The organism is Paenibacillus sp. QJM3NY_38 (assembly GCF_056173265.1).
The window spans coordinates 4,884,991-4,942,661 of record NZ_CM149665.1 but is presented as its reverse complement, the minus strand read 5'-3'; the positions used below and the strand labels follow the sequence as shown (position 1 = coordinate 4,942,661).

The following is a 57,671-nucleotide window of genomic DNA, read 5'->3' as shown; positions in this document are numbered from 1 at the left end:
TATTATAAAAGATCGCCATATACTCGCCTAAGCTCCCGCCTTCACGTCCGACTCCAATCCGACCATATCCCGGCAGGTCATTCTCCAGATCGAGGATTTGCCGGTGAAGCCCTTCCTGCGTTCCGATGACGTCCGGTTTATGCTCCAGGATGAGGTTCTTGGTGACGGGGCGGCGTTTCTCCCAAGGTTGACTGTCATTGGCGGCATAACGCAGGTTGAAGCTCATAACACGCAAAGGCCCAGGCGATGCTTCCGCGGTACTTCCCAGCTCGCCGGAAGGGGAGAGCGACGCCGTCGTCAGAAATGTTAGCATCATGAACAGGCTGGTGATTTTGGGGATTCTCATTAAAGTTCCTCCTTTGTCATGTGCAAGAATTGATTCCTTCTAAAGTGGACGTTAAGTAGATGTATCCTGTCCTCCCTTCCTGATTTGCCCATATCATATCTTATTTTTAGTTGGCTGCGTATTTACAATATTTTAGGTTTTTGCTTTCCTTTTGGGTAATCGTGGAGGAAATGGATGAGTGCATCAGGAATAATACCATTTAGGAATCGAGGTGATATGGTTTGAAGCCATTGAATTATAGCGCATTGATCTGCACTTTGATTATCGGGATATCCATCGTAACGGCAAGTTTTATACTTCAGAGGACTGAGGGTGTAAAGTCTGTGCCAGCTGTAACGGATGAAGCCTATTCGATGCAAACGGAAAGCCCATTAATGACCCTTGAACAAACGGCCGAATTCTTGAACCTTACCGAGTCTCAGGTGAAGAGTATCATCTCATCCGAGAATGCGCTAAGAGCGCAGGGTGATTCCGAGGGGGTGCCGTTTCCTTATATTGTGGTGCAAAACGAAATCTACGTTAGCCAAATAGGGCTTATCTCGTGGCTTGAGGGGGCTACGCGGGAAAGAAGGATATATTGATCATGCGATTGTTACGATCTAAGGCCCAGACGGATTGCGCGTTATGTGTGTTCACGGTAGAATGTTGTTAATCAGTAGCTAATTCATCCAAGAACCCTCCTCGCGGTTAACGCCAATGGTGGGTTCTGTTTTTTTATGATCAAGTGCAGAGGAATGTGGATATGACGGAAAAGGGAATTGTGCTCGTGGTCAGCGTGACCCTTGTTCAAGGGGATCAAGTGCTTATCATCCAAGAAAATAAACCTTCGGTACGGGATACCTGGAACTTCCCGGGAGGGCGCATCGAGCCTGGGGAAGCTATGTTCGAGGCGGCTATAAGAGAAGTGAAGGAAGAGACAGGATATGATGTCCAATTGACAGGCACTACAGGCGTGTATCCATTTATCAGCAGTTTGAATCACCCTGTGATCATGTTTCATTTTACCGGAGAAGTGGTGGGAGGCTCGCTTCAAATTGGTACAGGCGAGATTAAAGCTGCCCGCTGGGTCACGCTGCCTGATGTCTTGGCGGATAACGGCATGAAATTCCGGGATACCGAAGTCATGAGACAGATCGTTGAGAATCTCAAGAATGGCGTGCAGTACTCGCTTGCATTGTTTCATCCGTCTTTGCTTCTAACTTCGAGGTCATCGCATATTCATAATGCTTAGCGGATAATTTCGTATTATTTTTGGTTGTGGAACACAGTTCTTTCGTATGGGAAGGATACGATGATGTATCGAGGAGGTAAGGAAGTGGTCAGCATCCGTTTTCCCCTGGGTTCCTTTGAGCCGAAGGTGGAGCCGACATTGGAGGAGAGGCAGATGTTTATACAACAGATACCTTCAATCGTACCGACGCTCCGGCAAATCATAATGAAATGCCCCCTTTCTCAGCTGCATATGCCTTATCGTGAAGAGGGCTGGAGCATTCAGCAAATCGTGCATCATCTGGCTGATAACGACATGAACGCATACTTGCGATTTAAACGTGCATTGACCGAGGAGGAGCCGATGGCAAACTCGTACCGAGAGGATTTATGGGCTGAACTGAGTGATTACACGGAGGTTCCCATTGAGAACTCGCTTACGCTTCTGGAAACACTTCATTTTCGTTTTCTTATACTGCTTAAGGACTTACGGCCCGAGGATTTCAAAAGAACCATGAGAACTCAACTGCTCGGCAGCATTACACTGGATATCGCGTTGCAGCGATTTGTGTGGCACAACCAGCATCATATCGCGCAGATAACATCCATATTGAACCGTGAAAACGCGAAGTTACATAAGGAGTGAGCCCAATTGAGCTGGAGATCCAAGTATGCTTATGGAGGCATTGTGTTCAATCAGAATCAAGAAGTCCTCATGAGAAGTCCGCGCGGCCATTGGGGCGGCTATGTTTGGACCTTCGCCAAAGGCGGTGCTGAATTAAGCGATAGCTCCCCAGAAGAAACCGCAACCCGGGAAGTGTTAGAGGAGACAGGGTATAAATGCAGCATTATCGCAGCCATTCCGGGTGAATATGAATCGGATACATGCTTGACGAAGTATTTTTTTGATGAGCCCTGATGCTTGGAGCACCCATCATGATAAGGAAACGCAGGAAATCAAGTGGGTTAGCGTAGAGCAGGCCTTTGAAATGATAGAATTGACAACAACCTTATTAGGTAGACAACGCGATACAGATGCATTAATCAGTGCGATACATACGATGAGGGCATTGATAATAGAGAACAGATTTTAGTTATCCATTTTATCCAAAGGAGCTATCAAATCATGGGAATGTCAGATTACTATAAGGATCTAAGAGAAAAGATCGGAGACCAGCTAATATTCATGCCGTCCGTTGCGGGCATTATCCGTAATGATCAGGATTTTGTTTTATTTGGAAGAAAGCATCACGAAGATGTATGGGGACTTGTGGCCGGTGCCATCGAGCTGGGAGAATCCCCGGCAGAGGCGATGGTTCGCGAAGCGAAGGAAGAAACTGGGCTAGATGTCGTACCTGAACGAATCATTGGGGTATATGGCGGAAAAGAACGCCGATATACGTACAGCAACGGACATCAAGTGGAGTACCTCACGATTGTGTTTGATTGCCGCATCATTTCGGGTAAGTTGGATCGTGAGAATAACGAGTTTGCTGAACTCGTGTTCTTTCCGGAGGATCAGCTGCCACCCACGGCTTTAAAATATCCGGAGCATATTTTCTTCAAAGCGAATGGAGAGCGGGCTCATTTCTGATAGAAAGCATAACAGATTGAAATCTAAAACGTACGCATGAACTTCCTGGGAGGTGGCGTCTGTGTCGGAGAGAATGGAAACAAGATGGAATCCGCATGCTGCCGTTCTTGGTTTAATCGTAGGCATATACGTTGTGATTTACGCCGGAGTAATCATCCGGTTGATTTACCACTATCATGTTGTGTTGTCTTTCGTATCGGTCGTTCTGGTTTCTTTGCCTGTGCTGTTGCTGCTGTTCATTCTGTACCTGATATTCAAAGCATCGAGGAGCAAGTTACATTCCATGCATTATTGGTCGACTGGCATTATCGGGGTACTTCTTCTATCTTTTTCAATCTACGCCCTAAGTTACAACCAATCACAACACTACTTCGATTACAACCGTTGGGTTGGTTATCCCGAACAAAGATCGATGATGGTGGACGATTTTTTACAGAAACATGATTTGATCGGTTTAACTCAGGGGGAAGTGTTGGACCGTCTGGGTGCAAACGACAATGCCAAATGGAATGCCGCTGACGATAAAGCCGTGTATGATCTTGGAGCACTGCGAAGGGCCGATTACAAGAGTGAGGGTCTCTTTATATACTTTGATGATCGTGGCTATGTCAAAAGCTATGAGATCTTACCGGATAGGAAATACAGATGATTTCCCTTCCCTGGACAAGACAATAGAAAGCAGGTCCCCTATGACGTTAAAAGCGATAATCTTTGATTTGGATGAGACACTAACGGACAGAAGGTCGGCGATTGACTCGTTTATTGAGCGATTGATTGCCAGGTATTTCCCGGACTCCGATGAAGATGCTCAGTTTAGGATAGCCAAGCGATTTAAGGAAGCCGATCAGAACGGCTACCGGGATAAGCGTGAAGTGTATAAGATGCTGGTCGAGCATCTTCCGTGGGAGAATCCGCCTACGGTCGATGAATATCTGACATTTTTCAGGGAAGCTATCCCGCTTTGTATCCAGCCGATGGATCAGCTGTTTCCTGTACTTCGTCATTTGAAGTCTAAGGGGCTGAGGCTTGGCATCATTTCGAATGGAACCGTCCAAGTTCAAGAGGGGAAGATCCGTCAATTGGGTATACGCGAGTACTTCGATTCCATCGTGATTTCCGAAGAGGCTGGCGTCAAAAAACCGGATCCCAGGATCTATAGGAAGGCTTTAGATTTGTTAAACGTACGGCCATCAGAGACGTGGTTCGTCGGCGACCACCCGCATAACGATATCATCGGAGCAGCACAATGCGGAATCAAACCCATATGGTTTACGCGAGATGGAAATTGGGACCACTCTGAAGAAATAAAGCCATATCGGACGATACATAAGCTGGAAGAATTGATTCATATGTATGCTGAACACGATTGAGGGCTAGCAAAAAGGTAAAGTCCAGTGTCTTGGAGGTGCAGTAATTGAAGCGATTTAAAAGTGATAATGGACAAAAGCTCGTCTATGAATCCTATGACCGCCTGATGGCGGGATGGACGGTACCTTACGAGCAGCACCATATATCCACCTCGTACGGGATGACTCACGTAATAACGGCAGGTTCATCGGATCTTCCCGCGCTGCTGTTATTGCATGGAACGGGAGATAACGTCGCCATGATGTGGATATATAATGTGACGGAGTTATCCCGGAACTTCCATCTCATCGCCGTGGATAATATCGGGGGTTCGGGGAAAAGCGAACCGAATGACCGGTATGCGAATGACTTTAACCAGGCAGAGTGGCTGGACGAGATTCTGGAGGCGATGAATGTTGACGCAACCTATATCGCTGGCGTATCCTATGGAGCTTATCTAGCCTACCATTACGCGATCGCCAGACCGAATCGGGTCAAAAAGATTGTATGCTTGGCTGGCGGCATTGCCGGGAGTCAATCTGAGCTGATGAGCAAAATGATGCGGGCATTTCTGCCGGAAGCCCTGTTCCCATCAGAACGGAGTGTGCGTAAACTGCTTCGCAAGCTGTGCGGTACGAATGCAGATGCATTCGAGAACCATCCGGAGCTTATGCAGCACTGGTACTACTTGCTGAAGTACTTTAACAATCGCTCCATGATGAAACACACCATCACAATTCATTCGTCTGCCGATATTCAGACTATACGCGGTAAGACCTTGTTCGTTATAGGTGAGCAGGATCTGCTTAGTTATTATCCGAAGGCGGTTGCCAGACTGGAGACAAACGGGATGCGTTACCGCCTCGTACCGGGCGCGGGCCATGCGATCAATCACGAGATGCCGGACCTTGTTCATGAAGAGATAATAGGCTTTTGCAGGGAAGCTTAAGGGGAGGGGGGATCATTGAAGATGAAACGATTCACCTGGCTGCTTATAAGTGCGCTTATCTGTCTGCTCGTGGTTCTATTCGGGAATGCGATGACTCCTAAACTCGGCATGAGTTCGGGGAACGGCAATCCTGCCATCCTGCTGTTCATCCCTCTGAGCATACTTTTTCTTGTTCTGGTCAATCAATGGATTCGTGTCTTCAAAGATGTAAAGATGTCCCTTACCTCGTTAAGTTTGTTGATCTTTACCCTGGCTGGTTATATCATAGCGGGTTACATATATCAGCTCCGAAGACTCGAAATCTATAGACAAATTCAAGCGGAGGCATTCGAATCAGAATATGGTAAAGTCGATTGGACTCATATCGAATCCATTACGTCCGGTATTTTATCGATACATATGAATAATCAATTCTTTAATGTAAACACGTACTTCATGATGATGGCCTTTTCGCTTTTACTGTGCTTTTTGTACAAGTTGATTGAAGGACTCATAAACAGAAGTCAAGGAACCTCTGCGAAGAAATAAATCAGTAAACCAGGTGGATAGGAGGAGCATGGTATGTCAACGAACGGGATTTACGATAAGCAGGCCGAAGCTTATGAGGCCATGATTAGCAAGCAGCCTGACTTAGCGGGAGTTATTTATGAAAAAAAACCATACGAGGGGCTGGATGTACTTGATTTGGGGGCAGGATCAGGGCGATTATCTATGCTGCTAGCCGGAGACGTCAGATCTTTGATATGTACTGACATAGCGCAGCCGATGCTGGATATTTTGGATAGTAAATTATCTGAAGCCTATGATTTCCGTAATTGGACGACCGTAGTCGCTGATCATCGCAGCCTGCCGATTGATTCATCGAGTGTGGATCTGATCGTATCGGGCTGGAGCATTAGTTATCTGGCCGATTCGAGTCATGACGATTGGCGTGAGAATCTTGAACTTGTCATGACAGAGCTGCAGCGAGTTTTGAGACCAGGCGGGACGATTTTGATTCTGGAAACGATGGGAACCGGAACGGAGACACCGAATCCTCCCGATTTCTTAACGGGTTATTACGAACAGTTGGAGCATCAATATGGATTTAACCATCAGTGGATTCGAACGGATTATGTTTTTGAAACAGTAGAAGAGGCGCTGCATCACACGGGATTCTTTTTCGGAGAAGAGCTGACGGACAAGATTCAGGCGAACCAATGGTCAACCGTACCGGAATGCGCGGGGATCTGGTGGAAGCATGTTTAGGCTGGGACGGTGATGTGGCCTCGTGGAACTTCTAATGTATGTGGTCTTGTTTATTCTTAACATTCCGATATATAAGTGGATTTTCAGAAGGATTTTTGATGATGTGGATGATCTGAAGCAGTCGGTAAAGTATTCGTTTACGCCGGACATCATCTCCTTGTTCCGCAGACGGTTTTGGAAGGATCAATTTGGAGAGCTGAAGCTGTCCGTATTCTATTTTTGTTGTTTAGGGATCTTTGTCATAGAGTGCGTGGTATTGACCAAGGTGGTTGACGTGATCTTTCAATGAATTAGCTATCATGGGTTGAACGGTTACGCACCGCAGAATCTGTGGTAGAATTGCGAAGGACAATAACCCAACCCATACACATTCAACTGGAGAAGCAGGGAACGTATGTGAGCCCTGCTTTTTTGATTTGAAGATGTTTGCTAATGGATCATAAGGAGAATAGAGAATGCCAACGATAATTACAAAGTCATTTGATCATGAAATGCAGCGATGTCTAAGTGAAATTACATCGGCTTATCATGCGGGGGAACTGAGCACGATGGACCTAGCGGAATTACCGGAGGAAATCTGCATCATTGAGGTGGAAGATGAGATGGTGGGGTACGGAGTCGTGTGGGAATACGATAACGGGAAGCAGCTCATCCAGAAGGCCGAACAAGATTATTTTAGCGCCGATGAGCGGTATTTGGAGAAGGACTTCTATATTGATATCAAGAATAAGAAGGATTTTATCTTTATCCAAGCCTTGGATGTACTCAAAGAATTCGAAAACAAAGGATACGCGGCTTCCTTCGTGGACTGGCTCAAAGCAAAGTATCCGAACAAAAAAATGTATGTCTATACCCTGGATAAATCACGGAATTTCTGGTTCAAGCAGAATTTCGAGATTTTAGGAAGTACGGCATGGATGACCTTTAATTAAGGTATCGTGCAGCATCAAAATTATTCGAGGAAAGTTCATTGCATTCTTGACCCGAAACGATAAGCGTCAGTTGATCCAAAGTAGACATCGAGATAAACCGGCTGCAAACATGCAGCCGGTTTATCTTGATTCGAGTCAAGCAGGGTTGAACGCCTGTTATTGATCCAACGCGTTTTCAAACTTGCCGAACCACTCACTCCAGCCATATCTGGCGCCTTCGAGTCCATGAACATGGGAGAAGCCCGTTTGTTCGAGATGAAGGTTAACCTTGCCGTCGCCTAAATCTTGCAGCGTCCAGGTGACGGTATGCCGCTCGTCTCCGGTAGCCCAAGAATAGGACAACCGGTTGGGCGGTTCTACGATAAGTACTTCGCCGTCAACGATTCCATCCCAATATTCGGACGGCTCATGACGAAACTGAAAACGATGTCCAACGATAGGCTTAAAATCATTTTCCGTGATCCACTTTGCCAACTTACTTGAATCGGTTAAGGCAGCCCAAGCTTTCTCGATTGATGTCGTGTACTGAAAATCCATGGATAAGATTAAACTCATTCTTCTTCCTCCTCGAACAGCTGGTTCAAGCGCAGCATATTTGTAGTCCAGTATTTGCTGTAGAAAGCCACCCAATCTTGAACTTCTCTAAGCGGATCGGGATTTAGCTTAAATCGCGTTTCTCTGCCTACTTTCCGGTCGAGCACCAGCCCGGCCTCTTTAAGGATGGTCAAATGTTTGGATACGGCAGTACGGCCCATTGAAAATTGTGCCTTTAGTTCATGAAGCGGTTTCTCCTCTGCCTGTGATAACAGATGAATCAGTTGACGCCTAGTGGGATCTGCAATCGCGTCAAATACATCGCGGGACGGATGATTCTCAATCACGACAACCCTCCTAAAAGTCTAATTTTGTTGTTAGTCATCTAATGATGTGTGAAGGGACCGCCGTTAATTTCACCACCTCTGCTTCATGATTTTATAAGTGAAATTTTCAGATATACCTGGAAATGACGATCACTCGATTTGAGAGTTAGTGTTAATCTCTAATGTTCATTCTAAACTAATACCCAAAAAAGGCATCCTTTTTGATATTCCGCTTAGAAATCTGATTATTTTGCAAATGGGTGGAAATCGAATCTACCAATGACTTTGGACCCGCAATAAAGTATTTTCCATTGTTTTTATATAAGGTATTAAACGTATCGATTTCCTGATGCAAGTCATCTCTTGAATCAAGATAAGTCACAGTTAATGAAGGATGGTTAGCCATTTCATCTAGCTCATTCTTGAAGATATAAGACTTTTTGCCATCCAAATAGAGCAGCTTTCTTTGCTTCCCGTCATGATTCCCTTCTGCCTCTAATTGTTTAAGGATCGACCGAAATGGTGTGATTCCAATTCCGCCTGCGATCAGAAGCGAAGGACTGTTATCTTGCATATAAAAAGAACCGACAGGGCCGCTCATTTTAACTTTCATTCCATGTTTTAATTCTAATAGAGCTTTTTTAAAATCACTGGGATCATCACTGATACGCGTTGTTATTTTAACTATATTCTCTGTAGGAGCAGCTGCCAAGCTGAATGGTTTTGTAGGGTTTTTTATGGACTTATGAGTAATGCTGAACAAACCATATTGCCCGGCCTTCCAGGTTAAATCTTTCTCTCTTTCAAATAGAAAAGAATAGACATCCTCTGTTTCTTGGCGGCTTTCTATAAATGATAGTTCTCTCTTCTTGAATATAGAGAACATATCTTGAAAAAAACTCATTTTCCCATCTCCCTCTTATAACGTTATCGGTAATGTAATCGCTATATCTTCAACCAAACTTCTAATTGGACACCATTTAGTGATACTTTGATTTTAGGCCACCATTTGGTGTCGTGTCAATGACATATTTAAACTCCATTTGATCACGGTCCAGCCCATATTGCATTTTAACAAATAGGTCGCTCCAGATGCGTTATATCCCGATATGGATCGGAAGATCGTTGTATAGTAAGCGCTTTACCCTCGCTTCTATAATGATAGCAAGCTGTAAAAGGCGCTTGATGCTATAACGGCCTGAATGCAGCACAGATGCACGCAGAAGGAGGCAATCCACAGATGTTAGGAAGCAGCGATACGGCGGTGAACGTGGGGGTGAATGCAGAAACTCACATTCGCTTGGCGAATGGCCTGGTGGCCATTGAGGTGGATTTGGAAAAAGGCGGTTACGCCTACGCAGGCAGCAGGGGATTCGCTCTGCAAGAAGTACGAAGCGGCTTTCGATGGCAAGGCCGGGAATACCATACGGGACATTATGACCGCCACTATATGATGGGGCAGCCGGAGAAGATCCAAGATCCGTTCGGAACCGGAATCCATGCCGTGATGAAGCATGAATCCGATCTGCTCCCAGGTCTGGAACAGCATTTTTACGTCTATGAGGGCACTTCATCTTTCATCACGCGGGTCGTCATCGTCGGCCAAGAGGAATTGAAGGTAAACCGCATCGCGGTGGTGAAAACCGATAGCGTATCGAGCGGGAGCGAGACGGTTCCGAGAGAAGCGCTGCATGTGCTGCGCGTGCCGTATGACAATGACAAATGGGTGCGCTACCTGACGGAGACGGCCCCGCTGGAGACGGAAAGCTACGAAGTGACGGCCTTGTTCCAGCCGGATAGCCGCAATGGATTGATTCTGGGATCGATCAGTCATGACGTGTGGAAGACCGGCATTCGCGTCAAAGGGGAAACCGCAGGCAAGCTGGATGAACTGGAACTGTACGCTGGCGCGGCCGACGCCATGACCCGAGATTCCCAGCCGCATGGCTACGTAAGAGGAACCCGCGTCGCATCTCCGCTGGTTATGGTAGGGGATTACGACGATTACCGGACAGGACTCGAAGCGTATGGGGAAGCGAATGCGAAGATAGCGCCTGCTCTGAGCTGGGAAGGCGGCGTCCCGATCGGCTGGAACAGCTGGTCGGCCGCCATGAGTACGCTGGATTACGATCTCTATGTGGCGACGAGCGATTTTCTGAAGCGGGAGGTTCAGCCGCAGGGCTTTCATAACGAGGATACCTTGTACATGAATTTCGATGCGTTCTGGGATCGCCTGACGCCTGACGAGATGGAGGATGCCTTGAAAAGGGTCCGCGAAAACGGGCACAAACCCGGTACATACTGGACGCCGTTTGCGTTTTGGGGAAGTCCGGCTGGGTTCGGCAGCCCCGTGGAGGGCACCGATGGGAAGTACACCTATGGCGATATTCTGCTTCGCGACCAAGATGGCGAGATTTTGCCGGATGTCGACGGCGGACTTGCGATTGATCCTACGCATCCCGGGAACCTGGCGCGAATCGATTGGTTCATGGATAAATTCGTCTCCGAGGGATTTGAGTATATCAAGCTGGACTTCATGGCACACGGGGCTCTGGAAGGCAAGCATTACGACCCGAATATTACGACGGGGATCGCCGCATACAATTACGGCCTGTCGTATCTGACGGATAAACTCTCCCCGGAGCGGATCGGCAGACCGTTCTTCATCAACCTGTCGATTGCCCCGCTGTTCCCTTATTCCTATGCGCACAGCCGCAGAATTTCTTGCGATGTGTTCGGAACGATCAAGGATACGGAATATTTGCTGAACTCGCTGACGCACGGGTGGTGGATGAACGATACGCTGTACCGTTTTAACGATCCGGACCATACCGTGATCTATAAAAGCTTCAACCAGGATTCGACGACCCGCCATGAAGGGCGAAGCCGTCTGACCGCGTCCGTGATCTCGGGAACGGTGCTGCTGCTGGGCGATGACTTCCGGCATGAGGAAGCGGCATGGCGCGCCAAGAACTGGCTGGGAAATGAGGCAATCATCGAGATTGCGAGACTGGGCAGAACCTTTGTGCCCGTAAAGGGGAAACTGGGAAAACAGGCTGCGGATACGTTTGTGCTGACCCATCCGAGCGAAGCGGGAACGGCGTATATTGCCGTATTTAACTTTGACGGGGCCGAGTCCGTGCAGAAGACGGTTTCTCTGGAACGGTGCGGCCTCGAGGCGCACGCATCTTACACGGTTCTGGATGTGTGGGAAGGAATGGCAGGTCAATCGGAAGGCACGCTTGTGGTCGAGCTGGCGCCAGCCGAATTGAAAATCTTGAAATTAATTCGAAATCACTAGAAGGAGGAGAGGTTCAGTGCGTATTCATCCGTTCACATTCTTCCAAAAGCCATTCATGCTCTTCTTATCGATTCTGTTAGCGGGGTCTGTGCTAGGCAGCTCCTTGGCTTCGGCAGAACCGCAGCAGCCGAGTCAAACGGCCGGAGGCATCCTTTCCTACGAGGCCGAGGCATCTCAGAACACGTTTACCGGCAATGCAGGAGCGGTCGATTGCGGCTTCTGTTCAGGCGGGCAAAAAGCCGGCAATCTGTACGGCGGCTCCACGCTGACGTTCAACGGGATTCAGGCCGATAAGGCCGGTATATACAATATGAACATGTTCTACATCTCGGGGGATTCCCGCGCGGCTTCGATCTCCGTGAACGGAGCGGAGAAGGAGAATTTCAGTTTTCCGAAAACAGCGGATTGGAACACGATCGGCACCTATCAGATTCAAATTTACTTGAATCAGGGCAGCAACACGATTCTGTTCGATGACGCAGGCGGGTACTCGCCCGATTTTGACAAGATGGAGCTGACCTTTGATTCAGCCGGCGAAAACGGATCAGGCCCGGATGGCAGCCTAGGCGATTTAGGCAAGCAAAAGAAAACCACGAGCTATGGCTCCATTACCTTAACCGAATATGCCAACGGCTTTAAGGTATCCAATCCGACGTATGAGCTGCTGTACAACACCTCGACCGGATTGTCGCAATACAATTGGAACGGCAAAGCGGTTGCCAAGGGGTTATACAGCGAGATCCAGCTCGACCGGATGGTTGCAAGTACAGATTATAAACATCACAAATTCTATAAAAATCAAGTGGTCCCATTCCAGGATGCCACCGGCAAGGGGATCAAAGTGACGGTCGTGAATGAGGATGGGGGAATGCCCTCGCTCAGCCAAATCTATTACGTCTATGAAGACGGGCCGTATCTGCTTACGGAAACAGTTGCTTCCCATCATTCCGCAATATCTACGGGGAACATCGCGCCTATCGCGATGGAAGCTAGAGGCGGCATCGACATCGGCAGCTATGACGATAACCGGGTCCTCGTCGTTCCTTTCGACAATGATGCTTGGTCCAGATACCAAGCGAAGTCGATGAATACCGGGCTCAACAACGATCTGTATATCAGCTCGGAGCTGACGGCCATCTATGACAATACGAGCCGGAACGGTCTCGTCATCGGATCGGTGACACATGACACATGGAAGACCGGCATCTATTGGAGCGGCTCGAATGATAAATTGAACAAACTGCGGGTATATGGCGGATTTACGTCATCCACCTCCACGTGGGACACGATCCCGCATGGAAAGGTAACGGGCAAGCAGATTGCTTCACCGAAAATCATGGTCGGCTTTTTCGAGGATTACCGGACCGGGCTGGAAGAGTTTGGCCAGGTGAATGCAGCAATCCAGCCTCCGTTAGCCTTTGGCGAAGACATTCCTGAAGGCGTTCCGGTCGGCTGGAACAGCTGGGGAGCTTATGCCAGCGATTTAAGCTTTGACAAGGCAGTTTCGGTCTCGAATTATTTTAAAGACCATATTCAGGACCATTCCTTCAATAATGAAGGGGATATCTACATCAATCTTGATTCCTATTGGGATAACATGACGGATCAGCAGCTGACGGATCTGGTTCAGCTCATTCATAGCAATGGACAGAAGGCCGGCATCTATTATTCGCCGTTCGTGTACTGGGGCAACAATATGGAGCAGGAAGTCGAAGGGACGAACGGTAAATATAAATACGGCGATATCGTGCTGCGCGATTTGGACGGCAACGTGCTGCCGACGCTGGACGGCGCTTATGCCGTGGATCCGACGCATCCGGGCGTGAAGCAGCGGATCGATTATTACATGAATAAGTTCAAGAGCAAGGGCTTTGAATATATCAAAATCGATTTTTTGAGCCATGGAGCATTGGAAGGCAAGCATTATGATGCCAACGTTCAAACCGGCATCCAGGCCTATAACCAAGGGATGGCTTACGTGAATGAAGTGCTGGACGGCTCCATGTTCATCAGCGCTTCCATCGCGCCGCTGTTCCCTAGCCAATATGCGCACAGCCGCCGCATCTCCTGCGATATCGACGGCAGCATCGGCAGCACGGAATACCAGCTGAACAATCTCACGTACGGCTGGTGGCAGAACGGAACGATCTACCATTATACCGATCCGGACTATATGCACTTAACCAAAGGCGGATCGATGGAAGGCGCACAGTCTCGCGTCAATGCGGCCTCGATCTCCGGCACGGTCTTCCTGAATTCGGATGACGTAACGGATGCGACGGCACGGCAGTATATGGAAACGCTGCTGACCAACCCGGAAGTGAACGGGCTAGCCATGAAGGGCAAGGCGTTCCGGCCAGTAGAAGGCAACACGGGCACGCAGGCAGCGAACGTATTCGTGCTGGGCGATCAGGGAACGCGCTATGTAGCCGTGTTTAACTATACGCAAAATGCGGCGCAGCACACCGTGGATCTGGTTCGTGCTGGTATCGCTTCGGAAGGGGCGGCATCCTATACGGTGACGGATGTATGGAGCGGTGTCTGGCTCTTCGCTGGATGTGACGCTAAAAGCGGCCGAATCCAAGCTTTATAAAATCGTCCCTAATCCATAACAAGTAGTCATCGATTCATCATGTACCTCTGCAAGTTCATCGCGGTTCTCGGCTCCATCCGGGAATCGCGATTTCTTGCTTTTGCTGTAAGGGTAGTGCTTGTCTCGATACTGGAAAATCAATGTAGAGGAGAATGCAACGTGACAGATATGAAGCTTTGGTATACGAAATCGGCCCAGGGCTGGTCGCAAGGACTGCCGATCGGCAATGGCCGAATGGGGAATGTGGTGGTATCCACTCCTGACAGAGAAATATGGAATATCACCGAAACCACCTATTGGTCCGGCCAGCCGGAGCCGGTTCAAGGGCGAAGCAACAGCAAAGCGGATTTGGAGCAGATGCGGAAGCACTTCTTCCAGGGCGATTATCGCGAAGGCGATCGTCTGGCCAAAAAGCACCTGGAGCCGGAAAAATTGAATTTTGGCACCAATCTGGGACTATGCCAAATCGTGCTGGAGTTTGACCATCACGTGAAGTCATCCGAGGGCGAGAGACAAAATGCAGCAGCTGAGCCGCTCTTCCATCGGGAATTGGATCTGCAGGAGGCGGTGGCACGTTCTTTTTGCGAGATCGATGGAGCGGAGATGACGCGAGAGGTCTTTGCTTCCCATGCCGATCAGGTGATCGTTTCCCGGATCAGTAGCAGCCAGGGCTCGTTAGGCGTGTCATTCCGCATTTCGATTCGAGGCGAGAATGGTCCTTTTCATGCTGCCGTTACTGGGAAGGACACGATCGAATTCCGGGGACAGGCGTTGGAAAGCGTACATAGCAATGGGGAGTGCGGGGTGTCCTGCCAAGGCCAGCTGCGCGTCGTAACGGAAGGCGGGCAGGTGAGCTGCACGGATGACACCATAAACGTATCCGGAGCGGATGAGGCGGTGATTTATTTTGCGGTGAATACGGATTATCGTCAAGAAGGTGAGAGCTGGCGTGAGAAAAGCGCGTTGCAGCTGGATCAGGCTGTGCTGCTGGGATATGACGCGCTGAGAGCCAAGCATCTGGCGGATTATCAGCCGCTGTATGCCCGCGTACGATTGGACCTGGGAAGCTCCGAGCATGCCAGTCTGCCTACGGACGAGCGGATCGGCAGGTTTAAGCAGGGCAAGCGGGACGATCCGTCGTTGTTTGCGTTGTTTTATCAATACGGCCGGTACTTGACCATTAGCGGGTCACGACAAGACTCCATCCTGCCCATGCATTTGCAAGGCATATGGAATGACGGCGAAGCCAACAAAATGGCCTGGAGCTGCGATTATCACCTGGATGTGAACACCCAGATGAACTATTTTCCGACGGAGGCCGCGAACCTAAGCGAGAGCCATGAGCCGCTCATGCGGTATATCCAGCAGCTGTCGGTGGCTGGACGCTCGGCGGCGCGCCATTATTATGATGCCGAAGGCTGGGTGGCCCATGTATTCTCCAATGCCTGGGGATTTGCGTCACCGGGGTGGGGGACCTCCTGGGGGCTGAACGTGACGGGCGGACTATGGATCGCGACGCATATGATGGAGCACTACGCGTACAACCGCGATCAGGCTTTTCTGGAGGAGCTGGCGTATCCCGTCCTGAAGGAGGCCGCAGCCTTTTTCATGGATTACATGACGGTACATCCGAAGTATGGCTGGCTGGTGACAGGTCCGTTGAATTCGCCGGAGAACAGCTTTTACACCGGCCATCCGGAGGATGGGCATCAGCAGCTGTCCATGGGCCCGACCATGGATCAGGTCCTGGTTCGGGATCTGCTGGCGTTCTGCGTGAAGGCAGCACAGACGCTGGGCGTGGATGAGGAGCTTCAGCGGAAGTGGCAGACGGCACTGGATCAACTCCCTGCGCTGATGATCGGCAAGAAGGGGCAATTGCAGGAATGGCTGGAGGACTATGAGGAGGCGCAGCCGGAGCATCGCCATCTGTCGCATCTATATGCCCTGTATCCCGGCAGCCAAATCACGCCGCATCGTACGCCGGAACTCGCTGCGGCAGCCCGAGTGACATTGGAGAACCGGAACAGCCGGGCCGACCTGGAGGATATCGAATTTACCGCGGCGCTGTTCGGACTCTTCTATGCCCGATTGCATGACGGGGACCAAGCCGTGCAGCATATCGCCCACCTGATCGAGGAGCTGTGCTTCGACAACATGCTCACCTATTCCAAACCCGGCGTAGCCGGAGCCGAGGCCAACATCTTTGTCATTGACGGCAACTTCGGCGGCACCGCCGCCATTGCGGAAATGCTGCTGCAGAGCCACGAAGGCGAAATTCATCTTCTACCTGCACTGCCGACGATGTGGCCAACAGGCAGCGTGACAGGGCTGAAGGCGAAAGGGAATATTGAGGTGGATATGAGCTGGGAGAACGGGAAGCTGGTTGAGGCGAGGGTGAAGGGGAATGAGGATAAGAGTGTGCGGGTGTTTTATGGGGGGAGGGAGATGGAGGTAAGACTTGAGGAGGGAAAGGTTGATAAGGTGGAAGGAGCATCTAAGAAAATATGATGATTGGTGGAGTGTTTTTCAGCTGTCAGGTTGTTGTATTGTGAAATATGCGGTTCACGCTTGAGATTCCGAGTGAGTGAGAATAAGAAGCAAGGGTAGGTAATGGATGCAAATTATTTTCGATGCTATGTGTGATCGTATTAGCCAGGATTCAAACATTTTGCGAGAGGACGAATTTCAAGAAAGTCGCTACAAAGATACATCGAGATGAAGGAACAGAAATAAAAAAATATGCGAACGAAGCAAGTGTTTTTGGACCGTTAAGCTATCCAGTGTAGGTAGATAACAGAAGCTGGAGGGAGAATTGAAGGACTTGCGTAGCAAGAATTATTCGACTGTTCATCAGATTAATGAGAGGATTGGGCAGTTTAGGGAGTTTGGGAGTATGCCGGTGACCAATAAAGAGAAGAGTAGGGCGATGAAGAAGCTGATGGAGCGGATTGTTTATGATCGGGACCAGAAATGGGTGGAATTGACGATATGCTACAAACAACAAGTCTTCATACTAAAAATTTGAATCATTTACAGTCAGTTATTAAACTCGAGTACCAACTCCTAACCTAGTTTCAACAACTCTTACATTAACCACCCCAGTAATCGATTCCTCGCATCTGGGATGACTTTTTATAAGAATAGGTTACGCCCTTGAGGTTTTACAAGATTCTACAAATTATTACTAGCTTCGTGGTATGATTTTCCTGAAGGGATTTGTAAGTAATTCGTCTATATTGATGGAATCCGTTAAGTACGTGAAGCTGGAATGTAGATTCTGATATTTACTTCGAGGTGATCTTATGAAATGTGTTAAATGTAATCAAAATGTTGAACAAGAGCATCTTTACTGCCCATATTGCGCTGAGCCAAATAATAATCGAAGGTTTGGAAACAATTCAATTAATGCCGGAAACAACAATATTAATATTGGTTTGGGAAACAATAGCAATCAAGAAATTTATATTGATAATTTAAATGTTACTAGATCAACTGACGAATTAATTATTGAATATAGTGATCGGTTGGATAGGAAAGTTATTGGAGGGGTTAACGGATTCAAACGTAAATTCGAAATTTCTGGAATTTTATCTGTTGTATCGGCTGTAGTAACAATTACAGATTATCTGCTTACTAAGTCAAACTATAGAGTGCTTTTATTAATGAGCACGATAGGATTAATTGCTTATGCTTTTGATTCGAGAGAAAAGTTTAAAGAACTAAGAAAAAATAGGATCGTATATAGGGATAAAAAACCGATTCTGTTTGAAGAAGAAAATGGCGAGGTATACAAAGTGAAAAAATATGGAATTTGCCCGATTTGTGATGGTAGAGTTTATATTTATAATGACGAGAAATTTAAGAGAAAGCTTGGGAAGTGTGTAAATAATAATGATCACTTATATACATATGACCACACTATTGATGCCGGTGTCCCATATATGGTAATTGACTTTCATCATACAAAATAGAGGGAAGAACTTAATACATAGAAGAAGCATTCAATAATTTGGATCAATACTCTATAGAATCTGAAGAGGATGATGAATTGTTGCTTTGAGATTTAGTCGTACAGAAGAAGCCAAGAGAAACGAGTGGTTCACGTTCTGCTAACCGCTTCGATTTTCAGAAGGATTGGGCAATATTAAAGCTTTTCGAATTGCATCAATGCAAGGACGATTATCTTCTTGTTCTAGACTATCATGACGATGTAATGGTTTTGGATTCAGAGCATGATCCTCAATCAGCAGCTTTCTTTCAATTAAAAACAAAAGATAATGGGGTTTGGAAGCTGAATGATATTGTAAGAACGAAAAAAGGGAAGAAAGGTCTATTACCATCGATTATAGGTAAATTATATGATTGTAAATTGACCTTCCCCAATCATACTATGTCACTCACTTTGGTTTCTAATGCTTGTTTCGAGATAAGCTTACAGAATCATGTTGGAAAAAGCACAGAGAAAAAATCAATATGTTTTACAGACATTGAGCAGAAAGATTTGAACAAAATCATTACGACAATTAAAACGGAACACTCTTTGCAAGATGAACCTGATTTCGTGGAAATCACATTTCTAGAAGTTACTGATTTAAATATTAAAGACCGAGAAACTTACATGAAAGGTAAACTTCATGAATTCTTAGAGTCCTTGAATCCCAGGAACGGCAAGTTTCGATTGAGCTTAATTTATAATGCAATTTTTGGGGAAGTAAAACGAAAAAATGATTATGAGTGGAGTGTTTCGGACTTCGATGAAGTAAAGAAACATAAAGGGATTAGTCGTTCTCAATTTACAGAAATGTTGAACCATTTCGACATTGATGATGAACTCGAACAAACGTGGGAGGAAATTTCGAAACGGCTAAACGCAGATAAAGTTGATTTTAAAAAGATAATGAAATTAAAAGCTGCATGGAAGGAACTTGAAATTATTCAGATGGATGTAACGAATGAGTACTTTCAATCTCAACAGCTTGTCATACGAGAGGTTCTAAAAGTAAAAGAAGAACTACCTATAATACTTTTATATCAAGATTTAGTGGAATCTGTGTATACCGAGTATAAACAACGAGAACCAAAAAGTATGTTAGATGAATATCTAATTAAAGCCACAACACTACTGGAGTATTGCCGCTCATGAAAAAGTATAAAAAATTAATTCGGAATTTGAGGGAACAGAACTATGCAAAGATTAATCTTCAAGGAAATCAAAATACTCTCAAGAAACGAGAAAAGAGCAAGAATAATAAAATTTCATCCCAAAATGAATCTCATCAAGGGTGAGAATCATGTTGGAAAATCATCGTTAATCAAAAGTATTTATTATACATTAGGTGCTGCACCCAATGTAATGCATCCCAAATGGATGGGGGCTGAACCAATTTGTTTATTGACTTTTACTGTCGATGATATTGAATATTCCATATTACGTAGAAAGAGCTTTTTTGCAGTCTACAATAATGTAAAAGAATGTATTGGAACATTTGATAAAATTACTGACGGTTTGGGTCCATTCCTATCCAATCTATTGAAATATAATATTGAGCTAGCAAATAAAGAGAATCGACTTATTACGCCTCCACCAGCTTATTTCTTTTTACCGTTCTACTTGGACCAGGATAGTTGGTATAATCCACTTTCCTCTTTTGCTCGTCTAACGCAGCTAAAAGGGCAATGGAAAGCAAGCATGTTACATTTTCATACAGGCATCAAGCCCAATGAATACTATCATGCAAAAGGTCAAATTGAAATCATTAAGGATAGCAATCGTCAATTAGAATCACAAATGAAAGTATCCAAAAACGTTATGAGCAAATTAAATGAACAGATGGGATTAATGATATTGGATGCTGATTTGAACAGCTTTAAAAAAGAAATTGACGAGTTATTGAAACAGTATGAGCAATTAAAAGTAAAGGGGGAAGTATTAAAACGAAATATAGTTGACCTCAATAATGAGAAAATACATCTTCAAAAGCATATTAAGCTGTTAGAAAAATCTATACATGAACTGAATGACGACTACAAGTTTGCTCTTTCCATTCCAGATGAAGAAATCGATTGTCCGACATGTGGTGCTGTGTATTCCAATTCATTTGTAGAACGATTCTCTATTGCAAAAGATGAAGACCGTTGCCATGATTTGTTAGAGGAATCGAATATGGGATTACGTGAATTGGAATCTAAAATTAAGAATGAGTATGAATTGTATGAAGAACACGCAGTCGAGTCTAATCGAATTCTTACTCTTCTGGAATATAAACAAGGAGAAGTGCATTTAAAAGACATAATACAGAACGAAGGCAAGAAAAACTTGAAATCTATTGTTCAGGAAGAGCTTGATGAACTTCGTAGTCAGATGGCAATCAATGAAGTAAGCATTAATGAACTTAAAGATGAAATGAAATCATATGAGGATAGAAAGCATAAAGCTAAAATTGAAAAGTATTACCGTGAATTAATGAGTGATTATTTAGATGTTTTGGGTGTAGAAACCGTTCCAGAAAAATCATATAAAACGATAATCTCCAAAGTTACTGATACTGGAAGTGGTGCGCCTAGGGCTTATCTTGCTTATTATTACAGTCTGTTGAGTGTTATTAATAAATACTCAACTTCTACGTTCTGTCCAATCATTCTAGACTCACCAAATCAACAAGAGCAAGATAAGACACATTGGGATATGATTAAGGATTTTATTATTACAAAACAGCCGTTGAATTCTCAACTTATCTTAGGTACAGTAGAATTTGGAGACCGACAATTCGAAGGGAAAATAATAGAGTTAAATGAAAAATATCATTTTCTTCAAGAAGAAGACTTTGAAGAAGTTTCCAATGAGATAAATGAATTATTAAGTTATATTTCATAATTTCTTTTTGTAGTGACTCATCTTTCGGGGTCACTATTATTTTTAATGTAGGATGTGGGAAGCTTATGATGTATCAGTCAACGGATACCAAGAAACTTGTGATTGAAATAATTGCAACACTTGTTCATATCAAAAGCACTATGTATGAGCTAATTCTTAAACCTTCGGGTATTAACAAGGATTACTTTCAATCACTAACAAAGCAAAAAAATGATTTTGGGAAATGGCTTACTAAAAGAGAAATAGCATCTAAAATAATTGCTGCAATTGAAAATCATGCGAACTATGAAAAGATAATGCGTTCCATTATCAAGACAGCCTCTGAGTGGAATCAGTTTCATTTATCAGATGATGAGTATGAAGCACGTGCTACCGTACAAAAAGCAAGAGAAGTTCTTGGGATACTGGATCTTTGGGAAGAGAAAGAATCAAAGGAAAGGGAACAAGCGAGGGAAAAAGCGAGGGAAAAAGCTGAATTGGAGAAGAAAGCACAAAAAGAAATTGATTTAATTAAGCAGCTACAACTTCTCCTTCTAACGTACGATAGTATCTCAGGAAAGAGTGAAAATCCTCAAATGAGAGGTACAATACTTGAAGACATCGTAAATAGACTATTTAACGCGTATGATTTAATGGAGCAATTAACAGTTGCACAAGCTTTTAGACGCAACGCTAATGGAGAACAAATTGATGGAGCATTTAAACTTGATGGCTGGCATTATATTGTTGAAATGAAATAGACAAGTCAAGTTTCTGGCATTAGAGAACTGGATTCTTTGTATGGGAAGGTATCTCGTTCAGGAAAGCAGACAATGGGAGTATTTATTTCGATAAACGGTTGGTCCTCTCATGTTATAGACCTAATAAAACAGAATCCTGAAAAGTCGATCATATTGATGAGTGGTTATGATTTAAGGGTGGCTTTAACAAAAGAAGTAGAGTTAATAAAGATGCTCCACAAAAAACTCTCCAAATTGAACTTAGAAGCTGAACCTTATTTTGGAGCGGAATCCATGCTACAAGAATTCGGCTAACATATTTTCTTAACAAACCCGTAATTTGGCTCCCTTACTCGGAGGAGGCTCTAAAATCGCCAACCACGAAGACAAGCCTGTTTTCTTATCTATTCGGTATAGCTAGTTATTGACCCACACGTACCTATCATTGATGGGATGTGAGGAAATATTTCAACTGAAGATCGACATTATTTAAATAATAAAGTTTTATAGGGCAACTTTATATATTTTGTAGACTTTTAAACAAAAACACGAGCCCTTACCCCTCCCGGGTAAGGGCTCTCTTCTTCCCCAACAAAACCCCTAACTCTTAATAGCCCCCATCATAATCCCCTTCACAAAATACCTTTGCACAAAAGGATACACCATAATGATCGGCAGCGTAGCAACCATGGTCACCGCCATCCGGATGCTTTCGCTGGAGACCGGGATCCGTTTGGAGCCCTGCGCCAGCTGCTGGGCGTCGGACATCATGCCGGCTGTCTGGAACTGGTTGAGGATTTTGACCAGAACCGCCTGCAGGGTCTTGAGCTCCGGCTTGTAGGTATACACATAGGAGTCATACCAGGAGTTCCAATGGCCGATGGCCAGGAACAGGCCGATCGTGGCGAGCACCGGCACGCACAGCGGCATGATGATGCGGAAGAACGTCTGCAGGTCGTTGGCGCCGTCGATTTTGGAGGATTCCTCGATCTCGCCGGGGATCTGCTCCATGAAGGTGCGCACCAGAATCATCAGGAACACGCCGATTAAGCCAGGGAAGATGTAGACCCAGAAGGAGTCGATTAGCCCCAGGGATTTGATGATCATATACGTTGGGATGAGCCCGCCGCCGAAATACATCGTGAACACAAAGAAGAAGGAGAAGTATTTCCACCCGAGCAGATTGCGCTTGCTGAGCGGATAGGCGAGCAGCGTGATGAAGAAGATGGATACTGCCGTCCCGACGACGGTCCGCAGCACGGTGATCTTGATGGCGCTCCAGATCTCCGGATTCCGGAAGATGGTCAGGTAGCTCTCGATGGTTGGCACGCGCGGCCAGAAGTACAGGTTGCCCCGCATCGTATCGGTCGCATCGTTCAAGGAGATGACCAGAATGTTCCAGAACGGATAGAAGGTCACGAGAAAGATGCCGGTCAGGAACAGGTATAAAGAGGCATCGAAGATACGCTCGGGCACGGTTTTTTTGCTTAACATGGATGAACCTCCTTATGGATTAGAATAGGGACTGCCCGTTCAGCTTCTTCGCCGTATAGTTGACGATAACCACGATGATGAACGCGACCACGGAGCTGAACATGCCGACGGCTGCCGCATAGGAGAACATGCCGTTTTGGATACCATAGCGGAACGAATAGGTGGACAGGACGTCGGAGTAATCCCGCGTCAGGTCATTGCCGAGCAGGAAGTGCTGGTCGAAGCCCGCGTTCAGGATGCCGCCAAGCGCCAGAATCAGCAAAATGACAATCGTTGGCTTCAGGTGGGGCAGGGTGATGTACCGGATCTGCTTAAAACGGTTGGCGCCGTCGACCTTGGCCGCTTCATAGAGCTCCTGGTTGATGGACGAGATGGCCGCCAAATACATGATCGAGCTGTAGCCCATATCCTTCCACGTATTGCCAAGCGCAACGATCCACCAGAAATACTTGCCGTTCTGCAGGAATAAAACGCTTTCATCGGTGATGTGTAGGAATTTCAATATGCCGTTAATCGCGCCGTCCGAGGAGAGCAGGGTCACGATGATGTTGGCCGCAATAACCCAGGATATGAAATAGGGAAGATAGGAGGCGGTTTGCACCGTCTTTTTGAACTTCACGTTCTTGATCTCATTAATCGCGATGGCGATCAGGATCGGCATCGGGAAGGAGAAGAGCAGCGTGATCAGCGTGGAAGCCAGCGTATTCCGCATGACGATCCAGAAATCGCCGTTGTTGAAGAAGTAACGGAACCATTCCAGGCCGACGAACTCGCTCGTGAACAGGGTTGACCAGAAGCCGCCGAGCGTCGGCTGGTAATTGACGAAGGACATGTATAGGCCAACCATGGGCGTATACGCAAACACAATGGCCCAGATCAGTCCGGGCAGCATCATCAGGAATAGATACTTCTGCTGCTTCAGCATGGCCCAGCGGCTTTTTCGATGAGGACTTAAGTTCAAGTCACTCCGCGTCTGTAAGGTTGTAGCAGGTTTCATATGGGGCACCTCGCATCTCAAGTTAACTCAAATTATAAGACTCGGAAAAAATGAGTGTCGATATGACAATGTAACGAAAGATGCTTGAAAATGACTTACATCGCGAATTCCCATAGTTAAAAAAACGAAATCGCTATAATATTAAGGGATAAAGCCGACACAGGGGGTATGAGCATGTATAGCATTTTTCTCGTAGATGACGAAGAGCTGGAGCTTGAGATGATCCGAGATTATATTCGTTGGGAAGAGATGGGGATATATGTAGCCGGAACAGCCCTGAACGGCAGGGATGCCCTGGAGAAGATCGAGGTGATTCAGCCCGATATCGTACTGACGGACGTCCAGATGCCCGTCATGAACGGGCTTGATATGGCGAAACGGGTGAGTGAGTTATTCGACTGGATTCAATTCGTCTTCCTGACCGGACACGATGAATTCAATTATGTGAAGTCGGCCTTAAACGTGGGAGCCGTCGGCTATTTATTGAAGCCGCTGGATCTAAGCGAAATTGTAAGCGTTATCGATAAAGTCAAACGGCGCTGCGAGGAAGTGCGGATGAAGAACCGCTCCATTCGCGTGACCAAATCCAATATTGTACGAGAGATGATATTCGAGCAGAACGAGGAGCGATTCCGAAACCTCGCCGCCAGCTACCATAAGCTGTCCCGCCATACGGAGCCGAGAACGTATACCCTTACGCTGCTCGGCATCGATGCTCCGCACGCTGCACAGCCGGGGCTGTCGCTCGAGGATGGCATGGCGCGCCTGCAGACACATATGGAGGAGTGGCTTGCGGACAAGAAACTCGAGGCGGATCTGGTCATCTGCCGGGAGGGCGAGCTGGGCATCTTCATGGATGCTGCCAGCCATCTGAGCCGCTTTACGTGGGAGGATCTGCTGAAGCAGATGCAGCATACACTGGGCTTTACGATGACCTCGGCCGTGAACGAGGAGCCGGAAGAGCTGTCCCGCATCCAGGATGTATACCGGGAGACGCGGCAGATGCTGGAGGAGATGTTTTACGTCGGGAACGGGAGAGTCATCTATGCCAAGGACGTACAGCGGCAGCTGGAGAGCCGGCAAATTCCTCCTTTCCAAGAAACGGCCTATTTCGAGGACATTCATCAGCTGGCGTACGAGCAGGCCGCGCAGAAGCTGGGGGATTACTTCAACCGCCTGGTCATGCTGCGAATCCGAAAAACCGAAGTGTGCGACTTTGCCATCGGACTGGTGGAGCGTCTGCTGGAGGGGATCCACGAACCAATCACGGAGAGCCACAAGCGGGCGGAGCTTTACCAATCCATCTATCAATGCCGAACCATGATTGAAATCGAAGCGATCATCATGGATTTTGCCGGGCATGCGATTCGGACGCTGGAACACCGGTTCATGGACAAAAATGCAAGGCTGGTGCACCAGGTGCGCACGACGATCGACCAGACCTATCACCAGGCCATTACGATCAACAGCTTGTCCGATCAGGTGTATCTGTCTCCCAACTACCTGCGTTCCATCTTTAAAGAGAAAACCGGCATGACGATCCATGATTACCTAACGAGAATCCGGCTGAACAAAGCCAAGGAGCTGCTGGCCGACGATTCGCTCAAGGTGCAGGACATCGCCCAAAGGGTCGGTTATGAAAGCACATCCTACTTCATTTCCTTATTTTTAAAAAGCCAAGGAGTTACGCCGAATGAATACCGCAAAAACATCTAGCCCGTCCGGCCCGTGGAGCCGTCTGGCAGGGGCTTTCCAGTTCGCGCACTTACGCGCATACACCAATTGGCGGCTCCGGCACAAGTTCTTTTTCATCTTTCTGATCGTGATCATCCTGCCGTTCTCGCTGCTGATCTATTATTCGTATTCTTCGACTCGCAGCACGATAACAGAGCATACCTATACCGCCTTGGGCGGATCGCTGGCACAGATTAACACCAACGTGGAGAAGCGGCTGGAGTATTACAATCAGCTGTCGAACATTCTCTACATGGATGCGCAGCTCCGCAATTATCTGTCTACCGACTATGAGCAGGCGTACTATTATCTGGATGCCTTCCAATATATCAACCGGACGCTGCCGTCCCTGATGACCCTGAATGCCAACATTCTGGGCATCACGATATATACGGGGAACCATACCCTCTATTCCGACGGTCAATACGTCAAATATACGGAAGAGATGCCTTCGGCGATGGAGGAACAGGTGCTGGATGCCGCCGGCAATACGGTGTACTTCCATTCCGGGAATTTCAAGGCCGATGATGCACATATCACCCTTGCCCGTTCGTTAAGTTATTTCAGCCTGCAGCATCCGTACGGGATATTGACCATGGACATTAACGCGAACGAATTCTACTCCCTGATCAAAATGGAGAACGACAACAAAAGCGTCTATATTATCGACGAGTTTGGCGGCGTGATCAGCACGGGGGATCAGAACCTCCCATCGAACCAGCTGTTCAACGTGTTTCCGATTCAGGAGCGGATGACCCGGGATGCGGGCTCATTCGATATGAAGATTAACGGCCAGGAGCGTTTTTTCACGTATAAAAAGCTCAGCAACGGCTGGTCCACGGTCATCACCGTGCCCTACGACGAGCTGCTGGCCAATGCGAATCAGGCGACCAAGAACGTCATCTGGTTCTCCGTGCTGGCGATTGGCATGGCCATCCTGCTGCTCTATTTTACGACGAAGGTCATGACCAAGCGCATCGAGGTGCTGCTGCAGCAGATCCGGAAGGTGGAGCGCGGGGATTTCCGGCTGTCTATTAAGCCGATGGGGCATGACGAGATCGGCCAGGTGTCCTTTGCGTTCAATAAGATGGCCTCGACCATACAATCCCTGATCCATGACGTGTACGTGAAGGAGATCGCAAGGAAGGAGTCGGAGCTGAATACGCTCCAGGCCCAGATCAATCCCCATTTTCTGTACAACACCTTGTCCTCCATCTCTTCCCTTGCGATCAAAGAAGGGGCTATGCAGGTGTACCAGATGGTCAATTATTTGGCCAAGTATTACCGAGTGTCGCTGAATAAAGGGAAGCGCATCATTCTGCTGGAGCAGGAAATCAATCTTGTGAGGAATTATGTCGCGATCCAGAAGATCCGGTTCCGGGACAAGCTTCATATGCATTACGACCTGGATGAGCAGCTGTTCGGGTACACAACGATCAAGCTGATCCTGCAACCGTTCATCGAGAACTGCATCAATCATGCCATTGGGGACGGATCGGGGATCAACATTAACGTGAAGCTCAGGCAGGAGGGGGACGACATCTTGCTCCAGGTCATCGACGACGGCATCGGAATGACCCCCGAACAGCTCGATCACGCGCTAAATAAATCGGATAATCTGTCGGGCTACGGCGTGAAAAACGTGGATGACCGGATCAAACTGACCTACGGGGAAGAATATGGCGTCAGCATCTTCAGCAGGCTCGGCATCGGAACCGCGGTGACCATTCGGATACCTGTAATCTCCGATAGGCATCCTGCAAACGAACGGGACCCGCAGCAGGCGTTACCCTGAATGAAAGACATTTTGCATCATGAATTGTAAGATTGCGTTATAGATCAATGAACTCCCGATTTTTACAATGATAGATATATTCGAGCTTTTGGATATGACGACCTTAGAAAGGGGTTCAGGGGAATGAAGAAACTAAAATTGATTCTGGCAGCAGCGCTCGTTATGACAACGCTTTCGGCTTGCGGCGGCAACCAGAAGGCGGCATCGGGCGGAGACAGCGGTACGAATGCGGACAGCAGCGCGCCGATCACGTTAACCTGGTTTGACCAAAACACGGGGGATGCCTTTACTAATCCGGTCGGTAAAGTGATTACGGAAAAAACAGGCGTGACCGTCGAGATCCAGCAGCCTACGGGCAATCCGGTCGAGAAGCTGAATCTGATGTTGGCCAGCGGCGATCTTCCGGACGTTATTTTGATGAGTCGTGGAAGCGATATCATGAACAAGTATATTACCTCGGGCGCGGTGATCCCGTTGAATGACCTGATTGAAGAGCACGGACCGAATATCCAAAAAATGTACGGCGACACACTCGCCAAAACGCGAAGCGAGGACGGCAACAATTATTATTTCTCCAACTGGTACGGCTTGGAGCAGTACCCGGTGTTCGGCTTCATGATGCGCATGGACATCATGAAGGAGCTGGGCGTCGGCGATAAGGTGAACAACGGCGAGCCGTTTACCGCGGAGGAGTTCGAGGAGCTGCTCGTTAAGTTCAAGGAAAAATATCCTACCATCGACGGCAAAGAAAGCATTCCGATGACGCTCAACGGCGAGAATGTCGGAGCCGTGACCGGCAGCTTCAAGGGCATGTACGGCATGATGCCGTATTACGAAACGAACGGGGAGCTGAAGAAGGACGTCCGCGATCCGCGCTATCTGGAAATGGTCAAATATCTGAATTCCCTGTACCGCAAAGGCCTGCTCGATAAGGAATGGGCGACGATGAAGACCAAGCAGTTCGAGCAGAAGCTCGGCAACGGCAACGTATTTGCCACGGCGGAAGCGCTCTGGAATGTAGGAAATGCGAATGCGCTGCTCAAAACCGAAGCAGCCGATAAGGCCACCGAGGAAGAGCGTCAATTCTACCAATATAAAGTGCTGGCTCCGGGCGTGAAGCTGGAAGAGGCCACTTACGGACCGAAGAGCTCCCTGGGCTGGGACGGCGTCGCCATCAGCCGCTCCAATAAGGATCCGGTCCGGACGATGAAGCTGCTGGATTTCCTGGCCAGCGAGGAAGGCCAGTATCTGCTGATGTGGGGAGTAGAGGGCGAGCATTGGGACATGAAGGACGGCAAGCATGTGCCAAGACAAGAAGTGCTGGACGCCTTCAAGAAGAATTGGGACGAAGCTTCCCGTACGACGGGTATCCGCAAGTGGACCTGGATGATCAAGAACGGTCCCGGCGAGGATGGAACCCCGTATGACCTGATGGGCCGTTACCAGACCGATCCGGTCACGGATCTGGCGATCAAGAACCTGGCCGATACGTCGTTTGACACCGCGCCGTATGACAACCTGGGTCCGGCTGGCGGAACGCCGGAAGCCATTATGGAAACGAAGGTGAATGACACCATCAATAAATATTTCCTGAAAATGGCCCTGTCGCCGTCCGAGGACCAAGTGGTGGAATCCTATAACCAAATGATGGCCGAGATCGAGGCGGCTGGCCTGGCCAAGCTGGAAAAGATTTATACGGACAACTTCAACAAACGTCAAGAGCTGTGGGGCAAATAAACTGGCTAAAGGGAGTCAAAAGATGCTTCGTCTTTTGGCTCTCCTTTTTTTCTTGAACAGGCAAAAACCATATCAACACGAATCGGAAGGATGATATTCTGTGACCATTCAATACCAAGAACAGTTTCGCGTGTTTGCGATACAAACCGATAACAGCTCCTATCTGTTCGGCATCAACGACAGCGGCAACCTGCAGCATCTATACTGGGGAGAGTCCATCGCGATCGAAGACGCGGCACCGCTGCTGCGGCCAAGATCGCACAGCTCGTTTGACGCGGAAGTCCATTCGGAGGTGGAGGAATACAGCTTCTGGGGTGGCGTCAAATACAGCGAGCCCAGCCTGAAGGTCCGCATGCCGGATGGCGTGCGCGACTTGGCGGTTCGTTATGCAGGGCACCGCACGCTGCAGACGGAAGGCAGGGAGACGCTGGTCATCGTCATGAAGGACGAAGCGTACCCGCTTGAAGTGGAGCTGTCCTACCGGGCGATTCCCGAGTGCGACCTGATCGAACGTTCGACCCGGATCGTCAACCGCGGCGAGGCGGATATCGTGCTGGAGAACGCGCAATCCGCGGCATGGGTCATCCCCTATCTGGCGGATTACCGCCTCACGCACGTGACGGGGAAATGGTCCGGCGAATTTCAGCTGCGCAGCACCTTCCTCACCGAAGGCAAGAAGGTGCTGGAATCCCGCAGGGGGTTTACGGACAGCCATGCCAACCCATGGTTTGCGATGGATGACGGACATGCCACGGAGTCGGCGGGTCAGGTCTGGTTCGGGGCGCTGGCCTGGAGCGGGAACTGGAAGATTACGGCCGAGCGGACGGTGTTCGAGCATGTCCGGGTGACCGGAGGCATCAATGATTTCGACAGCGAGTGGGTGCTGGGAGCGGGAGAAGCCTTCGATACGCCCGGTTTCGTCGGGGGATACAGCAGCGGCGGCTTTGGCGGGATGAGCCGGCGGCTGCACCGCTATCAGTATTCGGATGTCCTGCCGGGCAGCCAGACAAGACCAGTCCTGTATAACTCATGGGAGGCGACGTACTTCGATGTCAATGCCAAGGATCAAATGGCTTTGGCCGAGAGAGCCGCGCGTATGGGCGTGGAACTGTTCGTCGTGGACGATGGATGGTTCGGCGGGCGCAACCATGATCGCGCCGGGCTTGGCGATTGGTTCGTGAACCGGGAGAAATTTCCGAACGGTCTCGGCGAGCTGATTGACAAGGTGCACGAGCTCGGCATGGATTTTGGGATCTGGGTGGAGCCGGAGGCCGTCAATCCGGACAGCGACCTGTACCGGGAGCACCCGGATTGGGTGTACCATTTCGAGACGCGGGAGCGCTCGGAGCTTCGCAATCAGCTGCTGCTGAATATTTCGAAGCCGGAGGTTAAGGCTTACATTGTGCAGTTTATGACGGACCTGCTGGAGAAGCATGACATCAAATTCATTAAATGGGACATGAACCGGACCGTAACCGAACCCGGCATGAAGGATCATCCGCTTCACCGCCAGAAGGAGATCTGGATTCGCCATGTACAGAGCCTGTACGAGATTTGGGCGGAGCTGCGGCGCAAATTCCCGCATGTGGCGTTTGAAACCTGCGCCGGAGGCGGAGCGCGCATCGATCTTGGCATCTTCCGGTATGCCGACCAATCCTGGCCAAGTGATAACACCGATGCCTTTGACCGCCTCAGCATTCAGGAGGGCTTCTCGTACACGTATGCTCCGCGGATGATGACCTGCTGGGTGACGGAGTCGCCGACAGGGATGAATCGCAGACAGGTCTCCCTGAAATACCGCTTCCACAGCGCCATGATGGGAACGCTCGGCATCGGCTCCAACCTGAATGAGTGGAGCGATGAGCTGATTGCGGAATCGGCCGAATATGTGGCGCAGTATAAATCCATTCGCCATCTGGTTCAGTTCGGCAGCCAGTATCGCTTGGACTCGATTCGGCATAAAGGCGTAACGGCTGTGCAGTACGGCAGCGAAGAGGGCAGCGACAACGTGCTGTTTGCGTTCTTGCACAGCCAGAAGCTGGGCGAACCGCTGCCGCGACTGCGTCTGACCGGACTGCAAGCCGATCAGTCTTATGCAATTGAGGGGTTGGCCGGTACATGGAGCGGCAGGGCTTTAATGAACATCGGGATCGAGCTGCCGCTGCGCGGGGATTTTGACAGCTTGGTGTATCGGATTCAGATCCAAAAATAAATCATCTATGTAACCCGGAGCGAAGCACGCCGTGTTGTCTGATAGACAATGCGGCGTTTTTTGCCGTTGACTTCCACGTTTACGTCAATGTTATGAATGATACTAGATTACATCATAGACATAAAGGAAGGGCGAAATGTGGATTACCGTCGGGGATATTCGTCACGATGATCTGGTTGATCTTTATCGTCGTTCAGGGCGTGTACGTATTCTTCCGATGAAATGACACCAACAAAGAATAGGGCAGCGACGTTGCTGAAGCGCGGCTGCCGTAAAGGACCATCATGATATAGGAATAGGGGATCACCCCTTCCGGGTATCTCGGTATTCGGATGGGGATTTTCCCATGATTTTTTTGAACAGCCGCGAGAAATAGTAGGGATCCTGGAAGCCGAGACGGTGGCTGATCTCCTTGACGCTCTGGCCGGTCAGGTCCAAATGCTGGCAGGCCCGCTGGATTTTGAGCCGCAGATAGTAATCGATGGGGGAGTAGCCCGTCGCTTCCTTGAACCGGAAGGTGAAGTGCGGTATGGACAGGTTGGCGTAGGCCGCCAGCTCCTTCAGGCCCACATGGCCTTCCAGATGCTCGGTCATGAACCGAAGCGTCTGTTCCATGTCATGCTTGTTGTGCTGGTGTTGCCCCCGCTGCGGTTGGAGCCGGGCGAGGCGGATGACGGCCGCCAAGTGGCCGGCGAGCTGCGAGACATGGATGATATGGTTCAGCGTATACCCTTTTTGCAGCAGCTCGTAACTTTCCTGAAACAGCTCCACGATGCTCCCTGACTGGTCGACCGGAACGATGGCGGGTTCGGCTTCGCCGGTAAAGCCCTCGAACAATAAACCTGCATGCGTCCCCTTCATGTGCCACCAGTAAATGCTCCAGGGATGAAACTCCGAGGAAGCATATTCATGCGGCGTATCCGGCGGAATGACAACCGCCTGCCCCTTGAGCAGAGAATAGGTTTTGCCGCCGTTCAACCGGTACCAGCCTTCCCCCTCCACGCAGTAGATTAAGATGTACGCGCCGCTGCCCTCCGGGCGTTCCCGGTAGTGATGAAGCGCACGAGGAAAGTACCCGATGTCGGTCACGTACAGCGGCTCCACAAGCGGATGGCGGGCAGCCTCTTTCATAATATGATCCGGGAGAACAATGATTTTCTGGGACTCAAATCCGTCTGGTTTTCGTATGGTATCCATAGCTTTACTATGAATCGGAACAGAATTGTTGTCAACCGGATGGAGCGCCCAATAATCAGAATATAATCCATCATCAACATGATATCGTCAATGGCTCTTCGGCATGCCGGCTTATAAGATAGAGACATAACGCAGCCAACGCGGATGCTAATGGAGGGATGACGACTCATGACAGAACAACGGCAAGTGAGCGTACGGGAAGAGACCGTGGAGATTCCTACGTATGAAGTGGGGAAGCCGGACCTGAACCCGATGTTTTTGGAGAAACGGGTGTATCAGGGGAGCTCGGGGCGTGTCTATCCGCTGCCGGTCATCGATAAAATTTACGACGAGAAAGTATTAAAGCCCTACCGGATTATTTTCCTTGAAAATGAGTACGTGCAGATTCAGATCATGCCGCAGATTGGCGGCCGCATCTACCGGGCCATCGATAAAACCAACAACTATGATTTTGTATACCACAATCAAGTGATCAAGCCGGCTTTGGTTGGCCTTGTGGGTCCATGGATATCCGGGGGAATCGAGTTCAACTGGCCGCAGCATCACCGTCCGAACACCTATGGCGAGGTGGAGTGGAGTCTAACGGATCACCTGGATGGCAGCAAGACGGTGTGGGTCGGCGAGATCGACCGGATGTATGGCACGAAGGTGACTACCGGCTTCACCCTGTATCCGGGCAAGGCGTATCTTGAAATTCACGCGCAAATGTACAATCGGACCTCGGAGCCGCAGACTTTTCTGTGGTGGGCGAATCCGGCGGTTGCGGTCAACGATCATACCCAGTCCGTATTTCCGCCGGACGTTCATGCGGTGTTCGACCATGGGAAGCGGGACGTGTCCAAATTCCCGATCGCAACCGGCACGTATTATAAGCAGGACTATTCGGCGGGCGTCGATATTTCCATGTACCGCAACATTCCCGTTCCGACATCCTATATGGCTTATCATTCGGATTACGATTTCGTCGGCGGATATGACCATGGCTTGAAAGCGGGAATTCTGCATGTCGCCAATAAACATATATCTCCCGGCAAAAAACAGTGGACGTGGGGGCACGGCGAATTCGGCCAGGCCTGGGATCGCAACCTGACCGACGAAGACGGCCCGTACATCGAGCTCATGACCGGCGTGTATACCGATAACCAGCCCGATTTCACCTGGCTGGCGCCGTATGAGGAGAAAAGCTTCAAGCAGTACTTCATGCCCTATAAAGACATCGGGCTCGTGAAGAATGCGTCCATTGACGCCGCCGTAAATCTCGAAGTCCACGGCCGCAAGGCCGTAGTACATGCTTATGCAACCTCGGTTATCGAAGAGGCTCGGATTCTGGTGACCGGAGCGGGAAACACCTGCTTGGATCGAAAGGTCAAGCTGTCGCCTGCCGACACCTTCCAGGCCGAGATCGAACTCGCCTCAGTTATGAGGGAGGAAGATGTACGGGTCGCGGTATTCGCTCCCGACGGCAAAGAGCTGGTCACTTACCAGCCCAAGCCGCGTACCTTGGAGCGAACGCCGGACCCGGCCACGGCGATTGGCAAGCCGGAGGAGCTGAAGAACACCGAAGCGCTGTTCTTGGCTGGGCAGCATCTGGAGCAGTACCGGCACGCAACCTATGAACCGGAAGCCTATTATGTGGAAGGTCTAAGGCGCGATGCGGGAGACGCAAGGCTGAACAATGCCTATGGTTTGCTCCTGCTGCGCAGAGGCTGCTTTATGCAGAGTGAGGTTTATTTTAAAAAAGCGATCGAAACCTTGACCCGCCACAACGCCCGGCCCTATGACAGCGAACCGTTCTATCATTTGGGCAAAGCCTTGAAGTGGCAGGGACGTTTGGATGAAGCGTACGCTTATCTGTACAAATCGGTCTGGTCGGGGGCTTGGCAAGGGGCGGGATATCTGGCTTTAGCCCAGATTGCCTGTGAGAAGCAGGAGTATGAGGAAGCGTTCGAGCTGATCGAACGGTCCCTGGCTGCCCAGTACCGTAATTACAAAGCACGGCATCTCAAAAGCATCATTTTAAGAAAACAGGAGCGCATGGCAGAAGCGGAGTTATGGCTTGAGGAAACGCTCAAGCTGGATCCTATGGATGCGGGCGCTATGAACGAGCTGGTTGCCGTTTATGAAGAACAGGAGTTAGAGGACAAGAGTAAACGGGCTGAAGAATCGCTTGTCCAGCTCCTGCGCGATGATCCGCACAATTACATCGCTCTGGCGCAGGACTATGCGGATGCAGGCCAATATGGCGACGCTTTGAATGTGCTGCAGCGCATCGAACGCCGTACGGCATCTGCCGTCTATCCGATGGTTTATTACTACCAGGGCAGTGCTCTAATGAAGATGAACCGGGCGGAAGAGGCATACGCTTGCTACCGATTGGCCTCGGAGGCCGATCCGTCGTACTGTTTCCTGAATTCCCTGCATGACTACGTGACGCTAAAGCAGGCGCTCGGCGTACAGCCGCAGGATGCGAAGGCGTTGTACTACTTAGGGAATTTGCTGTACGACAAGAAGCGCTACGAGGAAGCCATAAGCAGCTGGGAAGCTTCGGTCGCTTTGGATGACAGCTTCGCTACGCCGCATCGGAATTTGGCCCTCGCTTACTATAACAAGAGACAGGACCACGATAAGGCATTGGCATCCCTGCAAACCGCCTTCTCGCTGAATCCGGCGGACGCCAGGGTCTTCTACGAGCTGGACCAATTGTATAAAAAGCTCGGTCATGCTCCGGCTGATCGCTTGAAAGCGATGGAAGAGCGCATGGAGCTGGTTGAGCAGCGCGACGATTTATTTCTGGAATATTTGACGCTTCACAATACGCTGAATCGTTATGAGGAGGCGCTGGCATTGATTCTGAAACACAACTTTCACCCTTGGGAAGGCGGCGAGGGAAAGGTGCCGGCCCAGTATGTATTGGCCCGTATGGAGCTAGCGAAGCAGCTGCTTCAGGATCGTCGCTACGAGGAAGCCGTAGAGCAGCTCCTTGCCGCCAAGCAATATCCGCTCAACATCAATGAAGGGAAGCTCACGGGAACGCAGGAGAATAACATCGATTATTACATGGGCTGCGCATACGAAGGGCTGAGGTTGTCCGAAGAAGCGGAGGCGTGCTTCCTGAAAGCTTCGGAGGGGCTGGATGAGCCGACCAGTGCGATGTATTACAACGATCAGCCGCCGCACATGATTTTTTATCAAGGGGCCGCGCTGCGGAGGCTGGGCCGGGAGAATGAAGCCCGCAGCCGGTTTAATAAGCTGATCGATTACGGGGAGAAGCATATATTCGAGACTCAGAGCATTGATTATTTTGCCGTATCGCTGCCGGACTTCCTGGTGTTTGATGAAGATCTGAACCGAAGAAACGAAATTCATTGCCGCTACATGATGGGGCTTGGGCATCTAGGACTTGGTGACCGGCAGTTCGCGGAAGCCCTGTTCCGCGAGGTGCTGCAGCTGGAGTCTCACCATCAAGGAGCTGCGCTGCATTTGGAGCTTTGCAAGACGTTGATGTAAGAGTTTGACACTTCATGCTCAAGGGTCGTTATGAACGGTCCTTGAGCATTTGTGCATTCCGGGTGATGCGTTGATATGACGGAGGAGGATGACGATGATGATCTGGAGCAAAGGAATGCTGGATGGATATGAGGTTTGGACAGGGCGCACGGTGGTGATGGAGATGGCCGTGGTGCCTAAACTCGGATGCAGGGTCATCTCGCTTCGCAATCGCAGAACAGGCCGGGAGTGGCTGGTGCAGCCTGTTGGAGGTCTGGAAACGAACGAGTATGCAAGCTCCTTCGGAAAGCGGGACGGCAGCGGCTGGGACGAAATGTTTCCTACAATCAATGTCTGCCGGTATCCCGCGTATCCATGGGAAGGAACGGAGCTTCCGGATCATGGCGAGGTCTGGTCCATTCCATGGGAGGCGCACAGCGAGGAAGAACAGCTTCACTGCAGCGTGCAGGGAATCCGAATTCCTTATCAGCTGCGAAAAACCTACTTCTTCCCCCGTGAAGATACCCTGCGGATCGATTATGCCGTCTATAATCCGAGTCCGTTCCCGTTCTCTTTCCTGTGGGCCGCGCATCCGTTGTTTCAAATCGATGAAGGCGCAGAGATTATCGTTCCGCACGAGCTGAGGGAGATCATCGTATCGTACTCGGCGAACGGTCGATTGGGAGAATTCGGCGATATTCGGGCATGGCCGCAGCCATGGGAGGAAAACCCCCTTATTCGCTTGAATCGAACCGCCAGCAGGCTTGAAGCATCGGCGGAGAAGTTTTATTTTGCTGACGAGCTGCCGGAGGGGACGGCCTCCATTTACGATCCGGTTGCGGGAGAAGGACTCCGCATGATGTTTCCTAAAGAGCAGGTGCCTTATCTAGCGATATGGGCGAACTACGGCGGTTATCAGGGACAGTATCATCTTGCGTTGGAACCCGCGACGGGACTGCTCGATAATCTCTCGTATTCTATGCATCGTCAGGCAGCGGCCGAAGTGCCGGCCGGCGGTACGTATTCGTGGTACCTTGAGATTAGCTGGATCGACGAACAGAAGAAAGAAGTGATGTCTTCTTGATCGAAAGAGACCGACAAATGCTTATGCATAAGCCAATTCACGAATGCGCTGGTTGGGATTGTCCGTAAATAATCCGCCGTGGTAACAGATCACGTTACGGACGTCATAGTGAGTGAGCTTCTGCAAGGAGAGCTGGGCTAAAGCCAAATCAAAAGTGGTTGCCGGATCCGGCCCGATTAGTTGTCCCTCTCTGACGTTCAGCGCATCCGCTGCAATCAGGGTTTTGCTTGGTATATGATATAAGCTGGTATGGCCGGGGGTGTGGCCGGGCGTATGGATCACGATGATACCGCCGCCAAACGGCAGCTCCTCGCCGTCGCGCAACATGCGGTTCACTGGTGCTGTTGGAGGGTTCTCCAGCGTGTGTTTAAACGCGTTCCTCCACTCCGGCGGCACGTTATCCGGCATCGAAGCCAGCGCTTGCGCGATAGCCTCGGGCGATAATTTGACAAGCCTTGTATCGCCTTCGATATAAGGCTTTTCTATTTCGCTGGCGTACACTTCCGGGGCTTGTTTGCAGTGCTGGATTATAGCAGGCAAACTGCCGATATGATCCAAATCCTGGTGTGTTATAATAATTTTGCTTACATCCTGAACGGAAATCCCGATGTGCGATAACTGCTCCTGAATGAGCGGGAACTGGCCGGGATAGCCGGTATCGATGAGAACCATATCCTGCTGATCCCATAGGAACGTCGGGTGGATCGTTTCGATACGTCCCATCATGGCCGCTGATATGTTCAGCATATGAATGCCTTGATCGATTAACATGGTTACATACCTCCACTATATGGGGATTTCTTCTCCCGATTTCAACCTCCAGAGAAGACTGAGCAGAAGTAGATTATCAAATCAGCAAAAACATGTAAATAGAAAAATATTATATCATAACACAAAAATAATTATTTGTCAATAGATAATTCCTGGACCAGGAACCTCGTTAATATATGAAATGTCCGGCCCGGATACATAACATGATTCCAAGTCGTAGTCTGCTCACACGGCTGGATTTCATCTCGCTATTGAGGAATATGTAATTGCTGGTATAATCCTTGAAAAGAGAAACGAAGTGACGCAGCAGATTGAAGAAGGAGAGGGAGCAGTGATGAATACGACGATTGAACTGAATAACGTAACCTGGCAACGGGAGCAGAAGACCGTTCTTACAGGCGTGGATTGGACCGTACAGCAAGGAGAGCATTGGGCGGTTCTTGGGCTGAACGGCTCCGGAAAGACAACCATTTTGAATATGATTAACGGATACATCTGGCCAACCAGCGGTACGGTTTCGGTGCTCGGGCATCTCTTTGGCAGGGTGGATTTAAGAGAATTGCGTAAATCGATAGGCTGGGTCAGCTCCTCGCTGCAGGAAAGAATCCGACCGAGTGAGTCTACATTGGATGTCGTGATCAGTGGCAAACACGCTTCGATTGGCCTGTATCAGAAGGTGGATGAAGCAGACCGGGAGCAGGCCGAGCAGCTTATGAAGGATTTCAATTGTATTCATCTGCTGGGTCGTACATATGAAACTTGTTCGCAAGGAGAGAAGCAGAAGCTGCTGATCGCCCGGGCGCTTATGGCTTCGCCGAGGCTGTTGATACTGGACGAGGCCTGTAACGGACTCGATTTTCTGTCGAGGGAAGCGCTGCTGTCCAGCATTACGGCACTGGCTTCCAAGCCCGATGCGCCGACCCTGCTGTTCGTTACGCATCATATCGAAGAAATACTGCCGATCTTCTCGCACTCCTTGCTCATCCGCCGGGGCACCGTGTTCGGGAAGGGGCGTTCCCGGGACATGCTGACCAGCGACAATTTGACCTCGTTTTTTGAGACGCCGGTCGAGGTGAGCTGGCAGAATGATCGGGCCTGGATGTCCATTCCGGACTTATAATGAACGCATTAAAAGCTCACGAGATATTCATGGCCTAGGAGAGTGACCATTGTGCCAAATCGAATCATAGCGAATCGAAGGCTGTTCAATCAAGGGATAACAGGCATGAAGCATGAAACTCCGGAGGAAGCCGTCAGAAATCTCGGTGCTGTGCAAGCCCAGGATTATCACCAAGCGGTCTGGGGAATCGGTCTCCGTACGCAGTCCGCCAAGGTATCCGATGTGGAGCAGGCCCTGAACGATCGCAAAATCGTGTTGACCTGGCCGATGCGTGGGACGATATTCTTCGTACCGTCCGAGGACGCCAAGTGGATGGTAAAGCTGACGGAATCGCGCTTTCAAACGCATGACAAGAAGAAGCAGGCCGAACTTGAGCTTGACGAAGGTACGCTCCATCGATGCCGAACCATAATTGGCGACGCGCTGAGTGGTTGCACACCCGTATCCCGTCTCAGACTGATGGGACTGCTGGAGGAAGCGGGGATCAGCACCAAGAACGGCCGCGGTTATTATATTCTTGGATATTTGGGACGGACAGGCATGATCTGTTTCGGTCCGCATGAAGGCAAACAGCAGAGTTTCGTGCTGCTTGATGAGTGGGTCCCAAATTCAAGGGAGCTGACGCTCGAAGAATCGCTGGCGGAGCTGGCGCTTCGTTATTTTACCGGTCACGGACCCGCAACGATTCAGGATTTTGCATGGTGGGTCGGGTTAACGCTGACGGAAGCTAAACGAGGCTTTGAGGCGGTCAAATCAGATCTTCGTTTAGATTTTGTCAACGGCACGGAATACTGGAGCTCTGTTACTGCGCCGGCCGTCTCCGCTGATACGGATTCGGTGGTTCTGCTTCCAGGTTTTGATGAATATTACTTGGGTTACAAGGACCGCAGCGCGATCATAGAGACAGAGCACGATGCGAAGATCGCTCCCCATCGCAACGGGGTTTTTCAACCGATGATGGTGGCAGGAGGGGAAGTGGTCGGTGTCTGGAAGCGGGAGATTAAGCGCAGCGGCATCGAAATCACGTTATGTCCGTTCTCGCCGTTGGGCGATCGAGCAGAGGAGTTTCGGGAGGCGGCTAAGCATTACAGTGATTTCATGGAAATGCCGATTGGACGAGTAGAATCATGAGTTTGAAGGAGGAATAGCGTATGGAGTCCATCATGAAGCTGGAATCATTGATTACCGAAATGACAGAGATTGTAACGTCGACTAATGAGGTGGAGTTCAATCTGAAGCTTGCGCCTGATAAATGGTCCAAGAAGGAGATCCTGGGTCACCTTTGCGATTCGGCGGTCAATAACCATATCCGGTTTGTGAAAATCTTGCTATCCGATTATCCGATCGCCATTTCGGGGTACACGCAGAACGATTGGGTCCGGGTGAACGATTACCAGGATCAATATGATCAATCGGAAGTGTTGTCACTGTGGCAGCATTTGAACCGGATGATTCTGCGTGTCATGCACAAAGCCGATTCATCAGATTTTCAGAAAAAATGCGTGCTGCCCGATAAAACGGAGGTCACCCTGGAGTGGTTGTTTGACGACTATGTGGATCATATGATCCATCATCTGGAGCAAATCGAGCTGTGATTACTGCATTGGAAATGGGTGTGCAACAGGAAACGAAAGGTGCTCCAATATGTTCAAATTATGGAATCTTGCTATTCGATTTATTCTGGAATTGATCCTGTTATTTTCGATAGGTTACTGGGGCTTCCACTACGGTTCCGGGCTCATGGCACAGGTCGGACTCGGTATTGGGCTTCCGCTGCTTGCAGCCGTCGTCTGGGGAATGACCATCTCTCCGAAGGCAAGGATCAAGCTGCCGCTGGCCGTGGTACTGCTTATCGAATTTCTAATATTTGCAACCGCGGTGGCATGCCAGATTTATTCGGGTTTTATTACGTTTGCCATCGTTTTTGCCCTTGTGGCTCTGGTCAACCGCTTCATCGTGATAAAATGGAGAATGCAGCCGTAGCTATATGGAATTGCCCCTTATTCAACTGCACGAAGCATTTATAAGTCCGTTAGAAAGACTGCCAACATCGGGTAATCAGATGGAGGCGGTCTGTTTGTATTGGATCCAGGTTCAGGTTAAAAGACGAATTAAAGTCACGTCCTTTACTCGTTCAGGATGGTATGATGATTTGAAAGAACAGCCTATGTCCGCTGCTGGATATCCTTAGTAACGCAGTGAAATGGAAAAGCCAGCGTAATCATCTAAAATGCTGAAGGTAAAGGAGAATGAACCTATGACTTTGAAAATCGGTATGATTGGGTTGGATACATCGCATGTCTCCATTTTCTCGAAAATGCTGCATGACAAGACGCATCCCTATCATGTTCCCGGCGCACGGGTTACGGCGGCATTTCCCGGAGGATCTCCGGACTTCGAGCTTAGCATAAGCCGTGTGGAGGGGTATACGAAGGAACTCGCAGCATGGGGAACTGAAATATTCGATTCTCCGGAAGACGTCGCCAAACAGGTTGATGCCGTCATGCTCGAAGCGGTCGACGGAAGAACGCATCTGTCCTTGTTTCGCGCGATTGCTCCTCACTGCCAAATGGTATTTATCGATAAGCCGTTTGCGGTGAGCAGCAAGGATGCGAGGGAAATTTCCGGACTGGCGGAGCAGTTTCAGGTTACTGTTATGAGCAGCTCGTCTCTTCGATATGCGCAAGGACTTCAGGATGAATTGGCTCGTGGCGGTGTCGGTGATATCATTGGCGCGGACTGCGCCGGACCGCTTCCCCTTCAACCGACACAGCCGGGATTTTTCTGGTATGGAATCCACACGGCGGAGATGCTTTACCGCGTTCTGGGACCCGGATGCGTAAGCGTACATGTCGCCGCAACTGAATTGCATGAGGTATTAACAGCGGTTTGGAATGACGGGAGGATCGGGACGATTCGAGGCAACCGTGCAGGCAATGATCGCTTTGGGATGACCATTCATCGCACGGAGGCCAGCAGCTTTGTGGACATCATGGCGCATACGAAACCTTATTATGCAGAGTCTGCTGGAGCAGATCATGAAGATGTTCACGACAGGTGTCTCGGATGTTCCTTTATCTGAGACGCTGGAGATCATTCAATTTCTGGAGGCTGCGAATGTCTCCCGCAAAACGGGTGAAACCGTGAGAGTGGATGAGAACGATCGAACAGGACGATAACGGAACAGACGCCATGTGAATCCCTGAGGGATGGAGGTTGTTGGGGAGGTCGATGTGACTCGCCTCGCCTGATGACCTTTTTGACCTGCAATTATACATAATATTTCCATGATAGCCTCGTTAATTGTATGATAGACAGATCAAGAAAGTTCAGCAGCTATTCGTTAGCCGTGTGGAGAGGTGGTTAAGATGACATATCATATTCGGGTGAGACCGACAGCGTTGGTTTTTCAGAATGAGCATGTTTTGTTGGTGGAGTATGTAGATGAGAACGGATTGCATTACAATTTGCCGGGGGGCGGGGCCGAGCCCGGAGAGTCGATCGCAGAGGGAGCCTTGAGAGAATTGTATGAGGAAACCACGCTGGAAGCGCAGACTGGGCCTGTTGCTTTTGTGTACGAGAATGCTCCGCATAAACAGTCCAGAGATAACATATCGGGCATCCATACGTTATACGTAGTATTTGAATGTTATCCACATGAAGGATCGTCCCCCAAACTTCCGGCTGTTCCAGATCCGAATCAAACCGATGTGAAATGGATTTCGCTCGAGCATCTGGACGACATTATTTTATATCCGAATATTAAGAAGCACATTAAACAGTACGCGCAGGAACGCCGAAATATTGACATGATCGAGGATTACGTATTGGACAAGTATGTGTGAATTAAACGGGGGACTAATGGAAGTTTATCTTGGAATAGGGGAAAACAATGGAGATTTTTAATATTGTAGAACTTGCCCTTTCCGGACTTAGAAAACGTTTGGATGAGAATAATATCATGCTAGTCCAAGGGCAGCAAGGATATTGCGAGCCAGCTCAGTTTACGTTTGCAGGAGGTGCTGAGTCCGAGGACATAAACGAATTTTTCCGTAGTTTAAATCTTGTTGCACCATGGGACTATAAAGAGTTCTTGTTGAGGCATAACGGAGCCAGATTATTCGAACATCCCCATTATGGGGGTGGCATTGAGTTATTCAGCTTGGACGAAATCCGTCGGTACTATGTTAGTTACGATTATATCAGCATGATTCCTAACGGATGGTATCCGATTGGTTCGGATAACGGAGATATGTTATTCATTGACTCGAATCAGTGTCATGATAGAACCTCTAATTATCTATACTGGACAGAAATGCTCTTTGTAGATCGTGCAATTGAAATTGAGATGAACTTTGAGCGCTGGCTTGAAAGGATCTTGATTTGTAATGGGGCCCATTTCTGGGATTGGAAGCGTGAAACATCCGAAAGTTATTACCGATATGTTAAGGGCTGTGATGATAATTATAATACATATGAAGGGAAAAACATCACGCTTGAGATAGAGAAAAAAGCTAGAGATTGACAGGAGACTTTCATGAAATCGCATGTCAAAATAATCGCCCTGATCCTCCTCATCGGCTACACCATGTTGTTAACTTACTGGATGATTTGGGGATTCGGGAGGACTACTCAGCCGGAAATCAGTTACAATCTGGTTCCATTCACGACGATGGCAAGCTATTTTCCCATTCGCAGTTTTTTGAGCTCATTGATCAATATCGTTGGAAATATCGCTGTATTTGTACCCTTTGGAGTGCTCATTCCGATTGCATTTCAAATTCGATTTCGTAAGATGCTAGCCTACTTTTTGACCGGGTTATTCGTGCTCGAAATGACACAACTGATCTCGCGGCGAGGAAGCCTGGATGTAGATGATTTTATATTGAACTCGATAGGTTTTACCATGGGCTATGGTTTGATTGGGGTCATCATGAAATCAAGGGGCAGACAACCGTAGCTGCATATTTCGATCATTCCTAAAATAGTTTATAACAGGCAGCAGAATGGCTTAACTACGATGTAGGGAAGTCATTCTGTTTTTTTGTGTGGCTGATTTTGTTATGTTAACGTTATATTCTCTACTTGAGCTGGATAACAGCGATATGGGGAATTGTGGAAAAAACTATTGTTCGATCAGGAACCGAAGCTTACAATGATATGAGGTGCTGGAAAATGTTGTGTGGAAAGGTGGGATCTACAATGAAGAATTCCGTGATTAGTAAACTGACTCATGGCATAGAGTGTACACATAACCTAAGGGATGATGTGGAAGCTTTTCTCATCAAGCATGGGGAGCAGGAAACGTTCGAGCATATCATGAATGTAGTTCGAGAGGCGTTAGCCATCGCACCGTTATTTGATGTCAGTCCTGATGCAGCTCGGAAGGCGGCGCTGCTGCACGATATCAGCAATGCGATTCCGGTGAGCGAAATGAAGGATGCCGCAGAAGAATGGTCCCTTCCCATTATGGAAGAGGAGCATCGATATATCAGGATCATTCATCAGAAGCTTTCCATGGAAATGGCTCAGCGTTTCTTCGGCTGCACCTCACCTGACGTATTAAACGCGATTGAATGCCATACAACGTTAAAAGCCGGGGCAAGCCCATTGGATAAGGTATTATTCGTTGCAGATAAGATCTCTTGGGAACTTGAAGGCGATCACGCCTACCAAGCGGACATGCGAAATAAACTGAGCGAACTGGATTTAGACGGAGCGGCGCTTGTGTATTTGGACCATGTATGGAATCAACGTGACAAAATGAAATTGGTGCATCCGTGGTTAATTTCCGCTAGAAGTGAGCTAATTAACCAAAGGGTTTAATCATTGCGCATCCGGATACAGCCACCGATAAGAGGAAGGATTGCACACCCTATGAACAATAAAACGATGGGCATTATTTTTATCTGTATCTCGGCTTTTTTGTACGGCATCCGGTACTTAACGGCCGCGATTGCGGGGATAAATACCCCCTGGACGTTTGAGGATTTGTTATCGGAAATTGGAAAAGGGCCGTTGATATTCAGCATTATCAGTTTGATTCTCGGTATCTTATGCATCATCGTCCCGATCATTCGTAAATGGCTAGCGGAAGACTTGAACCAGATCAAGGATAACTGGGAAGAGCTTGACCAGCCAGAGAACGCCGATAAGAATCCATAACAGAATGTTATCTAGAATTTTAAGGAGGAATCCTCATGGGCGAAAACCAAGTTGCAGGCTTTTGGATCCGGCTAGGCGCCAATCTTTTGGATGGAATCATCGTGAGCCTTCCGTTATGGATCATTGCAGGGATTATCACGGGAGATTTTGAGAATGAGCCGATTTCTAATTTGATTTACAGTCTGTATGCATTGTTGGTCCCCGTGTATTGGAATGGTTATACTATCGGCAAGCGCATATGCGGCATACGCATTCGCAAATTCGATTTTCTTGAGCCGCCGGGCATTGGAACGATGCTGCTCCGCAACCTCGTGGCGGGAATCGTGTATGCACTGACGTTTGGAATTGGACTTATCGTGAGCATCTTTATGGTAGCGATGCGCGAGGATAAGCGTTCCCTGCACGATTTTATCGCCGGTACGGAAGTTGTGTATGATTAGGAGATGAACGGGTTACCCAAATCTGGATTGCTGTTGGAGCGGCAATTCAAGGCGTTTCCATGATTGGAGTTGATTAGATATCGCGTTTACGATAAAAGGAATTGTCTTTGATATGGATAATACGCTGCTGCGTTCAAGCATTGATTTTAGCGAAATGAAAAGGGACATCTACGCCTTTCTGTGCCATCACAGAATCTTGCCCCAAGGTCTGTCCATGGACACCCACACTACCTCAACCATCATTGCTGAAGCTATGAATACAGGGCTGCTGTCGGAAGATCTTCGTCACGCAATGTGGGATATTGCCAAGGAGCATGAGCTGAGAGGGATGATCGGTGCAGATCTTGAAGCGGGTGCAAGAGAGCTTGTTCAGCGATTGCACGGGCAGCTGCATCTGGCCATTGTGACAAATAATGCGGTGGAAGCAGCAATGGCTGCTCTGGAAGAGAATAAGATTGTGCATTATTTTGATCTCATTATAGGCAGAGAGGCCATGGGTTTGTTAAAGCCGGCACCCGATGGATATTTGGAGGTACTGAAGCATTTCCCTCATACATCCCCGAAGGAATGGTTGTCTGTCGGAGATGCCTGGGTGGATGGCAAGGCCTCCGAGAGCGCCGGAATTCCATTTATCGCCTATCGCGGGGACATCGCGAGAATGAACAGCATGGGTGTTTTTCCATTTGCAGAGATTCAGCATATACCAGATGTCATAGGTTATCTTCAGCCGCGTACCACTAAATAAATCTCGGAGGTGGACTCCCCTAGACAAGTTATGTCATATTGATGACTCTATAGAATTCCTTTACCATCTCCATCTTAGACGTTGTATAATCGTGGAAGACGCCAAATTCATAATAAGGACCCAGTCTTAGATAGAGCTACTCTGTGGCTGGGTTTTGTCACATACTGGACGGCAAAGGAGGCATTGCTTCTGATGAAGAAAAAAGCGTATATTACCGACCTGGATGGAACGCTTCTACGATCAGATCAGACACTTACATCCTATACTAGGGATGTTATCGCGAATGCGCTGGAGCAGGACGTGATTATCACGTATGCCACTGCCCGCGGCTATATTAGTGCTCAAAGCGTTGTCTCGGATATCCCCTGGAAGTATCCTTTGATTCTATATAACGGCGCTTTGATATATGACGGGGTGAATCGAACGGTAATCGATGGTTACTGGCTTGAACGGGATATCTCGAATGAGATTATCGACGTGGGAAGGAAGTTTGGTATTACTCCTTACTATTTTTCATTGGATGCGGATCATCGTGAGCGTGTTTTGCATGAGTCGCTGCGGCGAGAGGGGGAGAAGGCCTTTTATCATAGCCGGCCCCAGGATCCGCGATTTATGGAAGTGCGGAGCCTGAACTGCCCACCGGATTACCGGACGCTGGCTCTTACATACATTGGACTTTATGAGGAATTGGAGCCGATACAGTGCGAGGTTATGGAATTATACGGTGATGTGATTCATGCTCATATGATGCCGGATTACTACATCCATAACCATTTTTTCCTGGAATTCAGTCATGCCAAAGCAAACAAACGTGACGGACTCCAATTATGGTCTTCCCATATGGGTATTGATCTGGAGAGCACGGTAGTTTTCGGCGACCATATCAATGATGTGGGGCTGTTTGAAGCCGGCGGCACCCGGATCGCGGTACGAAACGCGCATGAAAGGATACGACAGCTGGCTGACCATATTATTGACTCGAATGAACTTGATGGCGTCGCCCATTATATCCGGCAACAGATGGAACTGTCAGGAGAGAATACCTTTATATCCACTCTGGGAGGACAATTGTGATGCAACAAGCATCATAATTCATGATTTGTGTAAGGACGCTCGTTGCTTCAGTCATTAGAGGAATTGCGTTTTTTCCTCCTTAGAATCATCGCAAAAGACCCCTTCTTTCCAAACAATCACCTTGAATCAGAACAAATGTTTGGTATAATGGCAAATATAAACACTACGCCCCTGTTCCTACTTAGATCCGCACGGAAAGGATGTGAGGCCTGTTGAAGCTAACGGTTACCGCCAAAATCAAAATTTTACCTTCACATGAACAGGAAGAGTTGTTGTTCCAGACGCTCCATGCTTATCGACTGGCCAGCCAATTTGTATCGAAGCTCGTCTTTGAAGAGAAGGTGCTCCACCAACAGAAGCTGCATCTCTTGACGTATCGCAAGCTTCGTGCCGATTTTGGGCTTCGCTCTCAAATGGCGCAATCGGTGATGAAGACGGTCATTGCCCGCTATAAGTCCATTCAAGGAAATGGGCATCCCTGGACTCTTGTACGATTCAAGAGGCCGGAACTCGATTTGGTCTGGAACCGCGATTACTCCATAAGTAACCAAATGTTTTCGGTCAATACCTTATCCGGGAGGATCAAGGTCCCCTTTGAAAGCAAAGGGATGGAATATTATTTGGATGGAACATGGACATTCGGTACAGCCAAACTGGTGCATAAGCGCGGAAAGTTCTTCTTGCATATCCCCGTGACCCAAGCTGTGAACGAACCGGATGTGCATGACATCGAGAGAATCGTCGGCGTAGATATGGGGATCAACTTTATCGCCGTCAGCTATGATTCGCAAGGAACAACCGCATTCTTCCGCGGCAGAAGGGTCAAGAACCAGCGTTCAAAGTACAAGCAGCTTCGCAAACGGCTGCAACAGGTTGGAACAGCTTCCGCCCGCAGAGCGATCAAGCGTATCGGACAGCGAGAAAACCGTTATATGACCGATGTCAACCATCGGATATCGAAGGCACTCGTTGACCGGTACGGAGCGAATACCTTATTCGTTGTGGAAGATTTAACGGGCATTCGCCATGTGACAGAGCGTGTTCGCATCCGAGATCGATATGAGACCGTGTCGTGGTCGTTTTACCAACTTCGTCAGATGATCGAGTACAAAGCGATTCGTTCAAGTGCCAAGGTGATCGCAGCGAACCCGGAATACACGTCTCAGAAGTGCCCGAAGTGCTGGCATACGAACAAAGCGAACCGCGACAGGAAAAAGCACCGCTTCTGTTGCAGAGAGTGCGGCTACAGCTCTAATGATGATCGAATTGGAGCAATGAATCTTCAGCGCATTGGAATGAAGTGCATCGCTGAAGTGGCTGTGTAGGTATACCTGTACAGCAGGGCAGCAGTCAACCTGCCTATCGTAACGCCATGTTAAGGAAGGAGGCCTTAATCGCCGCTCTCACTTCCGGGCAGTTACAAGCTCTTTACTTCAGTTATGAGTTGTTGACAGACCTGTGAAGGATATTCTGATTCGCATATAGAATTTAGATATAGTTTGGTGTTTTGAATCCATGCGATCAGACACCAGGATGCATTTTTTATATGGGAAAGGACAGGTGTATCTTATGAAATTCAGCGAGTATCGCTATGAACGCCCCGACGTAAAAGCTTTTGAGCAAAAGTTTAAAGAGCAGCTTAACGCTTTCACCTCCGCCAGCTCGTACGAGGAACAGGATGAGGCGATGACCCGCATTAACAAACTACGCAGTGAGATGGATACCCTGGGTCAACTGGTGTATATCCGGCACTCGATTGATACGAACGACGAGTTCTATAAGGCAGAGCAGGATTTCTTTGACGAGAACGGACCGGTCATCCAGGAATACATAACGGATTATTATCGGGCCCTCGTGGATTCGAAATTCAGAGCTCAGCTGGAGGACAAATGGGGGCGTCAGCTGTTCCAATTGGCAGAGCTTTCCCTCAAAACCTTCAGTCCTGAGATCATCGAGGACTTGCAGCAGGAAAATAAATTGACGACGGAATATTCGAAGCTGATCGCTTCGGCCAAAATTCAGTTCGAAGGCGAAGAGCGTACCCTGTCGCAATTGATTCCTTTCCAGCAATCGACGGATCGCAATATGCGTAAACGTGCAATGGAGGCGTCCAGCGGCTTCATGGCTGAGAACGAAGCAAACTTCGACCGTATTTATGACGATCTGGTTAAAGTGAGAACCAAGATTGCTAAGAAACTAGGATTTAACAATTACGTAGAGCTTGGTTATGCCCGCATGGCCCGCACGGACTATAACGCGGAGATGGTGGCTAACTTCCGTAACCAGGTGCTGGAGCATATCGTTCCGGTTGCAAGCAAGCTGAAAGAACGTCAGCAGAAACGAATCGATGTGGACCAACTGCTGTACTACGATGAGAACTTCTCATTCAAATCGGGGAATGCAACACCGAAGGGTGATCCGGATTGGATCGTCAACCATGGCGCGAAGATGTATGAAGAATTATCTCCGGAAACCCATGAGTTCTTTACCTTCATGCAGGAGAACGGCCTCATGGATCTGGTTGCCAAAAAAGGCAAGCAGAGCGGCGGATACTGTACCTATATTAGCGAGTATGGCGCACCGTTTATTTTCTCCAACTTTAACGGGACTTCCGGTGATATTGATGTGCTGACGCACGAAGCCGGTCATGCGTTCCAAGTATATGAGAGCAGAGGTTTCGAGGTACCGGAGTATGGGTTCCCAACCTATGAGGCGTGCGAAATCCATTCCATGAGCATGGAATTCTTCACATGGCCGTGGATGGACCGTTTCTTCGAGGATGAGGCCGATAAATACCGCTTCGACCATCTCGCAAGCGGACTTATCTTCATCCCTTACGGCGTAACGGTTGACGAATTCCAGCACTTTGTTTATGAGAATCCGGATGCTACGCCGGCTGAACGGAAACAGGCATGGCGCGAAATTGAGCGCAAATATCTGCCGCACCGGAACTATGATGACAATGCGTATCTGGAGCAAGGCGGCTTCTGGCATAAACAGGGCCATATTTTTAGCACGCCGTTCTATTATATCGACTATACGTTGGCTCAAATCTGCGCATTCCAATTCTGGAAGAAGATGCATGAGGACCAATCCGCTGCATGGGCAGATTATCTGAACCTGTGCCGTCAAGGTGGAAGCAAGTCCTTCACCGAACTGGTGAAGGTGGCAGGTTTGATCTCCCCATTTGAGGATGGTTGTGTCACTTCCGTCATTGGCAGCATCGAAGCTTGGCTGGACAGCGTAGACGATGCAGCTCTTTAAATTGTAAATAAGCATGGCTAAGACATGCAGGAGAACATGAGTGAGTAAGACTCAGGTGTTCTTCCTGCATGTTTTTAATAGAAAGCATCTTTCATAGCACCCCGCTTATTGCCCATAAATTAGGAGGATTATATCTATGATTACATATAAACCGTTAAGCGAGCTTCCGATTCGGGAAGTATCGGAGTTGTGGAATCACTCATTTGAAGGATATATGGTGAACGCCTCGATGCCGCTGGACCGCTTCATTGCCCGTATCGGAAATGATGGTCTGTGCATGGAGAGATCGCTCGCTTGTTACATGGATGGCGTACCGGCCGGCATCGTCATGAACAGCTTTCGGGAGGAAGACGGCATTAAGATTGCACGTAACGGCGGGACAGCGATAGCTCCCGATTTCCGGGGGAAGGGAATCGGCAAAAACATGATGGAGAAAAACGAAGAGCTTTACGAAGAACAAGGCGTCCGTCGTGCCTATTTAGAGGCGATCAGCACAAATGCGCCAGCGATTCGTCTCTACGAAAGCGTTGGATATCATATCATCGACCGGCTGCTCATCATGACGAATGAACAGCCTCCGGAGCAGCAAGATGCGAAGAATACCCGTTCACCATATACGCTGGTCAGAGGTCTGGCAGCGGAGGCTGCATCTGTAGCCTTCTATCGATCCGGTGAAGTCTGGCAGACAGACGCTTCCAGTATCAAAGACGGCGAATGCGTCATTGTATATGAAGGAGAAGAACAGGTAGGCTTTGGTTTGTTTAAGCGGGTGTTTGATGCCTCAGGCAGTTTGGCAGCCATTACGCTGTTTCGCTGTGAGGCCGCTCCAGAACATCCGGATGCAGAAGCCGTGATGAAGACCGCGGTACTGGAGATGATACAACCCGGTTATGCCTGCAAGCGGTCCGCATTCAACATCCGGGCTTCGCATAAGGAACTGGTGAACGTGCTGCAGGAGCTTGGATTTACGAGCTCGATGGAGCAGGTGCTTATGGTTCATGAGTACAGCGCTACATAGGTTGAATGAATTCGTAAAGTTCGAAAGGAATTGCGTGCATGAGAAAAAACAAGGATATGAGCCTGTACCCGGCTCTCGCGAAAGATATTCAATGGGGCGTAGTCCGAGCCAGGTTTGCCTTCGGAGATGAAATCGAAGAATCGAAGGTCAGCAATGTCACGATTCTTCCGTTTGCCGGGGATCGCTGCATTATTTTTCAGGTAGCTGACGGAAGCTGGGAGCTTCCCGGAGGAACCCTGGAACCCGGCGAGTCCTATATGGAAGGACTTAGACGGGAGGTTAGGGAGGAGCTTGGCGCAGAACTCGAGTCGTTCCGGGTCTTCGGCCAGTTCCGTTGCGAATCCAGCAGCAAGACACCTTATCGGCCGCATATTCCCCATCCTCATTTTGTCAGATTGGTTGGATACGGGGATGTGCGCATCGTTGGGGAGCCGCTGAATCCAGAGGATGGGGAGCAAGTCATCGCGGTAGAGGCCGTTGATTTGGAGGAAGCCGTGAAGCGATTGGAGGAGACGGGCAGGCAAGATATAGCAGATCTGTACAAGCTGGCTTTTGCCATACGGCAAGAAGACCGTTCGATTCAACTAACTAACGATGAACCATGAGTTGCATGAGGGAACGCGCTTAACAGAAAAGAAGTGTAGACAGTGGAACACGTATTTCAGGAGCTGTTGCAGCATTATTTTCATGGACCTGTGCATTCGATCGATACCGTTCCTTTCGGCATGACGAATGAATCCCGAATTGTAGCAATGAACCAAAAGAAATACGTCGCAAGAATATATAATCGTCATACGAAGAATGAAGAGAGGCTGCGGTTTGAGGTTGAGCTAACAGCTTACTTGGAGCGTTGTGCCTTATCGTTTGATATTCCAGGTTTCGTCTCCAGTAAGGATGATGCGAAGTACGTGGTTATGTCGGACGGTTCCCTGGGCTCCCTGTCACGGTTTATCGAAGGAGAGGTCCCTGATCTATCCAGCATGACCGATGTGCTAAGTTACGGGCGGACAGTTGGGGAATTATCATATGCTCTTCAGCAATTCGAATCGGATTCCTTCGATGTGGTTTGTCCTGCGATTGCGTTCCACGATGTTTACAACCTCCATTCTCTATCGAATCAGACGAAAATTAATGAGTTTTTGGCATGCCCTCCTTTTGATATTGATGCTGAACAGATAGCTGTATTACAAAGATACTATGAATCTGTGTTTAACCATGCAGCTGAACTGAATGCACTGCCTAAACAAATGGTCCATCATGATATTTTAGTTTTTAATCTTTTGATCAATCCCCAGTCCAGGGTGATGAGTGGTGTATTGGATTTTGATTTTGCGGCTATGGACATACGGATATGGGAGCTATCCATTTGTCTGAACCATCTTCTTCAGCATGAAGACCAGACCTTGACAAAGGTCGAGCTTTTTTTAGATGAGTATCGAAAATATATGAGGTTAACTCGTGCAGAGATCCAGTGGATTCCCTATATCATGCAGTTATATTATGTTTCTTTATTAAGCATCTATATCGGGCAGCATGTGGCCGGAAGGAACATCACCTCCTATTTTCACCTGATGTTGAAGCGACTTCGGATCAGAAAAGAATGGATGGAACGAAAGCAGCACGAGTTTGTTGAATTGTTGTATTCGAAATGTTTATGAATGTGTCACGCAAATTACTTCTAGGATGTGAACCACGCTGTGAGATTACCTTATAAAATAGGATATGCCGTTACATTGTTATGGCTGGTATGGATTGTCTACGGGTATGTGAATTACGATGCGATGGCAGACCGCGGCCAGCTCTCCATCGTCCTGCTGAGTGCCGTGATTGGCATTATTCTGCTTCCGATTTATTTTATATCCGTGCTGCTGTTCTATGTCTATAAACGAGGTCCGAAAAAGAAGAAATAAGGGGGCGTAACCTTGAGGGATCGATATCTATTTTTGCTTGGAGGAAATTCCTTTCAAACAGAGGCAAATAGACAATTTATAGAGCAAGCTGGCGGTCCCAACGCCAGAATTGTTTTATGCATTATGAACAGACCGGGCTGGGAGGAGTATGTTCCCCTGTTTCAGCAGATGTGGGCAGAATCAGGTGCCCCGGACTTGCAGGTCATCGTTCCTGGCGAGGATGGAAAGCTGGACATGGAACAGGCTGAACAGGTGTTGTCACAGGCCACGGGGATATTTATTGGCGGGGGCAACACGGAGAAATACCATCACTATTACGCGACCGGTCGTTTTAAAGAGCTGCTGATCAACTGTTATGAGAACGGCGTTCCCATCGCAGGAAATTCGGCGGGCGCCTTGATTCTTCCGGAGACCTGCCTCATATCGCCACTGGATAATGAACAAAGCGTAATGCTGTTTAAGCAAGGGGTAGGGTTGCTTTCGAATGTCTTGATCAGCGTTCATTATACGGAGTGGAGCGACCAGTCCAATCTGCTGGAAGGTATGAGAACGAAGAAGGTGAAGCGCGGGATCGGCATCGATGAGCAGGCCTGTGCCGTATTTATCAATGGGCAGCTGGCTTATAGCTTAGGAGAAGCCGTACATGAAGTAATCTTCGAGGATTTTAACCCGGATCAATATACGATTGTAAAGGGGCTGTCCCATAAGTAGGTGTACTCACTTGGCGGACGCTGAAGGTCTGGACTTTCTCCTGCAGATTCGCCTTGTGCTTGACGACCGCTTTGCAACAGACGAATGTGCAGCAGTTTCCATTGGCTTCAATCTTGGTGCCGTCGATATATGATGACTTTGGTGAGCATCTTGGGATGGTAGCTGTCTCGTCCGCCGCCGGGATAGGTGACCGAAAAGTTGTTGTCCTCGAAGCGATTAACCGCATCATGAACGACGCGAACAAGATGATGCGGACGAATGTCGTCCTCCGATTGCATTAGAGATGAGGATGGTTCATGGTATATTGAATGTACAAAGAAACCGTACCTTTGGTAAAGGGTGGTGGGTCACACTTCCATCTTACCGAGAAACGGTTTCTTTTCGTATGTCTAACGTATATTTTCGCACAACGAAGCGGAGAGGACGAAACGATTCCGGACAAGCGAGAGCGGTCGCCTTTGTCCCCGAATTTCTTCCTTGCCTTCAAACCATTCCAAGAAATTTGGGGGCAACAGCGATGGGAGGAACGATTCGTACACGGAGCGTCTCCTAACCGGAAAAGGGGCATCCCGCGATATCTAAGATCTTTTGGGACACACCCTTTTGTATACCATGGGAAGGATGCCATCTGACAACAATAAGAAAAGCATGGTTTTTTTAGCTCAAGTGTGTCAAGATAGTACGAAAAATAAGCGACTGGGGGAACGGACGGCATGATCTATCATATAATTTCTAAGGAAGCCTGGATGATAGCACGAGAGAATAGATTGTACGAGCCGCCGAGCTTACAAACGGACGGATTCATCCACTGCTCCACAGAGGAGCAAGTCAGCGGAGTCGCCAATACGTTCTACACAGGCAGGACGGATCTATTTGTTCTGGGTATCCAGGAAGATCAGGTGGAAGCGGAGATTGTATATGAGGACTTATATGAGATGAACCAATTGTACCCGCATATATATGGAGGGTTGAACCTGAACGCCGTCCAGAAGATGTATCGTCTTGAGCCGGATGAAGAGGGAGTGTTTACGTTTCAGGCTTCTGCTGAGCTTGAATATAGTGGATAAACCGTGATATGAATTTCAACGTGATACCAAAGGAGGAAACGCAATGATACTCGAAGTGGCCATGCTGCAAGTGAAACCAGGACTTACGTCAGATTTTGAACGCAATTTCCAAATCGCCTCAGGGATCATATCCAAGATGGAGGGTTATATCCATCATGAGCTGAAGCGGTGCCTGGAGGATTCGCACAAATATGTTCTATTGGTAAAATGGGAGACGCTGGAGGATCACACGATAGGTTTTAGGGGATCCGCCGAATATCAGGAATGGAAAGAATTGCTGCATCACTTTTATGATCCATTCCCCGTCGTTGAACATTTTGAAGATGTGTACATAAAGTGACCGTTAAGGCAGGTGTTGGAGATGAGCCTGGAGGATCTTATAAAAGAGGTTTACGGCAGCCCGCCGCTGAAGATCGAGCCCATGTCATTTGGCCATACCAATCAGGTATATAGTGTGACATTATCCGATGAGCAAATCATTCTCAGAACCAATGACAAGCCCGGCGTCCTGGAGCATACGGCGGACAATATTGCGATTCTGTCTTCATTAGGTTTGCCGGTACCGAGGGTGATCCGAACGGATGTATCCATGGAACAGGTCCCCTTTGCTTATATGATACTGGAGCACTTTCCCGGAAGGGACCTCCGATATGAGCTTGAGGGAATGACGCATGAACAAATGACTGAACTTGCCCAGCAGATCATTTCATACCAACGCAGCGTGTCAGAGCTTCCCCGAGGCACCGGATTCGGATGGGTTCCAATCGGAGAGCAGGGGCCCTTCTCATCCTGGACACAGATCATCGATCGTGATATCCGCCAGCATATCGATCACATAATCGATGATGTTACTCCGGAAACTATCGTCCAATTGCAACAAATGAAGCAGCGTTACACGCCTTATTTTGACCAAGTGGAGCCCATCTGTTTCCTTGATGATCTTACGATCAAGAATGTAATTGTGGCCGAAGGCAAGCTTCAGGGTATCGTTGATTTTGATTGGGTCTGCTACGGGGATCCGCTGTACATGATCGCCCTCACCCAGACGGCGGTGGTCTCCGATATTGGAGAGCAGGGGATGCCCTACGTGGAGGCGTTATGCAGGCATTGGGGAATGAAGCAAGAACAGCGGGCGCTGATTGATTTCTACTCTGTTATTCATGCCCTGCAGTTTATCGGCTTTCATAAAAAGGAGCAGAACGATGTCTGCAAACAGCGAATGCTCTCATTCCTATTAGAAAAAATCAACCGCGATACAAACAGAACCGCATGAGCTTAAGAGCCCATGCGGTTCTTGTTATCTTATCGGGAGGTTGGTGCAAATCCCACTCTTGGTTTGTCTCGTTCCTTGGTATTCACGGAAACGTAGCGGATTGCGGATAACGGTACATACAGCATCTCATATTCGTCCTGGTACCGGATAAATTGATCGCCTACTTCCTCCAGCGTGCCGTTCCGCACATAGCTTCCATCCGTAAAATAAATGCTCACTTCCTGATTCAGCAAACTTTTCAGCATATATGGTTCACTCCTTGTGAATAAAATAGAGTATCGGGTCTAACGGATCATGGCCATTATATCGATTGGCGTCACAGTTTCGTGACGATATCGTCAATGATGCCGTATTCCTTCGCTTCTTCCGCCGACATAAAATAATCCCGCTCCATATCCTTTTCGA

At 48.6% G+C, this 57,671-nt stretch carries 59 protein-coding genes and 2 pseudogenes (2 of these 61 only partly in view); 50 read left to right on the top strand and 11 right to left on the bottom strand.

Annotated elements, in window-relative coordinates:
- Positions 1 to 346, bottom strand: the 5' portion of a protein-coding gene (locus tag AC0VZ8_RS22785) for an endonuclease/exonuclease/phosphatase family protein (RefSeq protein WP_475484482.1). The gene continues 1,139 nt to the left of window position 1, outside the view; only the first 346 of its 1,485 coding nucleotides appear in the window; its start codon is at positions 344 to 346; the stop codon falls past the left edge of the window.
- A 323-nt stretch (positions 347 to 669) separates the two neighbouring features.
- On the opposite strand from AC0VZ8_RS22785, the gene AC0VZ8_RS22780 reads away from it, so the two are divergent.
- From AC0VZ8_RS22780 to AC0VZ8_RS22725, 12 genes are all read left to right on the top strand, one after another.
- Positions 670 to 927, top strand: a complete 258-nt coding sequence (locus AC0VZ8_RS22780) for a hypothetical protein (RefSeq protein WP_475484481.1) — start codon at positions 670 to 672, stop codon at positions 925 to 927.
- A 161-nt stretch (positions 928 to 1,088) separates the two neighbouring features.
- The gene (locus AC0VZ8_RS22775; protein WP_475484480.1) at positions 1,089 to 1,577 is read left to right on the top strand and encodes an NUDIX hydrolase; all 489 of its coding nucleotides are present in this window, start codon (positions 1,089 to 1,091) and stop codon (positions 1,575 to 1,577) included.
- A 60-nt stretch (positions 1,578 to 1,637) separates the two neighbouring features.
- Entirely contained in the window at positions 1,638 to 2,201 is a 564-nt protein-coding gene (locus tag AC0VZ8_RS22770) for a YfiT family bacillithiol transferase (RefSeq protein ID WP_475484479.1), read from the top strand.
- 6 nt (positions 2,202 to 2,207) lie between these two features.
- Positions 2,208 to 2,474 (top strand): NUDIX domain-containing protein, encoded by a 267-nt coding sequence (locus tag AC0VZ8_RS22765; RefSeq protein WP_475484478.1) that lies wholly within the window; start codon positions 2,208 to 2,210, stop codon positions 2,472 to 2,474.
- Between the two features lie 207 nt (positions 2,475 to 2,681).
- Entirely contained in the window at positions 2,682 to 3,149 is a 468-nt protein-coding gene (locus tag AC0VZ8_RS22760; protein WP_071219883.1) for an NUDIX domain-containing protein, read from the top strand.
- A gap of 61 nt (positions 3,150 to 3,210) precedes the next feature.
- Positions 3,211 to 3,798 (top strand): hypothetical protein, encoded by a 588-nt coding sequence (locus AC0VZ8_RS22755; protein ID WP_071219884.1) that lies wholly within the window; start codon positions 3,211 to 3,213, stop codon positions 3,796 to 3,798.
- A 40-nt stretch (positions 3,799 to 3,838) separates the two neighbouring features.
- Positions 3,839 to 4,519, top strand: a complete 681-nt coding sequence (locus tag AC0VZ8_RS22750; RefSeq protein ID WP_475484477.1) for an HAD family hydrolase — start codon at positions 3,839 to 3,841, stop codon at positions 4,517 to 4,519.
- Positions 4,520 to 4,563: 44 nt separating this feature from the next.
- Complete coding sequence (locus tag AC0VZ8_RS22745; RefSeq protein ID WP_475484476.1) at positions 4,564 to 5,445, top strand: alpha/beta fold hydrolase; 882 nt, start codon at positions 4,564 to 4,566, stop codon at positions 5,443 to 5,445.
- 21 nt (positions 5,446 to 5,466) lie between these two features.
- Complete coding sequence (locus AC0VZ8_RS22740) at positions 5,467 to 5,973, top strand: hypothetical protein (RefSeq protein WP_475487742.1); 507 nt, start codon at positions 5,467 to 5,469, stop codon at positions 5,971 to 5,973.
- Positions 5,974 to 6,006: 33 nt separating this feature from the next.
- Complete coding sequence (locus AC0VZ8_RS22735; RefSeq protein WP_475484475.1) at positions 6,007 to 6,693, top strand: class I SAM-dependent methyltransferase; 687 nt, start codon at positions 6,007 to 6,009, stop codon at positions 6,691 to 6,693.
- 103 nt (positions 6,694 to 6,796) lie between these two features.
- Positions 6,797 to 6,982 (top strand): hypothetical protein, encoded by a 186-nt coding sequence (locus AC0VZ8_RS22730; RefSeq protein ID WP_475484474.1) that lies wholly within the window; start codon positions 6,797 to 6,799, stop codon positions 6,980 to 6,982.
- A 166-nt stretch (positions 6,983 to 7,148) separates the two neighbouring features.
- Entirely contained in the window at positions 7,149 to 7,625 is a 477-nt protein-coding gene (locus AC0VZ8_RS22725) for a GNAT family protein (protein ID WP_475484473.1), read from the top strand.
- Between the two features lie 156 nt (positions 7,626 to 7,781).
- On the opposite strand, the gene AC0VZ8_RS22720 is transcribed toward AC0VZ8_RS22725, so the two are convergent.
- From AC0VZ8_RS22720 to AC0VZ8_RS22710, 3 genes are all read right to left on the bottom strand, one after another.
- Positions 7,782 to 8,180: an SRPBCC family protein gene (locus AC0VZ8_RS22720; RefSeq protein ID WP_071219891.1), complete on the bottom strand. Its 399-nt coding sequence runs from the start codon at positions 8,178 to 8,180 to the stop codon at positions 7,782 to 7,784.
- Positions 8,177 to 8,506: an ArsR/SmtB family transcription factor gene (locus AC0VZ8_RS22715; RefSeq protein WP_071219892.1), complete on the bottom strand. Its 330-nt coding sequence runs from the start codon at positions 8,504 to 8,506 to the stop codon at positions 8,177 to 8,179. Before AC0VZ8_RS22715 ends, AC0VZ8_RS22720 begins: the two co-directional genes overlap by 4 nt.
- Positions 8,507 to 8,681: 175 nt before the next feature.
- Positions 8,682 to 9,389: an FAD-dependent oxidoreductase gene (locus AC0VZ8_RS22710; RefSeq protein WP_475484472.1), complete on the bottom strand. Its 708-nt coding sequence runs from the start codon at positions 9,387 to 9,389 to the stop codon at positions 8,682 to 8,684.
- Between the two features lie 336 nt (positions 9,390 to 9,725).
- Between AC0VZ8_RS22710 and AC0VZ8_RS22705 the strand changes: the two genes are divergently transcribed.
- The 9 genes from AC0VZ8_RS22705 to AC0VZ8_RS22665 all read left to right on the top strand — a co-directional run bounded on the left by AC0VZ8_RS22705 (position 9,726) and on the right by AC0VZ8_RS22665 (position 22,287).
- Positions 9,726 to 11,786: an alpha-galactosidase gene (locus AC0VZ8_RS22705; RefSeq protein WP_475484471.1), complete on the top strand. Its 2,061-nt coding sequence runs from the start codon at positions 9,726 to 9,728 to the stop codon at positions 11,784 to 11,786.
- Positions 11,787 to 11,802: 16 nt separating this feature from the next.
- Entirely contained in the window at positions 11,803 to 14,379 is a 2,577-nt protein-coding gene (locus AC0VZ8_RS22700; protein WP_475484470.1) for a carbohydrate-binding protein, read from the top strand.
- Positions 14,380 to 14,538: 159 nt separating this feature from the next.
- Entirely contained in the window at positions 14,539 to 16,887 is a 2,349-nt protein-coding gene (locus AC0VZ8_RS22695) for a glycoside hydrolase family 95 protein (protein WP_475484469.1), read from the top strand.
- A 385-nt stretch (positions 16,888 to 17,272) separates the two neighbouring features.
- Complete coding sequence (locus AC0VZ8_RS22690; RefSeq protein WP_475484468.1) at positions 17,273 to 17,404, top strand: hypothetical protein; 132 nt, start codon at positions 17,273 to 17,275, stop codon at positions 17,402 to 17,404.
- 277 nt (positions 17,405 to 17,681) lie between these two features.
- Positions 17,682 to 18,350, top strand: coding sequence for a hypothetical protein (locus AC0VZ8_RS22685; RefSeq protein WP_475484467.1), 669 nt, complete (start codon positions 17,682 to 17,684; stop codon positions 18,348 to 18,350).
- A 170-nt stretch (positions 18,351 to 18,520) separates the two neighbouring features.
- On the top strand, positions 18,521 to 19,522 hold the full coding sequence (locus AC0VZ8_RS22680; protein WP_475487741.1) for a dsDNA nuclease domain-containing protein: 1,002 nt from the start codon (positions 18,521 to 18,523) through the stop codon (positions 19,520 to 19,522).
- A gap of 42 nt (positions 19,523 to 19,564) precedes the next feature.
- Complete coding sequence (locus tag AC0VZ8_RS22675; protein WP_475484466.1) at positions 19,565 to 21,253, top strand: hypothetical protein; 1,689 nt, start codon at positions 19,565 to 19,567, stop codon at positions 21,251 to 21,253.
- 65 nt (positions 21,254 to 21,318) lie between these two features.
- Entirely contained in the window at positions 21,319 to 21,993 is a 675-nt protein-coding gene (locus AC0VZ8_RS22670) for a hypothetical protein (protein WP_475484465.1), read from the top strand.
- A 72-nt stretch (positions 21,994 to 22,065) separates the two neighbouring features.
- The gene (locus AC0VZ8_RS22665; protein WP_475484464.1) at positions 22,066 to 22,287 is read left to right on the top strand and encodes a hypothetical protein; all 222 of its coding nucleotides are present in this window, start codon (positions 22,066 to 22,068) and stop codon (positions 22,285 to 22,287) included.
- A 285-nt stretch (positions 22,288 to 22,572) separates the two neighbouring features.
- Here the strand turns inward: AC0VZ8_RS22665 and AC0VZ8_RS22660 are convergent, their stop codons facing one another.
- Complete coding sequence (locus AC0VZ8_RS22660) at positions 22,573 to 23,466, bottom strand: carbohydrate ABC transporter permease (protein ID WP_213579266.1); 894 nt, start codon at positions 23,464 to 23,466, stop codon at positions 22,573 to 22,575.
- Between the two features lie 19 nt (positions 23,467 to 23,485).
- On the bottom strand, positions 23,486 to 24,463 hold the full coding sequence (locus tag AC0VZ8_RS22655) for an ABC transporter permease (protein ID WP_076325175.1): 978 nt from the start codon (positions 24,461 to 24,463) through the stop codon (positions 23,486 to 23,488).
- 174 nt (positions 24,464 to 24,637) lie between these two features.
- On the opposite strand from AC0VZ8_RS22655, the gene AC0VZ8_RS22650 reads away from it, so the two are divergent.
- The 4 genes from AC0VZ8_RS22650 to AC0VZ8_RS22635 all read left to right on the top strand — a co-directional run bounded on the left by AC0VZ8_RS22650 (position 24,638) and on the right by AC0VZ8_RS22635 (position 31,941).
- Entirely contained in the window at positions 24,638 to 26,179 is a 1,542-nt protein-coding gene (locus AC0VZ8_RS22650; RefSeq protein WP_475484463.1) for a response regulator, read from the top strand.
- Entirely contained in the window at positions 26,157 to 27,992 is a 1,836-nt protein-coding gene (locus tag AC0VZ8_RS22645; RefSeq protein ID WP_475484462.1) for a cache domain-containing sensor histidine kinase, read from the top strand. The genes AC0VZ8_RS22650 and AC0VZ8_RS22645 overlap by 23 nt, the downstream gene beginning before the upstream one ends.
- A gap of 123 nt (positions 27,993 to 28,115) precedes the next feature.
- Complete coding sequence (locus tag AC0VZ8_RS22640) at positions 28,116 to 29,729, top strand: ABC transporter substrate-binding protein (RefSeq protein ID WP_475484461.1); 1,614 nt, start codon at positions 28,116 to 28,118, stop codon at positions 29,727 to 29,729.
- Positions 29,730 to 29,829: 100 nt separating this feature from the next.
- Positions 29,830 to 31,941, top strand: a complete 2,112-nt coding sequence (locus tag AC0VZ8_RS22635) for an alpha-galactosidase (RefSeq protein WP_475484460.1) — start codon at positions 29,830 to 29,832, stop codon at positions 31,939 to 31,941.
- 303 nt (positions 31,942 to 32,244) lie between these two features.
- Here AC0VZ8_RS22635 and AC0VZ8_RS22630 read toward each other — a convergent pair whose 3' ends face one another.
- Complete coding sequence (locus tag AC0VZ8_RS22630) at positions 32,245 to 33,138, bottom strand: AraC family transcriptional regulator (protein WP_475484459.1); 894 nt, start codon at positions 33,136 to 33,138, stop codon at positions 32,245 to 32,247.
- Positions 33,139 to 33,306: 168 nt separating this feature from the next.
- Here AC0VZ8_RS22630 and AC0VZ8_RS22625 point away from each other — a divergent pair, with 168 nt between their 5' ends.
- Positions 33,307 to 36,645 carry a tetratricopeptide repeat protein gene (locus AC0VZ8_RS22625; protein WP_475484458.1) on the top strand — a complete coding sequence of 1,113 codons (3,339 nt, stop codon included), beginning with the start codon at positions 33,307 to 33,309 and terminating at the stop codon, positions 36,643 to 36,645.
- A 97-nt stretch (positions 36,646 to 36,742) separates the two neighbouring features.
- Complete coding sequence (locus AC0VZ8_RS22620; protein ID WP_475487740.1) at positions 36,743 to 37,708, top strand: aldose epimerase family protein; 966 nt, start codon at positions 36,743 to 36,745, stop codon at positions 37,706 to 37,708.
- Positions 37,709 to 37,729: 21 nt separating this feature from the next.
- Here AC0VZ8_RS22620 and AC0VZ8_RS22615 read toward each other — a convergent pair whose 3' ends face one another.
- Positions 37,730 to 38,479 carry an MBL fold metallo-hydrolase gene (locus tag AC0VZ8_RS22615; RefSeq protein WP_475484457.1) on the bottom strand — a complete coding sequence of 250 codons (750 nt, stop codon included), beginning with the start codon at positions 38,477 to 38,479 and terminating at the stop codon, positions 37,730 to 37,732.
- Between the two features lie 334 nt (positions 38,480 to 38,813).
- On the opposite strand from AC0VZ8_RS22615, the gene AC0VZ8_RS22610 reads away from it, so the two are divergent.
- The 20 genes and pseudogenes from AC0VZ8_RS22610 to AC0VZ8_RS22515 all read left to right on the top strand — a co-directional run bounded on the left by AC0VZ8_RS22610 (position 38,814) and on the right by AC0VZ8_RS22515 (position 54,926).
- Complete coding sequence (locus AC0VZ8_RS22610; RefSeq protein ID WP_475484456.1) at positions 38,814 to 39,599, top strand: ABC transporter ATP-binding protein; 786 nt, start codon at positions 38,814 to 38,816, stop codon at positions 39,597 to 39,599.
- Between the two features lie 51 nt (positions 39,600 to 39,650).
- The gene (locus AC0VZ8_RS22605; protein WP_475484455.1) at positions 39,651 to 40,730 is read left to right on the top strand and encodes a winged helix DNA-binding domain-containing protein; all 1,080 of its coding nucleotides are present in this window, start codon (positions 39,651 to 39,653) and stop codon (positions 40,728 to 40,730) included.
- Positions 40,731 to 40,750: 20 nt separating this feature from the next.
- Positions 40,751 to 41,194 carry a DinB family protein gene (locus AC0VZ8_RS22600; RefSeq protein ID WP_260065966.1) on the top strand — a complete coding sequence of 148 codons (444 nt, stop codon included), beginning with the start codon at positions 40,751 to 40,753 and terminating at the stop codon, positions 41,192 to 41,194.
- Positions 41,195 to 41,243: 49 nt separating this feature from the next.
- Positions 41,244 to 41,582, top strand: a complete 339-nt coding sequence (locus AC0VZ8_RS22595; RefSeq protein ID WP_260065964.1) for a YrdB family protein — start codon at positions 41,244 to 41,246, stop codon at positions 41,580 to 41,582.
- A 274-nt stretch (positions 41,583 to 41,856) separates the two neighbouring features.
- A pseudogene (locus tag AC0VZ8_RS22590) lies at positions 41,857 to 42,778 on the top strand (Gfo/Idh/MocA family protein).
- A 189-nt stretch (positions 42,779 to 42,967) separates the two neighbouring features.
- Positions 42,968 to 43,444: an NUDIX domain-containing protein gene (locus AC0VZ8_RS22585; RefSeq protein WP_475484454.1), complete on the top strand. Its 477-nt coding sequence runs from the start codon at positions 42,968 to 42,970 to the stop codon at positions 43,442 to 43,444.
- 47 nt (positions 43,445 to 43,491) lie between these two features.
- The gene (locus AC0VZ8_RS22580) at positions 43,492 to 44,124 is read left to right on the top strand and encodes an SMI1/KNR4 family protein (protein ID WP_475484453.1); all 633 of its coding nucleotides are present in this window, start codon (positions 43,492 to 43,494) and stop codon (positions 44,122 to 44,124) included.
- 12 nt (positions 44,125 to 44,136) lie between these two features.
- Positions 44,137 to 44,559, top strand: coding sequence for a VanZ family protein (locus tag AC0VZ8_RS22575; RefSeq protein WP_475484452.1), 423 nt, complete (start codon positions 44,137 to 44,139; stop codon positions 44,557 to 44,559).
- Positions 44,560 to 44,801: 242 nt separating this feature from the next.
- Positions 44,802 to 45,425 (top strand): bis(5'-nucleosyl)-tetraphosphatase (symmetrical) YqeK, encoded by a 624-nt coding sequence (yqeK, locus tag AC0VZ8_RS22570; RefSeq protein ID WP_475484451.1) that lies wholly within the window; start codon positions 44,802 to 44,804, stop codon positions 45,423 to 45,425.
- A gap of 51 nt (positions 45,426 to 45,476) precedes the next feature.
- Positions 45,477 to 45,764, top strand: a complete 288-nt coding sequence (locus AC0VZ8_RS22565; RefSeq protein WP_475484450.1) for a hypothetical protein — start codon at positions 45,477 to 45,479, stop codon at positions 45,762 to 45,764.
- 35 nt (positions 45,765 to 45,799) lie between these two features.
- Positions 45,800 to 46,204 carry an RDD family protein gene (locus AC0VZ8_RS22560; RefSeq protein WP_071219906.1) on the top strand — a complete coding sequence of 135 codons (405 nt, stop codon included), beginning with the start codon at positions 45,800 to 45,802 and terminating at the stop codon, positions 46,202 to 46,204.
- 112 nt (positions 46,205 to 46,316) lie between these two features.
- Complete coding sequence (locus AC0VZ8_RS22555) at positions 46,317 to 46,949, top strand: HAD family hydrolase (protein WP_475484449.1); 633 nt, start codon at positions 46,317 to 46,319, stop codon at positions 46,947 to 46,949.
- 192 nt (positions 46,950 to 47,141) lie between these two features.
- Positions 47,142 to 48,023, top strand: coding sequence for an HAD-IIB family hydrolase (locus AC0VZ8_RS22550; RefSeq protein WP_475484448.1), 882 nt, complete (start codon positions 47,142 to 47,144; stop codon positions 48,021 to 48,023).
- A 212-nt stretch (positions 48,024 to 48,235) separates the two neighbouring features.
- Positions 48,236 to 49,348 (top strand): RNA-guided endonuclease TnpB family protein, encoded by a 1,113-nt coding sequence (locus AC0VZ8_RS22545; protein ID WP_475484447.1) that lies wholly within the window; start codon positions 48,236 to 48,238, stop codon positions 49,346 to 49,348.
- Positions 49,349 to 49,592: 244 nt separating this feature from the next.
- Positions 49,593 to 51,287 (top strand): M3 family oligoendopeptidase, encoded by a 1,695-nt coding sequence (locus tag AC0VZ8_RS22540; RefSeq protein WP_475484446.1) that lies wholly within the window; start codon positions 49,593 to 49,595, stop codon positions 51,285 to 51,287.
- Between the two features lie 136 nt (positions 51,288 to 51,423).
- Positions 51,424 to 52,305, top strand: coding sequence for a GNAT family N-acetyltransferase (locus AC0VZ8_RS22535; RefSeq protein WP_475484445.1), 882 nt, complete (start codon positions 51,424 to 51,426; stop codon positions 52,303 to 52,305).
- Positions 52,306 to 52,343: 38 nt separating this feature from the next.
- Complete coding sequence (locus AC0VZ8_RS22530) at positions 52,344 to 52,910, top strand: NUDIX hydrolase (protein WP_475484444.1); 567 nt, start codon at positions 52,344 to 52,346, stop codon at positions 52,908 to 52,910.
- A gap of 42 nt (positions 52,911 to 52,952) precedes the next feature.
- Positions 52,953 to 53,963, top strand: coding sequence for a phosphotransferase enzyme family protein (locus tag AC0VZ8_RS22525; RefSeq protein WP_475484443.1), 1,011 nt, complete (start codon positions 52,953 to 52,955; stop codon positions 53,961 to 53,963).
- A gap of 39 nt (positions 53,964 to 54,002) precedes the next feature.
- Positions 54,003 to 54,215: a hypothetical protein gene (locus AC0VZ8_RS22520; RefSeq protein ID WP_071219921.1), complete on the top strand. Its 213-nt coding sequence runs from the start codon at positions 54,003 to 54,005 to the stop codon at positions 54,213 to 54,215.
- 12 nt (positions 54,216 to 54,227) lie between these two features.
- Entirely contained in the window at positions 54,228 to 54,926 is a 699-nt protein-coding gene (locus AC0VZ8_RS22515) for a cyanophycinase (protein ID WP_475484442.1), read from the top strand.
- 25 nt (positions 54,927 to 54,951) lie between these two features.
- Here AC0VZ8_RS22515 and AC0VZ8_RS22510 read toward each other — a convergent pair.
- Positions 54,952 to 55,242, bottom strand: a pseudogene (locus AC0VZ8_RS22510) (transposase); the annotation flags it as partial.
- 397 nt (positions 55,243 to 55,639) lie between these two features.
- Here AC0VZ8_RS22510 and AC0VZ8_RS22505 point away from each other — a divergent pair.
- From AC0VZ8_RS22505 to AC0VZ8_RS22495, 3 genes are read left to right on the top strand one after another with little or no spacing between them, the layout of a single operon-like run.
- On the top strand, positions 55,640 to 55,993 hold the full coding sequence (locus tag AC0VZ8_RS22505) for a DUF952 domain-containing protein (RefSeq protein WP_260065931.1): 354 nt from the start codon (positions 55,640 to 55,642) through the stop codon (positions 55,991 to 55,993).
- Between the two features lie 43 nt (positions 55,994 to 56,036).
- Positions 56,037 to 56,333, top strand: a complete 297-nt coding sequence (locus AC0VZ8_RS22500) for an antibiotic biosynthesis monooxygenase family protein (RefSeq protein WP_071219926.1) — start codon at positions 56,037 to 56,039, stop codon at positions 56,331 to 56,333.
- A 21-nt stretch (positions 56,334 to 56,354) separates the two neighbouring features.
- Positions 56,355 to 57,266 (top strand): phosphotransferase family protein, encoded by a 912-nt coding sequence (locus AC0VZ8_RS22495; RefSeq protein WP_475484441.1) that lies wholly within the window; start codon positions 56,355 to 56,357, stop codon positions 57,264 to 57,266.
- 29 nt (positions 57,267 to 57,295) lie between these two features.
- On the opposite strand, the gene AC0VZ8_RS22490 is transcribed toward AC0VZ8_RS22495, so the two are convergent.
- Both AC0VZ8_RS22490 and clpP read right to left on the bottom strand, forming a co-directional pair.
- Positions 57,296 to 57,511, bottom strand: coding sequence for a hypothetical protein (locus tag AC0VZ8_RS22490; RefSeq protein ID WP_475484440.1), 216 nt, complete (start codon positions 57,509 to 57,511; stop codon positions 57,296 to 57,298).
- Between the two features lie 71 nt (positions 57,512 to 57,582).
- A protein-coding gene (gene clpP / locus AC0VZ8_RS22485; protein WP_071219929.1) for an ATP-dependent Clp endopeptidase proteolytic subunit ClpP crosses the window boundary here: on the bottom strand, positions 57,583 to 57,671 show its 3' end. 493 nt of this gene lie beyond the right edge of the window; 89 of the gene's 582 nt are visible here — the last part of the coding sequence; the start codon falls outside the window, past its right edge; its stop codon occupies positions 57,583 to 57,585.

Bases quoted from the DNA above. Each gene is read 5' to 3' on its own strand.
- AC0VZ8_RS22750 (WP_475484477.1), top strand. From the start codon at position 3,839: ATGACGTTAAAAGCGATAATCTTTGATTTGGATGAGACACTAACGGAC.
- AC0VZ8_RS22575 (WP_475484452.1), top strand. From the start codon at position 44,137: ATGAAATCGCATGTCAAAATAATCGCCCTGATCCTCCTCATCGGCTAC.
- AC0VZ8_RS22550 (WP_475484448.1), top strand. From the start codon at position 47,142: ATGAAGAAAAAAGCGTATATTACCGACCTGGATGGAACGCTTCTACGA.
- AC0VZ8_RS22740 (WP_475487742.1), top strand. From the start codon at position 5,467: ATGAAACGATTCACCTGGCTGCTTATAAGTGCGCTTATCTGTCTGCTC.
- AC0VZ8_RS22505 (WP_260065931.1), top strand. From the start codon at position 55,640: ATGATCTATCATATAATTTCTAAGGAAGCCTGGATGATAGCACGAGAG.
- AC0VZ8_RS22540 (WP_475484446.1), top strand. From the start codon at position 49,593: ATGAAATTCAGCGAGTATCGCTATGAACGCCCCGACGTAAAAGCTTTT.
- AC0VZ8_RS22600 (WP_260065966.1), top strand. From the start codon at position 40,751: ATGGAGTCCATCATGAAGCTGGAATCATTGATTACCGAAATGACAGAG.
- AC0VZ8_RS22665 (WP_475484464.1), top strand. From the start codon at position 22,066: ATGGGAGTATTTATTTCGATAAACGGTTGGTCCTCTCATGTTATAGAC.
- AC0VZ8_RS22530 (WP_475484444.1), top strand. From the start codon at position 52,344: ATGAGAAAAAACAAGGATATGAGCCTGTACCCGGCTCTCGCGAAAGAT.
- AC0VZ8_RS22690 (WP_475484468.1), top strand. From the start codon at position 17,273: ATGCCGGTGACCAATAAAGAGAAGAGTAGGGCGATGAAGAAGCTGATG.
- AC0VZ8_RS22615 (WP_475484457.1), bottom strand. From the start codon at position 38,479: ATGTTAATCGATCAAGGCATTCATATGCTGAACATATCAGCGGCCATG.
- AC0VZ8_RS22770 (WP_475484479.1), top strand. From the start codon at position 1,638: ATGATGTATCGAGGAGGTAAGGAAGTGGTCAGCATCCGTTTTCCCCTG.
- AC0VZ8_RS22595 (WP_260065964.1), top strand. From the start codon at position 41,244: ATGTTCAAATTATGGAATCTTGCTATTCGATTTATTCTGGAATTGATC.
- AC0VZ8_RS22685 (WP_475484467.1), top strand. From the start codon at position 17,682: ATGAAATGTGTTAAATGTAATCAAAATGTTGAACAAGAGCATCTTTAC.
- AC0VZ8_RS22710 (WP_475484472.1), bottom strand. From the start codon at position 9,389: ATGAGTTTTTTTCAAGATATGTTCTCTATATTCAAGAAGAGAGAACTA.
- AC0VZ8_RS22580 (WP_475484453.1), top strand. From the start codon at position 43,492: ATGGAGATTTTTAATATTGTAGAACTTGCCCTTTCCGGACTTAGAAAA.
- AC0VZ8_RS22500 (WP_071219926.1), top strand. From the start codon at position 56,037: ATGATACTCGAAGTGGCCATGCTGCAAGTGAAACCAGGACTTACGTCA.
- AC0VZ8_RS22655 (WP_076325175.1), bottom strand. From the start codon at position 24,463: ATGAAACCTGCTACAACCTTACAGACGCGGAGTGACTTGAACTTAAGT.
- AC0VZ8_RS22560 (WP_071219906.1), top strand. From the start codon at position 45,800: ATGGGCGAAAACCAAGTTGCAGGCTTTTGGATCCGGCTAGGCGCCAAT.
- AC0VZ8_RS22725 (WP_475484473.1), top strand. From the start codon at position 7,149: ATGCCAACGATAATTACAAAGTCATTTGATCATGAAATGCAGCGATGT.
- AC0VZ8_RS22585 (WP_475484454.1), top strand. From the start codon at position 42,968: ATGACATATCATATTCGGGTGAGACCGACAGCGTTGGTTTTTCAGAAT.
- AC0VZ8_RS22610 (WP_475484456.1), top strand. From the start codon at position 38,814: ATGAATACGACGATTGAACTGAATAACGTAACCTGGCAACGGGAGCAG.
- AC0VZ8_RS22490 (WP_475484440.1), bottom strand. From the start codon at position 57,511: ATGCTGAAAAGTTTGCTGAATCAGGAAGTGAGCATTTATTTTACGGAT.
- AC0VZ8_RS22705 (WP_475484471.1), top strand. From the start codon at position 9,726: ATGTTAGGAAGCAGCGATACGGCGGTGAACGTGGGGGTGAATGCAGAA.
- yqeK (WP_475484451.1), top strand. From the start codon at position 44,802: ATGAAGAATTCCGTGATTAGTAAACTGACTCATGGCATAGAGTGTACA.
- AC0VZ8_RS22675 (WP_475484466.1), top strand. From the start codon at position 19,565: ATGCAAAGATTAATCTTCAAGGAAATCAAAATACTCTCAAGAAACGAG.
- AC0VZ8_RS22760 (WP_071219883.1), top strand. From the start codon at position 2,682: ATGGGAATGTCAGATTACTATAAGGATCTAAGAGAAAAGATCGGAGAC.
- AC0VZ8_RS22660 (WP_213579266.1), bottom strand. From the start codon at position 23,466: ATGTTAAGCAAAAAAACCGTGCCCGAGCGTATCTTCGATGCCTCTTTA.
- AC0VZ8_RS22535 (WP_475484445.1), top strand. From the start codon at position 51,424: ATGATTACATATAAACCGTTAAGCGAGCTTCCGATTCGGGAAGTATCG.
- AC0VZ8_RS22670 (WP_475484465.1), top strand. From the start codon at position 21,319: ATGATGTATCAGTCAACGGATACCAAGAAACTTGTGATTGAAATAATT.
- AC0VZ8_RS22625 (WP_475484458.1), top strand. From the start codon at position 33,307: ATGACAGAACAACGGCAAGTGAGCGTACGGGAAGAGACCGTGGAGATT.
- AC0VZ8_RS22620 (WP_475487740.1), top strand. From the start codon at position 36,743: ATGATCTGGAGCAAAGGAATGCTGGATGGATATGAGGTTTGGACAGGG.
- AC0VZ8_RS22775 (WP_475484480.1), top strand. From the start codon at position 1,089: ATGACGGAAAAGGGAATTGTGCTCGTGGTCAGCGTGACCCTTGTTCAA.
- AC0VZ8_RS22555 (WP_475484449.1), top strand. From the start codon at position 46,317: ATGGATAATACGCTGCTGCGTTCAAGCATTGATTTTAGCGAAATGAAA.
- AC0VZ8_RS22640 (WP_475484461.1), top strand. From the start codon at position 28,116: ATGAAGAAACTAAAATTGATTCTGGCAGCAGCGCTCGTTATGACAACG.
- AC0VZ8_RS22650 (WP_475484463.1), top strand. From the start codon at position 24,638: ATGTATAGCATTTTTCTCGTAGATGACGAAGAGCTGGAGCTTGAGATG.
- AC0VZ8_RS22565 (WP_475484450.1), top strand. From the start codon at position 45,477: ATGAACAATAAAACGATGGGCATTATTTTTATCTGTATCTCGGCTTTT.
- AC0VZ8_RS22720 (WP_071219891.1), bottom strand. From the start codon at position 8,180: ATGAGTTTAATCTTATCCATGGATTTTCAGTACACGACATCAATCGAG.
- AC0VZ8_RS22495 (WP_475484441.1), top strand. From the start codon at position 56,355: ATGAGCCTGGAGGATCTTATAAAAGAGGTTTACGGCAGCCCGCCGCTG.
- AC0VZ8_RS22645 (WP_475484462.1), top strand. From the start codon at position 26,157: ATGAATACCGCAAAAACATCTAGCCCGTCCGGCCCGTGGAGCCGTCTG.
- AC0VZ8_RS22630 (WP_475484459.1), bottom strand. From the start codon at position 33,138: ATGGATACCATACGAAAACCAGACGGATTTGAGTCCCAGAAAATCATT.
- AC0VZ8_RS22735 (WP_475484475.1), top strand. From the start codon at position 6,007: ATGTCAACGAACGGGATTTACGATAAGCAGGCCGAAGCTTATGAGGCC.